General features: G+C 70.8%; 43 protein-coding genes (1 of these 43 cut by a window edge). 25 read left to right on the plus strand and 18 right to left on the minus strand.

Annotation, left to right across the window (positions count from 1 at the left end; translation table 11 throughout):
- The 3 genes in view from ABZU43_RS27750 to ABZU43_RS27760 are tightly spaced (at most 11 nt apart) and all read left to right on the plus strand, a layout consistent with a single transcriptional unit that may run on beyond the window.
- Positions 1–2,308: the 3' portion of an FtsX-like permease family protein gene (locus ABZU43_RS27750; RefSeq protein ID WP_355009381.1), read on the plus strand. The gene continues 401 nt to the left of window position 1, outside the view; 2,308 of the gene's 2,709 nt are visible here — the last part of the coding sequence; its start codon lies beyond the left edge, outside the window; its stop codon occupies positions 2,306–2,308.
- 1 nt (position 2,309) lies between these two features.
- On the plus strand, positions 2,310–3,305 hold the full coding sequence (locus ABZU43_RS27755) for an ABC transporter ATP-binding protein (RefSeq protein ID WP_355009382.1): 996 nt from the start codon (positions 2,310–2,312) through the stop codon (positions 3,303–3,305).
- An 11-nt stretch (positions 3,306–3,316) separates the two neighbouring features.
- Positions 3,317–4,042, plus strand: coding sequence for an ABC transporter ATP-binding protein (locus ABZU43_RS27760; protein ID WP_355009424.1), 726 nt, complete (start codon positions 3,317–3,319; stop codon positions 4,040–4,042).
- Positions 4,043–4,232: 190 nt separating this feature from the next.
- Here ABZU43_RS27760 and ABZU43_RS27765 read toward each other — a convergent pair whose 3' ends face one another.
- Both ABZU43_RS27765 and ABZU43_RS27770 read right to left on the minus strand, forming a co-directional pair.
- Positions 4,233–4,745 (minus strand): hypothetical protein, encoded by a 513-nt coding sequence (locus ABZU43_RS27765; RefSeq protein ID WP_355009383.1) that lies wholly within the window; start codon positions 4,743–4,745, stop codon positions 4,233–4,235.
- 63 nt (positions 4,746–4,808) lie between these two features.
- Positions 4,809–5,261 carry a GNAT family N-acetyltransferase gene (locus ABZU43_RS27770; RefSeq protein ID WP_355009384.1) on the minus strand — a complete coding sequence of 151 codons (453 nt, stop codon included), beginning with the start codon at positions 5,259–5,261 and terminating at the stop codon, positions 4,809–4,811.
- A 74-nt stretch (positions 5,262–5,335) separates the two neighbouring features.
- Between ABZU43_RS27770 and ABZU43_RS27775 the strand changes: the two genes are divergently transcribed.
- On the plus strand, positions 5,336–5,848 hold the full coding sequence (locus ABZU43_RS27775; protein WP_124858807.1) for a potassium channel family protein: 513 nt from the start codon (positions 5,336–5,338) through the stop codon (positions 5,846–5,848).
- On the opposite strand, the gene ABZU43_RS27780 is transcribed toward ABZU43_RS27775, so the two are convergent.
- Both ABZU43_RS27780 and ABZU43_RS27785 read right to left on the minus strand, forming a co-directional pair.
- Complete coding sequence (locus tag ABZU43_RS27780) at positions 5,775–7,346, minus strand: alpha/beta hydrolase (protein WP_355009425.1); 1,572 nt, start codon at positions 7,344–7,346, stop codon at positions 5,775–5,777. The genes ABZU43_RS27775 and ABZU43_RS27780 overlap by 74 nt on opposite strands.
- Positions 7,347–7,405: 59 nt before the next feature.
- Positions 7,406–8,521 (minus strand): ATP-dependent DNA ligase, encoded by a 1,116-nt coding sequence (locus ABZU43_RS27785; RefSeq protein WP_355009385.1) that lies wholly within the window; start codon positions 8,519–8,521, stop codon positions 7,406–7,408.
- 135 nt (positions 8,522–8,656) lie between these two features.
- Here ABZU43_RS27785 and ABZU43_RS27790 point away from each other — a divergent pair, with 135 nt between their 5' ends.
- The 3 genes from ABZU43_RS27790 to ABZU43_RS27800 all read left to right on the plus strand — a co-directional run bounded on the left by ABZU43_RS27790 (position 8,657) and on the right by ABZU43_RS27800 (position 10,070).
- Positions 8,657–8,869 carry a hypothetical protein gene (locus ABZU43_RS27790; protein WP_124858806.1) on the plus strand — a complete coding sequence of 71 codons (213 nt, stop codon included), beginning with the start codon at positions 8,657–8,659 and terminating at the stop codon, positions 8,867–8,869.
- Between the two features lie 163 nt (positions 8,870–9,032).
- Entirely contained in the window at positions 9,033–9,455 is a 423-nt protein-coding gene (locus ABZU43_RS27795) for an SRPBCC family protein (protein ID WP_355009386.1), read from the plus strand.
- Between the two features lie 111 nt (positions 9,456–9,566).
- Entirely contained in the window at positions 9,567–10,070 is a 504-nt protein-coding gene (locus ABZU43_RS27800) for a DUF1990 domain-containing protein (RefSeq protein WP_355009387.1), read from the plus strand.
- Positions 10,071–10,091: 21 nt separating this feature from the next.
- Here ABZU43_RS27800 and ABZU43_RS27805 read toward each other — a convergent pair whose 3' ends face one another.
- Positions 10,092–11,012: a DNA-3-methyladenine glycosylase 2 family protein gene (locus tag ABZU43_RS27805; protein ID WP_355009388.1), complete on the minus strand. Its 921-nt coding sequence runs from the start codon at positions 11,010–11,012 to the stop codon at positions 10,092–10,094.
- 399 nt (positions 11,013–11,411) lie between these two features.
- Between ABZU43_RS27805 and ABZU43_RS27810 the strand changes: the two genes are divergently transcribed.
- From ABZU43_RS27810 to ABZU43_RS27830, 5 genes are read left to right on the plus strand one after another with little or no spacing between them, the layout of a single operon-like run.
- A complete protein-coding gene (locus ABZU43_RS27810; protein WP_355009389.1) occupies positions 11,412–13,274 on the plus strand; it encodes a stealth family protein in 1,863 nt (620 codons plus the stop codon).
- Positions 13,275–13,290: 16 nt separating this feature from the next.
- Positions 13,291–15,237: a PIG-L family deacetylase gene (locus ABZU43_RS27815; RefSeq protein WP_355009390.1), complete on the plus strand. Its 1,947-nt coding sequence runs from the start codon at positions 13,291–13,293 to the stop codon at positions 15,235–15,237.
- Positions 15,234–16,880, plus strand: coding sequence for a stealth conserved region 3 domain-containing protein (locus tag ABZU43_RS27820; RefSeq protein WP_355009391.1), 1,647 nt, complete (start codon positions 15,234–15,236; stop codon positions 16,878–16,880). The genes ABZU43_RS27815 and ABZU43_RS27820 overlap by 4 nt, the downstream gene beginning before the upstream one ends.
- Positions 16,877–19,120 (plus strand): glycosyltransferase family 4 protein, encoded by a 2,244-nt coding sequence (locus tag ABZU43_RS27825; protein ID WP_355009392.1) that lies wholly within the window; start codon positions 16,877–16,879, stop codon positions 19,118–19,120. The genes ABZU43_RS27820 and ABZU43_RS27825 overlap by 4 nt, the downstream gene beginning before the upstream one ends.
- Before the next feature lie 25 nt (positions 19,121–19,145).
- On the plus strand, positions 19,146–20,903 hold the full coding sequence (locus tag ABZU43_RS27830) for a stealth family protein (protein WP_355009393.1): 1,758 nt from the start codon (positions 19,146–19,148) through the stop codon (positions 20,901–20,903).
- A 78-nt stretch (positions 20,904–20,981) separates the two neighbouring features.
- On the opposite strand, the gene ABZU43_RS27835 is transcribed toward ABZU43_RS27830, so the two are convergent.
- From ABZU43_RS27835 to ABZU43_RS27870, 8 genes are all read right to left on the minus strand, one after another.
- A complete protein-coding gene (locus ABZU43_RS27835) occupies positions 20,982–21,629 on the minus strand; it encodes a hypothetical protein (protein WP_355009394.1) in 648 nt (215 codons plus the stop codon).
- A gap of 203 nt (positions 21,630–21,832) precedes the next feature.
- On the minus strand, positions 21,833–22,615 hold the full coding sequence (locus tag ABZU43_RS27840) for a zf-HC2 domain-containing protein (protein WP_355009395.1): 783 nt from the start codon (positions 22,613–22,615) through the stop codon (positions 21,833–21,835).
- On the minus strand, positions 22,612–23,304 hold the full coding sequence (locus ABZU43_RS27845) for a sigma-70 family RNA polymerase sigma factor (protein WP_030488630.1): 693 nt from the start codon (positions 23,302–23,304) through the stop codon (positions 22,612–22,614). Before ABZU43_RS27845 ends, ABZU43_RS27840 begins: the two co-directional genes overlap by 4 nt.
- Positions 23,305–23,429: 125 nt before the next feature.
- Complete coding sequence (locus tag ABZU43_RS27850) at positions 23,430–24,287, minus strand: fused MFS/spermidine synthase (RefSeq protein WP_355009396.1); 858 nt, start codon at positions 24,285–24,287, stop codon at positions 23,430–23,432.
- Positions 24,288–24,305: 18 nt separating this feature from the next.
- Positions 24,306–25,265: a hypothetical protein gene (locus ABZU43_RS27855; protein WP_355009397.1), complete on the minus strand. Its 960-nt coding sequence runs from the start codon at positions 25,263–25,265 to the stop codon at positions 24,306–24,308.
- A gap of 55 nt (positions 25,266–25,320) precedes the next feature.
- Positions 25,321–27,795, minus strand: a complete 2,475-nt coding sequence (locus tag ABZU43_RS27860) for an SMC family ATPase (RefSeq protein ID WP_355009398.1) — start codon at positions 27,793–27,795, stop codon at positions 25,321–25,323.
- A complete protein-coding gene (locus ABZU43_RS27865) occupies positions 27,795–28,943 on the minus strand; it encodes an exonuclease SbcCD subunit D (RefSeq protein ID WP_355009399.1) in 1,149 nt (382 codons plus the stop codon). Before ABZU43_RS27865 ends, ABZU43_RS27860 begins: the two co-directional genes overlap by 1 nt.
- A gap of 74 nt (positions 28,944–29,017) precedes the next feature.
- Positions 29,018–30,769 (minus strand): ATP-binding protein, encoded by a 1,752-nt coding sequence (locus ABZU43_RS27870; RefSeq protein WP_355009400.1) that lies wholly within the window; start codon positions 30,767–30,769, stop codon positions 29,018–29,020.
- 234 nt (positions 30,770–31,003) lie between these two features.
- Here ABZU43_RS27870 and ABZU43_RS27875 point away from each other — a divergent pair, with 234 nt between their 5' ends.
- Both ABZU43_RS27875 and ABZU43_RS27880 read left to right on the plus strand, forming a co-directional pair.
- Positions 31,004–31,522: a SigE family RNA polymerase sigma factor gene (locus tag ABZU43_RS27875; protein WP_355009401.1), complete on the plus strand. Its 519-nt coding sequence runs from the start codon at positions 31,004–31,006 to the stop codon at positions 31,520–31,522.
- Positions 31,515–32,258, plus strand: a complete 744-nt coding sequence (locus ABZU43_RS27880; protein ID WP_355009402.1) for a hypothetical protein — start codon at positions 31,515–31,517, stop codon at positions 32,256–32,258. Before ABZU43_RS27875 ends, ABZU43_RS27880 begins: the two co-directional genes overlap by 8 nt.
- Before the next feature lie 4 nt (positions 32,259–32,262).
- Here ABZU43_RS27880 and ABZU43_RS27885 read toward each other — a convergent pair whose 3' ends face one another.
- The gene (locus ABZU43_RS27885; RefSeq protein ID WP_355009403.1) at positions 32,263–33,009 is read right to left on the minus strand and encodes a pyrimidine reductase family protein; all 747 of its coding nucleotides are present in this window, start codon (positions 33,007–33,009) and stop codon (positions 32,263–32,265) included.
- Between the two features lie 151 nt (positions 33,010–33,160).
- Here ABZU43_RS27885 and ABZU43_RS27890 point away from each other — a divergent pair, with 151 nt between their 5' ends.
- The 6 genes from ABZU43_RS27890 (at position 33,161) to ABZU43_RS27915 (ending at position 39,820) form a co-directional block, all read left to right on the plus strand.
- A complete protein-coding gene (locus ABZU43_RS27890) occupies positions 33,161–33,724 on the plus strand; it encodes a plasmid pRiA4b ORF-3 family protein (RefSeq protein ID WP_355009404.1) in 564 nt (187 codons plus the stop codon).
- Positions 33,725–34,049: 325 nt separating this feature from the next.
- Positions 34,050–35,339 (plus strand): extracellular solute-binding protein, encoded by a 1,290-nt coding sequence (locus tag ABZU43_RS27895; RefSeq protein ID WP_355009405.1) that lies wholly within the window; start codon positions 34,050–34,052, stop codon positions 35,337–35,339.
- 109 nt (positions 35,340–35,448) lie between these two features.
- Complete coding sequence (locus ABZU43_RS27900) at positions 35,449–36,420, plus strand: sugar ABC transporter permease (RefSeq protein WP_355009406.1); 972 nt, start codon at positions 35,449–35,451, stop codon at positions 36,418–36,420.
- A 10-nt stretch (positions 36,421–36,430) separates the two neighbouring features.
- Positions 36,431–37,273, plus strand: coding sequence for a carbohydrate ABC transporter permease (locus ABZU43_RS27905; RefSeq protein ID WP_091400707.1), 843 nt, complete (start codon positions 36,431–36,433; stop codon positions 37,271–37,273).
- Positions 37,270–38,691 (plus strand): GH1 family beta-glucosidase, encoded by a 1,422-nt coding sequence (locus ABZU43_RS27910; RefSeq protein ID WP_355009407.1) that lies wholly within the window; start codon positions 37,270–37,272, stop codon positions 38,689–38,691. The genes ABZU43_RS27905 and ABZU43_RS27910 overlap by 4 nt, the downstream gene beginning before the upstream one ends.
- 82 nt (positions 38,692–38,773) lie before the next feature.
- Positions 38,774–39,820, plus strand: coding sequence for a LacI family DNA-binding transcriptional regulator (locus tag ABZU43_RS27915; RefSeq protein WP_355009408.1), 1,047 nt, complete (start codon positions 38,774–38,776; stop codon positions 39,818–39,820).
- 289 nt (positions 39,821–40,109) lie between these two features.
- Here ABZU43_RS27915 and ABZU43_RS27920 read toward each other — a convergent pair whose 3' ends face one another.
- Together ABZU43_RS27920 and ABZU43_RS27925 are read right to left on the minus strand one after the other, a co-directional pair.
- Positions 40,110–41,321, minus strand: coding sequence for an acyl-CoA dehydrogenase family protein (locus ABZU43_RS27920; protein WP_355009409.1), 1,212 nt, complete (start codon positions 41,319–41,321; stop codon positions 40,110–40,112).
- Positions 41,321–42,400 carry a phosphotransferase family protein gene (locus ABZU43_RS27925; protein ID WP_355009410.1) on the minus strand — a complete coding sequence of 360 codons (1,080 nt, stop codon included), beginning with the start codon at positions 42,398–42,400 and terminating at the stop codon, positions 41,321–41,323. Before ABZU43_RS27925 ends, ABZU43_RS27920 begins: the two co-directional genes overlap by 1 nt.
- Positions 42,401–42,550: 150 nt before the next feature.
- Here ABZU43_RS27925 and ABZU43_RS27930 point away from each other — a divergent pair, with 150 nt between their 5' ends.
- Both ABZU43_RS27930 and ABZU43_RS27935 read left to right on the plus strand, forming a co-directional pair.
- Positions 42,551–43,252 (plus strand): amino acid-binding protein, encoded by a 702-nt coding sequence (locus tag ABZU43_RS27930; RefSeq protein WP_355009411.1) that lies wholly within the window; start codon positions 42,551–42,553, stop codon positions 43,250–43,252.
- A gap of 88 nt (positions 43,253–43,340) precedes the next feature.
- Positions 43,341–44,405 carry a GNAT family N-acetyltransferase gene (locus tag ABZU43_RS27935; RefSeq protein WP_355009412.1) on the plus strand — a complete coding sequence of 355 codons (1,065 nt, stop codon included), beginning with the start codon at positions 43,341–43,343 and terminating at the stop codon, positions 44,403–44,405.
- A gap of 8 nt (positions 44,406–44,413) precedes the next feature.
- Here the strand turns inward: ABZU43_RS27935 and ABZU43_RS27940 are convergent, their stop codons facing one another.
- Both ABZU43_RS27940 and ABZU43_RS27945 read right to left on the minus strand, forming a co-directional pair.
- Positions 44,414–44,812 carry a VOC family protein gene (locus tag ABZU43_RS27940; RefSeq protein WP_355009413.1) on the minus strand — a complete coding sequence of 133 codons (399 nt, stop codon included), beginning with the start codon at positions 44,810–44,812 and terminating at the stop codon, positions 44,414–44,416.
- Positions 44,813–44,877: 65 nt separating this feature from the next.
- The gene (locus tag ABZU43_RS27945) at positions 44,878–46,443 is read right to left on the minus strand and encodes an aldehyde dehydrogenase family protein (RefSeq protein WP_355009414.1); all 1,566 of its coding nucleotides are present in this window, start codon (positions 46,441–46,443) and stop codon (positions 44,878–44,880) included.
- Positions 46,444–46,876: 433 nt separating this feature from the next.
- Between ABZU43_RS27945 and ABZU43_RS27950 the strand changes: the two genes are divergently transcribed.
- The 3 genes from ABZU43_RS27950 to ABZU43_RS27960 all read left to right on the plus strand — a co-directional run bounded on the left by ABZU43_RS27950 (position 46,877) and on the right by ABZU43_RS27960 (position 57,595).
- A complete protein-coding gene (locus ABZU43_RS27950) occupies positions 46,877–49,807 on the plus strand; it encodes a glycoside hydrolase family 9 protein (protein WP_355009415.1) in 2,931 nt (976 codons plus the stop codon).
- Between the two features lie 701 nt (positions 49,808–50,508).
- Entirely contained in the window at positions 50,509–56,820 is a 6,312-nt protein-coding gene (locus ABZU43_RS27955) for an RHS repeat-associated core domain-containing protein (protein ID WP_355009416.1), read from the plus strand.
- Positions 56,821–57,409: 589 nt separating this feature from the next.
- Positions 57,410–57,595: a hypothetical protein gene (locus ABZU43_RS27960; RefSeq protein ID WP_355009417.1), complete on the plus strand. Its 186-nt coding sequence runs from the start codon at positions 57,410–57,412 to the stop codon at positions 57,593–57,595.
- The last annotated feature ends 76 nt before the right edge of the window (positions 57,596–57,671 follow it).

Below are 57,671 nucleotides of genomic sequence, written 5' to 3' on the forward strand. Positions count from 1 at the left end.
TCAGGGAGCGAGCACCCTCGTCGAGGGGACCTGGCCGAGCGAGACGTACGTTCCCGACCGGCCGATCGAGGTGGCGCTCGACGTCGACGTGGCCGGCAAACTCAACCTGCGCGCCGGCAGCCAACTGCGCATCGGCGAAACCGACGAGAAGGGCAGGCTCGTCGACGGTGTCCCGTTGATGGTGGTCGGGCTGTTCCGCCCCGTCGACCGCGCGAACGGCATCTGGGACGGGCTCCCACAGCTACTGCGGATCATCGAACCGCAGGGTGATGGCCAGCCGTTCGTCATCGTCGGCGTCGTCGCGCAGTCGCCCTTCAACAAGCGGGCCGCGGAGGGCTGGGCGATCCAGTCCACCTGGCGGTACCGACTGGGCGTTGACCGGATCGACGCACGCGAGCTGGACCAGATGATCGACGGCCTGCAGGTGATGCAGCGCAACAAGCCGCCGGGGCTCAGCCTGACCCAGGGCGTCGACGTTCCGTTGCGCGCGTTCGCCGCCCAGATCAACGCCGTCCGGACACTGCTGGCGGTGATCGCGGCCGGCGTCCTGGCCACCCTGGCGGGGCTCATCGTGCTCGCGGCCAGTCTCGCCACCAGACGGCGTCGCTCGGAGTTCGCGTTGCTGCGTGCCCGTGGCGGCGGGGCCACCGCCGGTGCCCGGCGTAGCCTCGCCGAATCGGTGCTGGTGGTCCCGATCGCCGCGGTGCTGGGCTGGTGGCTGGGCACGCTGTTCCCCGGTGCCCCCGACCCGACCACGCCGTACCTTGTCGCGGCGACCGTGCTGGTGACACTCGCGCTGCCGGTGGCGACGCTGGCCGTACCGGCCGGCGCAGCGGCTCGTCGGGACCTGATCCGGGTGCGCCCGTCGGCCCGTCGACTCACCGCCGAGGTCTCCCTGCTGCTCCTGGCCGGGCTCGCGGCGGTGCTGCTGCGTCGGCGTGGCCTGACCCTCGGAGAGGTGGACCCGCTCCTGGTGTCGGTGCCGGTGCTCCTGGCGGTCGCGGCGGCGGTGCTGGCGCTGCGTGCGTACCCCTGGCCGTTGTTGCTGGTCAGCCGGCTTGCCGCGCGGACCCGGGGCAGCGTGGCCTTCCTCGGCACGGCCCGCGCCGGACGCTCGGCGGTCGCCGCCCCGCTCGTCGTGGTGGTGCTGGCGATCGGCACCGCGGCGTTCTGCGCGGTCGTGGCCGCGGGCGTCGACGCCAGCCGGGAACGGGCCGCCGAGCAGATCGTGCCCGCCGACGCGGTGATCCGCGGGGAGCGCTTCGCACCCGACACCGTCGACGAGCTGGGCCGCCTGCCGGGGGTCCGGGCCGTCACCCGGGTGCTGTACGAGGACGACGAGCGGTTCGCGTCCGACGAGGCCGGCACCGACGCCTTCATCGAGCAGACGGACGTGCTGCTGGTCGACGGCTCGGGGTTGGACACTGTGGCCCGCGAATCGCAGGTGGACGTGTCGGTTCCGGCCGCGCTGCGCACCGCCGCGCCCGGCCCGGGACCGCTGCCGGCGATCGTCTCACCGGCGGTCGCCGCCGACCTGGCCAAGGCCGGGCTGGCCGACTCGGCCTTCATCTCGGTGCAGGGCCAGCGGTACGGGTTCCGGGTGGCCGGCACCGCCGACGGTTTCCCGATGCTGGCGGCGAACACCGCCCGGTTCGTGATCCTGCCCTGGCAGGCCCTGCCGACGCGGAACACCACACCCGTGCCGACCAGCCTGCTGATCGCCGGGAACTCGCTGGACGCCGAGGCGCTACGCGTCGCCGGCGACCAGGGACAGGAGCGTTACCAGCGGGACGGCACGGTCACCGGTCGGGAACGGCTGATCGGGGTCACCGTCGACACCCGGGCCGACGTACGCCGGGACCTTGGCGAGGGCGGCGCGAACGGGGTGCTGGCCTTCGGCTTCGTGGCCGGGGCCGTCGGCGGCACCGTGCTCGGGCTGTTGGCCATCGCGTTCACAGTGCTGGCCGGAGCGCGCGCCCGGGGTCAGGTGCTGTCCCGACTGCGTACCCTCGGCCTGTCCCGCCGGCAGTGGCGTGGGCTGCTGCTTGTCGAGTTGACCCCGCTGGTAGCGGTGTCGGTGCTGACCGGCGCGCTGGTCGGTGCGGTGCTGCCCCTGCTGCTCAACCCGGTGCTCGGCCTGTCCGCGTTCACCAGTGGTGTGCCGGTCCGGGTGGCTTTCGAGCCCAGCCTGGTCGCCGCGGTGCTCGCGCTCGGGGCGGTCGCCCTCGGCTTCGCGGTCGCCGTCGAGGCCCTGAACAACCGCCGGTTGCGCCTCGGAGAGGTGCTTCGGCTCGGAGAGGAGAGCTGAGATGACCGCTACCGCCCAGACTCCACTGGTGCCTGACCTGGCCGCCCTGCAACAGCGGGCTGCGCTTCGCGCCGCCGAGCGGGCCGGCGGGCAGGACCGCCTTCGCGGGCACATCGTCTGCGACGGCCTGGTGCGCATCTTCAAGACCGAGGGGGTGGAGGTGGTCGCCCTGCAGGGGCTCGACCTGGTCATCGACCGGGGCGAGCTGGTGGCGATCGTCGGTGCCTCCGGTTCGGGCAAGTCGACGCTGCTCAACATCCTCTCCGGCCTGGACACCCCGACCGCCGGCATCGCCCGGGTGGCCGACTACGACCTGCTCTCGCTCTCGGCGAAGCGACGGCTGAGTTATCGCCGGCAGCTGGTCGGGTTCGTCTGGCAGCAGACCGGCCGCAACCTGCTGCCGTACCTCAACGCGCTGGAGAACGTCGAGCTGCCGATGCAGTTGGCCGGCAAACGCAGCAGCAAGGCCCGCCGGGAGCGGGCCCGGGAACTGCTCGACCTGGTCGGTGTGGGCTACTGCGCCGACCGGCGCCCCGGGCAGCTCAGCGGTGGCGAGCAGCAGCGGGTCGCGGTGGCGGTGGCGGTGGCCAACGACCCGGAGGTGCTCTTCGCCGACGAGCCGACCGGTGAGCTGGACGAGGCGACCGGCGCGGAGGTCTTCGCGGCGCTGCGCACCATCAACGCGGAACTGGGCGTGACCATCGTGGTCGTCACCCACGACCACGCCGTGGCCACGCAGGTCCGTCGGACCGTCGCGATCCGCGACGGCCGGACCGCCTCCGAGGTACGCCGGACCGCGCGGATCGACGCGGACGGCAACACCGAGCTGGTCAGCGAGGAGTACGCGGTGCTGGACCGCAACGGTCGGATGCAGTTGCCGGCGGCGTTCGTCGACGCGCTCTCGCTGAAGGAGCGGGTCCGGCTCGACCTGGAGCCGGACCATGTGCAGGTACGGCCCGGCGACCGGGCCTCGGACGAGCGGGGGGCCCGGGCATGAGCCGGCAGAACATGGTGGTGACCGGCGCGGCCGGGTTCGGCGGTGCGCCCGGGGCGCACCCCGACGAGGTGGTCCGGGTCAGTGGGGTGAGCCGGACCTTCGGCCGGGGCGAGCACGCCGTGCACGCCGTGCGGGACGTGTCGTTCAGCGCCAACCGGGGCGAGCTGGTCGCCATCCGGGGTCGGTCCGGGGCCGGCAAGACCACGCTCCTGAACCTGATCGGCGGGCTGGACCGACCGGACAGCGGCCAGGTGGTGGTGGCCGGGCACGAGGTGACCTCCGCCGGGGAGGCGGAGCTGCTGCGGCTGCGCCGGGGCACCGTCGGGTTCGTGTTCCAGACCTTCGGGCTGGTGCCGATCCTCTCCGCCGCCGAGAACGTGGGAGTGCCGTTGCGGCTGGCCCAGGTGCCGGCCGCGGAGCGGGAGGAGCGCGTCGCGGTGCTGCTGGAGCTGGTCGGCCTGGGTGGGCACGCCGCGCAGCGCCCGTACGAACTCTCCGGCGGGCAGCAGCAGCGGGTCGCGGTGGCCCGCGCGTTGGCCAACGAGCCGGACCTGCTCATCGCCGACGAGCCCACCGGTCAGCTCGACTCGGAGACCGGCCGGTCCATCATGGACCTGCTGCGCGCGGTGGTGCACGCCCGCGGCATGACGGCCCTGGTGGCCACGCACGACCCGGCCCTGATCGACCTCGCCGACCGGGTGCTCGTCCTCCGCGACGGCCGCCTGGTCGACGGCTGACGGCCATCGAACTGCTGTCCGACGCTGTCCCACGCCTCCCGCGTGCGGCGGTTGGGCGGCGGGTGGCTGGGCGGCGGGTGGTGGTCCGCCTTTGCTGTGGAGCTGATGTCGTCAACGAATCGCCGGACGGTGACTCGTCCACGACATCAGCTCCACAGCCTTCGTACGGCTGTAGGGCGAGGGAGTTCCCCTACTGCGTCTGGTCGGGCCGGTCGTGCTCGAGCCGGTCGTCTCTGGGTTGGTCGGTGCGCTTCTGGCGGTCAGGAAGGGACCCGGCGAGCGGGATCAGCAGATAGCCCAGCAGGGCGAGGAGAAGACCAGCGCCCGGCCCGGTCGAGATCAACTCGTGTTTGACGTAGGGGTCCGCGGCCTCGAAATACCAGTACGCCCCGGTGAGGCTGCCGCAGGCGAGCACGTTGGAGATGAGCATTCCCAGGCTGGCCTGCCGCCAGACCCAGCGGGCCGGGCCGGTGTTGGCGAGCGACAGCACCGCGAACACGGCGGCGGTCACCGCGAACGGTAGCGCCCAGGCGAGCACCTTCCAACCCGGAGTGGTGTCCGTCCGGTCCAGGTGGACGCTACGCCAGGCGGGCAGCCAGAACGCGACGACGACCAGGAGGACGCCGACCGCCAACAGCGCCGAGCCAGTCCGGCGCCATGACGGGCGCGACGGTGCGGCGCCGGGCATCGTCGGCCTGCTCATGGCGGCGAACGTAACCCGGTCGGGGCGATTTCCACTGCCCCGCCGGGTGAACGCGACGCCGGGTCAGAGCGCGAGCTTCATGCCCTCGTGGCTGGCCACGAAGCCGAGGCCCAGGTAGAAGCGGTGCGCGTCCTCGCGGGTCTTGTCGGTGGTGAGTTGCACCAGCGCGCAGCCACGCTCGCGAGCCTGGTCGACCGCCCAGGTCATCAGCTGCCGGCCCAGCCCCTGGCCACGCCGGTCGGAGCGGACCCGGACCGACTCGATCAGCGAGCGCTCGCTGCCGTGCCGGCCCAGGCCGGGGATGTAGGTGATCTGGAGGCAGCCGACCAGTTCGCCGGCCTGCTCGGCCACGATCAGCTGGTTGCGCGGGTCCGCGTCGATGGCCGCGAACGCCCTCTCGTACGCCTCGTCGACCTCGGTGAAGTCGCGCGCCTTGCCCAGGACGTCGTCGGCGAGCAGGGCGATGACGGCGGGCAGGTCGGCCCGGACCGCCTCCCGGTAGATCACGTCGCTCATGTTGGCGATCCTGGCACAGCGAAACCGGCGAATGGGTCTGTGCCGGTTGCGGACGACGGGCAGCATGGGGCGGCATGGAGCTAGTGCTACTGCCGTTCCGCTGGATATACCGGGCGTTGGTGTGGTTCGCGAACTCGCCCCGCACGCTGATCACCTCGTACCTGTTGATGATCGTGGTGGCCGGGGTCATCTACGGGGAGGTCGAGCAGCGCAGCCCGGCCGATGCCGTCTGGTGGGCGGTGGTGACCGCCTCCACCGTCGGATACGGCGACATCTCGCCGACCACCTGGGCGGGCCGCACACTGGCCGCGCTGCTCATCTCGACCATGGTGCTGCTGGTCATCCCGCTGATCACCGCGCACTTCGCGAGCCGGCTCATCGTCGACGACAACGCCTTCGAGCATGAGGAGCAGGAGCAGCTCAAAGCCGACGTGCGCCGGATGCGGGCGCTGCTGGAGGAGTTGGCCACCCGGCAGGGGATCAATCTGCCCCCACTGCCGCCGACCCAGCCTGTCAGCGGGCCGGGCAGCGCTGCCCCTCCGGTGGCACGGTCAGGTCGATCAGGTAGGCGTCGACCGCGTTGGTGATGCAGGACGTCTGCGGGTAGGCGGTGTGCCCCTCGCCCTCCCAGGTCAGTACCCGACCCACACCCAGCATCGACGCGAGCCGTGGGGTCTGCTCGTACGGCGTCGCCGGGTCGCCGGTGGTGCCGACCACCACGATCGGCGGTGCGCCGTTCGCCTTTCCGGTCGGGTAGGGGTCACGCCCGCCCGGCCATTCGACGCAGCTCAGCATGCCGACCGCCAACGCCGGCCCGAACAGCGGGTATTTTCCGCGCCACTCGGACTGCAACTGCCGGATCTGCTGCCGGCTCGGCTTCTCCGTCTCGTCGGCGCAGTTGATGGCCAGGTTGGCGTCGAACAGGTTCGAGTAGTGCCCGTTGTCCTCCCGGCCGGCGTACGCGTCGGCGAGTCGGAACACGTCCTTCGGGTCGCCCTCGGCGAGCTTGTCGATCGCCTGGGCCAGCTCCTGCCAGCCGGATTCGGTGTAGAGCGAGGAGATGACGGCGTAGAACACCCAGCCGGCGGTGGCCTCCCGCCCGTCGTCGCCGCGTACCGGGGAGACCTTGGCCTTGTCGATGGCCGACGTGACGGCGGCGCGGGCGTCCGGGGCGATCGGGCAGCGGCCCGCGTTCGCCGCGCACCAGCGGGTGAAGTTGGTGAAGGCCCGTTCGAAGCCGCGGGCCTGGCTCTCCGAGCCCTCGACCAGCCGCTGCTGCGGGTCGACAGCGCCGTCGAGCACCAGCGCCCGCACCCGCTGCGGGTAGAGCTGGGCGTATGTGGCACCGAGCAGGGTGCCGTACGAGTAGCCCAGGTAGGTGAGCTTGTCGTCGCCCACGGCGGCGCGTACCGCGTCCATGTCGCGGGCGGCCTGTTCGGTGCCGTACAGCGGCAACTGGTCGCCGTAGCGGTCTCCGCAGCCGCGCCCGATCCGCTGGCTCAGACCGACGAAGCCGTCGAATGCCGACTGGCTCGCCGGGTCCGGGTCGAAGCCGAAGCTGGCGTCCAGGTCGGCGTCGGAGATGCACTTCACCGGGCTGGAGCGGGAGACCCCGCGCGGGTCGAAGCCGACGATGTCGAAGCGCTCGGTGATCGAGGCGGGCAGCCCGCCGAACTGGGAGCCGAAGGAGAGGTAGACGGCGGTGTCGACACCGGAACCGCCCGGGCCGCCCGGGTTGATCACCAAGGAGCCCAACCGGTCGCGCTGCTTGGTGGACCGGGCGCGCAGCAGGGCGATCTCGAAGGTCTGCCCGGCGCCCGGGCCCGCGCTCGCCCCGTTGCCGGTGCCCCAGTCACGGGGCACCTGAATCCGGGTGCACTCGTAGCGCATGTTCGGTGCGCTCCGCCCGACCAACTCGTCGGGCACCTCTGGGCAGGGCCGCCAGTTCGGCGAGCTGCCGGTCGGGGCGGCCGAGCCCTCCACCTCGGTGCGCGGCGCGAACGCCGGCAGCGTGCAACCGGCGGTGAGCAGCGCGGCGACGACGAAGGCGGCCAGAGTGCGACGGCCCCGGCGGCTGGACGCCATCCGAGGCTGGTCGGCGGTGCGGATCACGTGGTCCTCCGGAGTCGGGTCAACGGGCCAGGCTACGCCGAGCCGGTGGCGGCTCGGTCCACGGTGGCCGTCGGGTCGCCGCGCAGCACCTGGTCCACGTCGAAGCGGATCGGCCGGTCGAGCTGGTCGTAGCGACAGGATCGGGGGTCGCGGTCCGGGCGCCACCGAACGAACTGCGCGGTGTGCCGGAACCGTTCGCCCTCCATGGCGTCGTAGCCCACCTCGACCACCAGCTCGGGGCGCACCGGCTCCCACTCCAGGTTCTTCGTGCCGGTCCACCGGCTGACCCCACCGGGGATGCGTTGGCCACGCTCGTGGTCGCCGTGCACCCACGGGTGTTCACCGGCGATGTCCCGATAGGGCGCCAGCTCGTCGAGTAACTCGGCGCGGCGGGCCATGCTGAACGACGCGCTCACGCCCACGTGGTGCAGGACCCCGGCGTCGTCGTACAGGCCGAGCAGCAGCGAGCCCACCACCGGGCCGGACTTGTGCCAGCGGAAGCCGGCCACCACCGCGTCCGCGGTGCGGGCGTGTTTGACCTTGAACATCAGTCGCTTGCCCGGCTCGTACGGCAGGTCGGCCGGCTTGACGATCAAACCGTCCAGCCCGGCGCCCTCGAAGACGTCGAACCAGCGCCGCGCGGTGTCCGGGTCGGTGGTGACCTGGGTGACGTGCACCGGCGGGCGCACCCCGGCCAGCGCCTCGACCAGCCGCTCCCGACGGCGCGGGTAGGGCTGGTCGAGCAGTGCCTCGTCACCGATCGCCAGCAGGTCGAACGCGACGAAGTCGGCCGGGGTGGTCTCGGCCAGCATCTTCACCCGGGACGCGGCCGGGTGGACGCGCTGGGCCAGCAGCTCGAAATCCAGCCGGGGCTGGCCGCTCGGCCCATCGCGCCGAATCACGATCAACTCCCCGTCGACAGCGCACCGCGGCGGCAGCTGCCGGCGGGCCTGCTCGACCACCTCGGGGAAGTAGCGGGTCATCGACTTGCCGCCCCGGCTGGACAGCTCGACCTCGTCGCCGTCGCGGAACACGATGCACCGGAACCCGTCCCACTTGGGCTCGTAGGTCACCCCGGGCGTGGTGGGCAGCTTGGGAACACTCTTGGCCAGCATCGGCTCGACCGGTGGGTTGATCGGCAGGTCCACGCCGACCAGTCAATCAGACGGTGCCGACAGTCGTGAGGCAGATCACGGTGCACAGCGGGGCGGCGTGTCCCCCCGCGCGCCGCTCGTCCCGACCGGGCGAATCGAATAGCCCCAGGTCAGAGCTACTTTCGCGAGGTGTCCGAGTGGGTCTGTGACTGCTGCGGGCGGTGGCGGGTGAGCGTCGAGCTGATCCGGGGCCGCTACCGCTTCCGGCTGACCCGCCGCTATCCGGAGCGGTTCGGCGGCGGCCGCAACGTGCTCGGCGAGGTGGGTTCGGTGCCGGAGCTGGAGGAGCTGTTGCGGCGGCGTACCCCGCTCACCCTGGCCGACCTGCGCGAGGCCGCCTGATCCGCGCGGCGGCGGCGCGCGGCCAGGAACTGCCGGTTGCCGGCCCGGGTCCCTCCTCCACTGAGGAGGGACGGACGGCGGTGAACCGCGCTGTCACAATGCTCCCGGCGGCCTCGTCTGCACCCGTGGCGGTGCCGAGCGGCGCCGCCGGGGAGGGGACACCATGCGGTTCGAGGCCGATACCGAGATCGCCGCGGACGCCGAGCAGGTCTGGGCGGTGCTTGTCGACGTGCCCCGCTGGCCCGAGTGGACGGACTCGGTGACCCGGGCCGAGCGGGGCGAGCCGGGGCCGCTGACCGTCGGCGCTACCGCACGACTGACCCAGCCGAAGCTGCGGCCGGCCCTCTGGCGGGTCACCGAGCTGACCGAGCGGCGGGAGTTCGTCTGGGTCTCCGACGCGCCGGGTGTCCGAACCACGGCAGAACACCGGCTGCTGCCGCTGCCCGACGGGCGTACCCGCGTCGAGCTGGCCTTCAGCCAGTCCGGCCCGCTGGCCGGCCTGATCGGCCGGCTGTACGGCGGGCTGTTCCGTCGCTACGTGCGGATGGAGGCCGACGGGCTCAGGCGTCGCTGCGAGCGGGGCTGACGGCTGGCTTCTCCAGCACCGCCAACGGGATGCCGCCGTTGCCATCGACGGGCGGCCCGACCGCACCGGCCGTACCCTGACCGGTGTCCGGTCGAGGTCGAGGGGGCAACGGTGGCCGAGTTGACGTACCCGGAGGTGGGGTCGACCCGGCACGGGCCGTTGCCCGGCGGGTACCACCACCTGCGCCACCGGTATCCGTTGCCCGGCGGCTGCTTCGAGACCGCCGCCGACGCGGTGTTGAGCTGGCGGCTGCACCGCGCCGCCGGCGTCCGGATCCGCACCGACGCGCCGCGGGCCACCACCGGTGTGCTGGTGGCCTCCGGCCTCGGCGTCGGCCCGGCCCGCCTCTGGGGGCCGTGCCAGGTGGTCTGGAGCGTGGACTCACCAACGCTCGCCGGTTTCGGTTACGGCACTCTGCCCGGGCATCCGGAGCGGGGTGAGGAGGCGTTCGAGGTCGTCCGCGACGACGCCGGCGCGGTCTGGTTCGAGGTCCGCGCGTTCAGCCTTGCGGACCGCTGGTTCACCCGCGCCGGCGGCCCGGCGGTGAGGGCCGTGCAGCACACGTACGCCTGGTGGCTCGGCCGTACCCTGCGTCGGCTGTGCGAGGGTCGCTGAACACCCTCGCGCCGCAGCGACTCAGAACCGGGCGAACGAGCGGATCGGGGCGCGCGGGCCGTACTTCGGTGCCCGGATGCCGGCCGCCTCCAGCAGCAGACACACCCGGCCCCGGTGACCTCGGAACGGCTCCAGCAGGGCCATCATCCGGGCGTCGTCGCCCCTCGGTTCGCCGGCGAGCGCCCAGGCGACCGTGTTCGGGATGTGGTAGTCGCCGACGCTGACCGCGTCCGGGTCGCCGTACGCGATCCGGACCACCTCCGCTGCCGTCCACGGCCCGATGCCGGGGATCGCGGTCAGTCGGCGGGTGGCGTCGGCTGCGTCGGTGCTGCGCTCCAGGCGGTCGGCGAGCGCGGCGGCGCGACGGAGCGTGTCGGCTCGGCGCTGCTCCACCCCGAACGGGTGGAACACCCAGTACGGGGCCGCGGCGACGGTGGCTGCCTCGGGCGGCAGGAGCAGCGGCTGCAACGGGCCGGGAGCCGGCTCCCGGAAGTGCCGCACCATCGCCGAGTACGCCCGGTAGGCCTCCTTGCCGGTGACCTTCTGCTCGAAGACCGCGCGCAGCAGTCGGGGGAAGACCTCCCCGGTGGCGGGCATCCGCAGCCCCCGGTGCTCCCGGGCCAGTCGGGCGACCAGCGGGTGCGCCGCGGCCAGTTCGGTGAAGCCGGTCAGGTCGTCGCGCAGCCCGGCGATCGCGTCGGCGCGGGCGAGGACGTGCTCGGCGCCGGGCCCGTACCCCTCCGCGAGCAACTCGCCACCGGCCGGCCGCAGCGCGAGCGTGGCCGGACCGTCCGGGGTGCGGGTGGCCCACCAGAAGGTGCCGGCCGCCACCCGGGCGCACGGGTCGTACGGGCTGAAGGTGAGGGCCCGGACCGAGGCGATCAGCCGGTAGCCGACCGGTGGGTGCAGCACCCTGGTCGCGGCGGGTCCGGTCTCGGTCACCCCGCTACTCTGCCAGGTCACGGTGCGGGCTCGCGAGCGGCCGTATCGGTTCCGCCCGCGGTTGAGGAGCTTCGCGGGGGTACGTTCGTCCGACCTTCCCGGTGTGGTTGATCACCCGAACGGCCAGGATTATCTTGGCGAACCCTCGCATACCGCCCTTATGCCATTTTCGGCGGTGGGTCAGGTATCGATCATGTGGTTGTTTGATGGCCTGCAGGTAAACGAGTGCCTCGGGCACCTGCGCAGTGTCAACGGGGGATCTGTGGAAGGGCATGCAGTGATGGCTGCGCGAGTCTGTGTCGAATCATCGCGAGTGGGATTTCACCCCGCTACCCGTCCGCAGGGCTGACGGGTGCCCGCTGACGAGGCGGCCGTCCCGAGCGGACGGCGGCCCAGCGCATGATCGCTCTGAAGATCTATCGACTCCTACCGTCGTCGGCACGGCGACGGCTGCTGGGTCTGCTGCCCGCACACCGGCGGATCGGCCTGGTGCAGACGCTCTCCCGCCCGCGCGGCAGCGACACAGTGCATCACCTCGGCGCCCGGGTGGCAGTGACCGACGGCGGCGTTCGGACCCGGGCCGAGGTCGTCGCCACGGCGACCCCGTTGCAGCAGTGGCACCGCAACCTCACCGCCGTCACCACGGCGCTGCACGCCGCCGGCATCGAATACCACTGCATTCGTAACGACGACCACCTGCGCAGCACCGTCGCGGTCCTCGACGACCAGCGGACGGCGGTACGACGCCTGATCCGCTCCGCGCCGGAACTGTCGGGCGCGGACGTCCGGGTGGTGCAGGTCCAGCCCCGTCGCGATCAACCGGACGGCGCCCCGACCGAGGTGATCCAGGTCTGCTTCCCGGTCACCGATGCCCGCGCCGGAGTCGTCCTCGGCGCCCAGTTCGCGTGCGAGATCGAGTTCTGGAGCCGGCACGGTGACATGGTCCGCGCTCCCCGGCGCAACGGGGTCGTCGACGAGGCCCCCGCCCAGGCACAGCCGGTCCGGGTGGCGGCGGCGCTGCTGAGCCACTTCGTGCCCGAAGCCGACGACCACACCTACGGCACCCGCCGGGATCTGGCCGTCCGGGCGCCGGACCGGATCGGCTTTCCGATCGACGCCGTCTACACCTGGGTGGACGGCTCCGACCCGCAGTGGCTCAAGCGCAAGTCGATGGCGCTCGGCACCCCCGGCGGCCCGTTGCACGCGGTCGCGGCCAACTCCTCGCGTTACCACAACCGCGACGAGCTGCGGTACTCGATGCGGTCGCTGCACAGCTTCGCGCCCTGGCTGCGGCGGATCTTCCTGATCACCGACAGCCAACTGCCGAGCTGGCTCGACCCGAGCCATCCGATGATCACGGTCATCTCGCACGCCGACCTCTTCGCCGACCTCGGTGGCCGGTCGTCGTACAACTCGCACGCCATCGAGTCCCGACTGCACCGCATCGACGGACTGGCCGAACACTTCCTCTACCTCAACGACGACGTGTTCATCGGTCGTCCGCTGCTGCCGAACCACTTCTTCCACGCCAACGGGATCGCGAAGTTCTTCCCCTCGCCAGCCCAGTTCGGCCTGGGGGAGGCGAAGCCGGAGGACCCGCCGGTGAAGGCCGCCGGAAAGAACAACCGTCGGCACATCCAACGGCAGTTCGGCGTGACCATCACGCAGAAGATGAAGCACACCCCGTTCGCCCTTCGCCGCAGCATCATGCAGCAGATCGAGGGCACACTTCCGGACGAGGTGGAGGCCACCGCACGGCACCGGTTCCGGCACCACGGCGACCTGTCCATCCCGTCGTCGCTGCACCAGTACTGGGCGTTCCTGACCGCGCAGGCCGTCCCCGGCGACATCGAGTACGAGTACGCCGACCTGGGTCACCCCTCGACCCCCGCCCGGCTGGCCGAGCTGCTGGCTCGTCGCAACCGCGACGTGTTCTGCCTCAACGACACCGACTCCGACCCGCTGTCGTTCGCCGAGCAGGAGCGGATGCTGGCCGACTTCCTGCCGCGCTACCTGCCCTTCCCCGCCCCGTTCGAGCTGCCGGACGACGTGGTGGCTGAGCGGCGGAGCGTAGGTGCCGGGGAGCTGTGGCGGCGTTCGTACCGCCCGGTGCTGGATGCCCGTCGACGCGCCCCGGTCGACGCGCCCACCATGCCCAACAACATGCTCAACACTGTCAGCGACTTCAAAGCCGTCCTCGACTCGAGAGAGCGGCCGGGCCGGCGACAAGCCGATCCAACTGGGGAGCGCCATGACGTCTGACCGCCGTCCTCGGTCCATGGCGGTCGTGGCCCACCAGGACGACGATCTCTACTTCCTGAACCCGCTGCTCGCCAGCCAGCTGCGCTACAGTGCGACACACCTGACGGTCTGCCTGACCTCTGGTGAGGCGGATGGACGTAACGCCCCCGGTGGGTCGGTGGCACACGCCACGCTGCCGGTGGACTTCGAGGGCTTCGCCGCCGCCCGGTTCAACGGGCTTCGTTCGGCGTACGGGGAGATGGTCCTCGACGACCGGGACGCCGAATGGCACCGTGCGGCGATCACCGTGGGCTCGACCGCCGAGGCGGACCTCTCGACGCTGGTCGACGCGCCGTGGATCCGGTTGGTGTCGCTGAACCTCTGGTGTGCGCCGCCACCCGACTCGCCGGTCGGAGCTGGTTCGCTGCCACAGTTGTGGACCGGCGAAGCCACCGTCACACCCACCATGGTCCCGCTGGGTTCGCCCGTCTCCGGAACGTTCGCCTACTCGCGGGAGAACCTGATCGAGGCGCTGCTGCACCTGCTGCGCGACGTCGAGCCGACGCTCTTGTGGACGATGGACCCGGATCCCGATCGGCAACTGCACGACAAGGCGAACCCACAGCACGCCGACACCGGTGACTACTCCGACCACCTTGCCCACACCATCACCGGGCTGTTCGCCCACGAGTCGGCCCGACGATGGTTCGCCGAGGGCGGTGGCAGCGCCACGGTCGTCGAGGCGTTCCGCGGCTACTACGTCCGACGGTGGCCGTCCAACCTCAGCCCTGAGGCGCGGGCACTCAAGCAGCGATACAAGGACATCTACGGGTGGGCCGACGGCCGCCCTGCCGACGGAACCGTCGGCCACGGTGACCGCAAGGTCGGTGACGACGCGATCGGCAACGGGAACGCCTCCGGAACCACGTTGCGCTATCCCGGCTCGCGGACCTGGGCGGCACCGGGGCCGGACGGTGAGGTGTCGGCCTTCGCCGTGCGGGGCGGCCAGGTGGTCCACTGGCAGCAGGCCAGCTCAGGCGCGTTTGCCCCGAGCCGGCTGATTCCTGGCGGCGGACTCCTGCCGTACGTCGCCGCGTTGGCCACCCCGAACGGCGGCTGGCGGCTCTTCGTGGTGCGGCAGGAGCTCACGGCAGAACCCGATCGGCACGTCCGCGACATCTGGACAACAGTATTGCCTGCCGCCGGCGACGCCGGCGTTCGCTGGGAGTCGCTCGGCAACCCCGCCGGGCGACATGCCCCGTCGGATCGACGGAACATCGGCATGCCGCAGGCTGTCTCCCTGCCTGACGGGGGTGTCCTGTTGCTGGCCCGGAACGCCGACAAGGGACTGAGCGCCCGGCTGTACGACGGGACGTCCTGGACGCAGTGGCAGGACCTCGGTGGCCGGGACATCCAGGATGGCCTGGCCGCGGTGACGTTGAACGAGCACCACGTGGAGGTGCTGGCCGCCGGGCGCACTGGAATCGGACGCTGGCTGGTCGGCGTGCCGGAACTCGTCGCCGAGTACGCCCAGTTGGAGACGGAGGCACCGGCCGGCCCGCCTGCCGTGACGTGGCTGCCCGACGGCGAGCGGCTACTCCTGTTCCGGCGACGGGACTCGGCGTCCGTGCTGGCGTACCGGACGCGCGGCGGCGGCCGGGAATGGGACCTGTCGACGGCCGCAGACCTCGGTGGTCACGGCGGTCCCGGCCCGCTGACCGCCGAGTTCGTGCCCGACGCGGGCGCGGTCCTGCTGGCGGTCCGGGACGACGCGTCGGGTTCGAGCGTCGCGTGGCTGGACCCGGCCGGTCCGACGCCCTGTCGCTGGCTCCGTGAGTCGACCCCGATTGCTGGTGGCCACGCGGTGCAGGTCGACGCGTCCGGCTGCGCCGTTCTGCTGGCCGTGTCGACAGCGGGCGGGCTCCTCGCCTCGCGCCCGGACCAATTCGGATCGTCCTTGAACCCGATGAAGGAAGTGCCGTGAACAACACGCCGGTGGTACCGCAGCACGCGGGCGCGCCATCCCGGGCTGCCGACGCGGCCAGCTCCGCGCCGGGAAGCGCCGGGTGGGACCTTCCCGCGCTCTGCGAGGTCCTGGTCGACGGTGGACGTCGCACCGCGCACGTGCACGCCGACTTGACGCCGATCCTGGGGCGTCAGCTCAATGTGGACGCGGTGAGCGGCGCGCTGGATGCGCATGGGGTGGACTACTTCCTCATCCGCGGCATGGACGACCGGACGCCGGTGATTGGCGTCAGTGAGCTTGATCGGCTGGCCACGCTGAGCGCGCTGGAAAAGTTGGGTGGGGCCGAGACCTGCTACGTGAGCCAGGTGCTGCCCCGGCCGCCGATCGTCGGCGGCCTCAAGGACGCGTCGGAGGCGCCGGCGTGGACAGAGCTGTACGCCGCACAGGCGATCAAGCTGACCTGGTTCCGCGCCGACCCGACCCTCAAGCTGATTCTGGGCCCGGCGTACGGCTGCGAGATCGAGTTCTGGAAGCCCGATCGGGCGGCCGGCGTGCTCCGCTCGCCCCGGCCGAACCGGATGATGCGGGCGGTGGCACTGGAGAGCGCGCCGGTGCAGGTGGACGAGCATCGGCTGACCCGCCTCGCCTCTCCGGCGAAGTGGCACCCGCCCCGGCGTAGCCGCGCGGAGTTCGACCGCCTGCTCCCGGACGACATCGACTTTCCCATCGACGTGGTCTATACCTGGGTGGACGGCGCGGACCCACAGTGGCAGCAACGCCGTGCGGGCGTCCGTGGCGAGTCGCTGCACGCCGAGGCGGCGAGTGAGTCGCGGTACATCAACCGCGACGAGTTGAAGTTCTCGTTGCGATCGCTACACCTGAACGCCCCGTGGGTCCGCAACATCTACATCGTGACCGACCACCAGCGTCCGGCCTGGCTGGACCTCAGCGCCGGCAACATCTTCATGGTCAACCATGACGAGATCTTCGCGGCCCCGGACGCCCTGCCGACCTTCAACTCGTGTGCCATCGAGAGTCAGCTGCACCGTATCGATGGGCTCTCCGAGCACTTTCTGTACCTCAACGACGACATGTTCTTCGGTCGCCCCCTGGCACCGCAGACGTTCTTCCTTGCCAACGGCAACACCAAGTTCTTCCTGTCGCAGAACCGGATCCCGCTCGGCGAGATCACCGAGCTGGACAGCCCGGTGGACGCAATGATCAAAAACAACAGGGCGCTGATCGAGAAGCGGTTCGGCCGTACCCTCACCCAGGGCTCCCAGCACGTGCCCTACCCGTTGCGGCGCAGCATCCTCGCGGAGATCGAGCGGGAGTTTCCGGTCGAGCATGAGGCCACCATGCGCAGTCGGTTCCGCAGTGCCGACGACCTGACCATCACGTACTCGCTGCACCACTACTACGCGTTCCTGACCGGCCGCGCGCTGCCCGGACGCGTCAACTACGGCTACGTTCAACTCGCGGTACCCGACCTCGAGGCGCGGCTGCGGCGAGCGGAGGCACGGCGGGACTGGGACACCTTCTGCATCAACGACGCCTACTCGACGTTCGCCCAACTGCAACACCAGATGACCATCCTCGAGCCGTTCATGGAGGCGTACTTCCCGGTCCCGAGCCCCTACGAGCTGAGGACCGCCGGGTGAAGTTCGCCTTCCTGATCCACAACATGTACGGCGTGGGTGGCACCAACCGGGCCGTGCTGAACCTGGCCACCGCACTGCTGGGCCGGGGGCACGACGTGGAGATCGTCTCCGTGTTCCGCCGCACCGACGAGCCGATGTTCGCCATCGACGACCGGATCGCGCTCGTGCCGCTCGTCGACACCCGACCGCGCCGTCCCGACCGGGCCGATCCCCGGCTCCGGGAGCCGTCCCTGCTGGTGCCGAAGAACGAGGAGTTCCACACCCAGTACAGCCGGCTGACCGACGAGCGGATGATCGACTACCTGCGTTCGTCCGGGGCCGACGTGCTCGTGGGTACCCGGCCGGGCCTCAACATGATCGTGGCGCGGCACGGCCCCGAACACGCGGTCCGTGTGGCGCAGGAGCACATGACGCAGGATCTGATCGACGACGTGCTGAAGGAGGAGATCCGGGTCTCGTACGACCGGATCGACCTGGCCTTCACGGTGACCGAGGCCGACGCCGCCGCCTTCCGAACGGGCAATCCGGTGCCACACACCCGTGTCGTGGCACTGCCGAACAGCGTTCCCCAGCCCACCGTGCCGCCAGCCGACGGGACCAACCGGATCGTCGTCAGTGCGGGGCGGCTCGACCCGATCAAGCGCTACGACCGACTCATCGCCGCCTTCGCGCAGGTAGCTGGCGACTATCCGGACTGGAAACTGCGGATCTACGGAGACGGTCCGCAACGCCCCGCGCTGGTCGCACAGGTCCGCGAGTTGGGAATGTCCGACCAGGTCCAACTGATGGGCCGGCGCGAGGACATGTCCACCGAGTGGGTCAAGGGCTCGATCGCGGCGGTCTCGTCGGAGCGGGAATCGTTCGGCATGACCATCGTGGAGGCGATGCGGCTCGGCCTGCCGGTCGTCAGCACCGACTGCCCGGTCGGACCCCGCGAGATCATCCAGCACGGGGTCGACGGTCTGCTGGTCCCGATGGACGACATCGACGCGTACGCCTCGGCGTTGCGGACCCTGATGCACGACGGCGATCTCCGGGCCCGACTGGCCCAGCAGGCGTTGGTGAACGCGGCGCGGTTCGACCCGGACACGCTCGCCGAATCCTTCGCCCGGCAGTGTGCCGCCGTGCTGGTCGAGCGAGGCCCGGCGCTCGGGCGGCCCGCGCGGGCCACCCGGTCGGGCAAGGGGCCGCGAACTGGTCGTTCGATGCTGGCTCGCGGCGGCGAGGTGGTTCGGGAACCCGACCTGGTCCGGCTGTTGGGCGACCCGGTCCTTCGCGGGATCGCGGGTAGTGACCTGGTCCGTCGGGCGAGCATGGGCGCCTTGGTGCGCCTCTCCCGCATTCGACAGGCCCGGGCCACTTCCGCCCGTTTGCAGAAGGCGATTCGGCGGCGGGCCGCCGCACCGGCCGCTGGGCCGAAAGTGGACTGTCAGGTGCTGCCGGACCACGGCCTCAGCCTGAGTATCGATGCACCGGACCTCGCTGCGGGCGCGCACCTGTTGCTGCGCGACCGGGACAACGGGCACAAGGTACGGGTGCCACTGGAACCGCAGGACGACGGGGTGCGCCAGGTGGCGGTGCTGCCCGCCGACGCGTTGCCGGAGGGCCGTTGGAACGCGTACCTGCAGCCAGTGACGGGGACGCGCCTGCGACTGTGCCCGGCCCGGATCGACACGCGGGTACTCGCCGGCGGTCACCGACCGCCGGATGACCCGGCCGGTGCGTACGCGGTCCGTTCGCACCTGCCATATCGCACGGCGGACGGCTTTCTGGCGGTGCGCAGCTGGGTCCGGGCAGAGCACGCCGAGGTGCGGCGGATCGCGCTCAGCGGCGAGCGGGTGTCGATCGAGGCCGTCTGGTGCGGGTCGGGCACTCCCGAGCAGGCCGTGCTCCACCGACGGGGTCACCACGAGGGCGCGGTGTCCGTGCCGGTGGTACGGATCCGCGGCGGTCACCTGCGTATCGACGTCGCGGTGGACGAGTTGGCCGCACATCGACTGGGCCGATACGAGGACTGGGATCTGTGGCTGCGGCAGGCCGGCACGGACCGTGAGGTCCGGTTGGGTCTGCTCGTCGACGACATCGTCGACAAGAAACTCGTCTACAACTACCCGGAGATCTACCTGGTAGACGATCCGGGGCTCGATCTCGTCGAGGAGGACCCGGCTCCACTGCTGCGCGTCCGCCCCTACTACACCCGCGACAGCGAGCTTTCGATCGTCGTCATCGATCGCCCATGAGCACGGACACGAGGAGAAACGCGCGGTGACCGAGTCGAAGCCCCCACCGGGGGAGCCAGTCCGGGCGCTGGCCGAACCCACCGGGTTCGTGGAGGTGTACCGCCGGGTGCTGAGCCCGCAGACCCGGCGGGCCATCGCGACGAAGGTGAGCCCCCGGGCCCGGCACCAGCTGAAGCAGTGGGTCGCCCGGGCCGCGCGGGACGGGCACCTCTCCGAGCGCCGGGGCGAACGGCTGGCCCGCCGCCAGCCGGAGTTGCTGGCCGGCGCGGACCGGGTTGTCGTCACCGCCGACCGGGGACCCAGGGTGGCCCGGATCGGGGCGGTCACCCCCCTGATGGCACGACTGGACAACCTCACCGCGGTGACGGCGGCGCTCGACGAGGCCGGCGTACCCCACTTCCGGGTACGCGGCGAAACCCACCGCTCGTCGGTGGTCGCCGTCGACGCCGCGCACCGCACGCGGGCGTACGCCGCACTCGCCGCCGCATGCGGTCGGGTCCCCGGCTACGTCGGCGAGCCGAACGACACCGGGCAGCCGGCGGCCGGCTTCGAACCGAAGACCTGGGACCGCCTGGCCGACGCCGCGGTGTTGCGGCTGACCTGGTACTGGACCGACCCCCAGCGGCGGCTGGTGCTGGGGCAGGCGTACGGGTGCGACGTCGAGTTCTGGGCCCGGGAGGGTGACACCCTCGTCGCCCCGCGGCCCAACGCCGTCGCCGAACAGGTGACCGTGGCGGCGCCGCTGGTCCTCGTACCGGAGTCGCGGTTCACCGGCCTGGCACCCGCCGCCGCACCCGCGACCGCCTGGACGCGTCCGGAGTTCGCCGCACCGCGCCCCGACGACGTGCCGTTCCCGGTCGACGTGGTCTACACCTGGGTCGACGGCACCGACCCGGCCTGGCTGCGCCGACGGGCAGAGGTGGCCGGGGTGCCGTACCACGCGGAGGCGGCGAGCGCGGCCCGCTTCCTCAGCCGCGACGAGTTGCGCTACTCGCTCCGATCGCTGCACCTGTTCGCGCCCTGGGTGCGCCATGTCTACGTGGTGACCGACGACCAGGTGCCGCCCTGGTTGGACCCGTCCGCCAGCGGGCTGCGGGTGGTCAGCCATCGGGAGATCTTCACCGATCCGACGGTGCTGCCGACGTACAACTCGCACGCCATCGAGAGTCAGCTGCACCACATCGACGGGCTCTCCGAGCACTTCCTGTACTTCAACGACGACGTCTTCCTCGGCACCGAGGTGCTGCCCCAGGATTTCTTCCTGGCCAACGGCATCTCCCGGTTCTTTCCGTCGCCGGCGCTGGTGCCGCCGGGCCCACCCGCCGCCGGGGACATTCCGTCGTCGGCGGCCGGGAAGAACAACCGGGCGTTGATCGCGGAGCGGTTCGGCACAGTGCTGACCCAGAAGATGAAGCACATGCCGCACGCGCTGCGGCGAAGCGTGCTCCAGGAGATCGAGCAGACGTTCCCGCAGCAGTACCAGCGGACCGCGGCGAGTCAGTTCCGCAGCATGGACGACCTGTCGGTCGCCTCGTCGCTGCACCACTACTACGCGTTCCACACCGGTCGCGCGGCACCGGGAAACCTGCGGTACACCATCGCCGAGCTGTCCCATCCGGACACGCCCGCCCGGTTGGCGCACCTGCTCGCCCGTCGGGATCGGCAGGTGTTCTGCCTGAACGACGCGTTCTCCGTCGAGGAGGACCTAGAGGCGCAGTTGGCGCTGCTCATCCCGTTCCTGGAGACGTACTTTCCGGTGCCGAGCCCGTGGGAACGGGCCTGACCCACCCCGGACACGGCGGTGGCCGGTCGCGCCCTCCCCGGCGACGACCGACCACCGTGCCCTCGTGGGCGACCAGGCTCAGTACGAGTAGCCCGAGCCGCCAGCGTCGTTCGAGCCGCTGTCCGCCGGCGGTGCGACCGCCTTCGGCGTGCCCTTGGGCAGGCAGCTCAGGTTCTTCTTGCCGTCCGGCTGGACCACGAACCAGGTGCCACCGACAGCCTGGCCCTTCCACTGGCCGGGCTTCTTGTCACCGATGTAGCGGTAGACCGGCCAGCCGCCGACGGTGAGCTGACGGGTGCCGTCCTGCCGGGTCACGCTGCTGACCTTGTCGTCCGAGACGCCGGTGAGCTCCGGGTTGCCGTCGGTCAGTGCCGGGGGCCACACCTCGGCGCACTTGTCGACGCAGTTCGACGACGGCGGGTCGGCGGTGTCCTTATCGAAGCGGTACAGGATCCAGCCGTCCTGGTCGGTGACCACCTTGCCCATCCGGGCGACGCTCTTACCGACCAACTTCTCGGTCAGGTCGACGTCCGCGGGCGGGGCGTCGGCGGCGGGCGCCTCCGCGGAAGCCGAGGCCTCAGGTTCAACCGTCGCAGTGGGCTCGGCCGCGGCGACGGCGACCGGCTCAGCCGCGCTCGAGTTCGCCCCGTCGTAACCCGCGGGAGCGCAGGCCGTTAGTGCGACCATCGCGCTCGCGACGATGACGGTCCGCTTCATCTGTGCCACGTGCCCTCCTCATTCTTGACAGTTCACCCATAGGTACGGCGGTTGGGCTGTCAAGGTTGAAGTAGTAACAGTGGTCAATTTCACTTAAATCGATTGAACCTTTTCCGGCTGCCATGCGTACGCACCCGCGAGGGGATCTTTACGTAACGACAGATCGGCGCCGGCCATTGTGACAATGACCGGCGCCGATGCGGTAGGCGCGCTTACATGGGTACGGTGACCAGCGGACTCGCCACGCCGTTGGCATCCACCGACTGCACCTGGAGCTGCTTGATGTCCTTCGGCAGAGCAGACGTCGAGGCGCTCAGTTCGAGACCCTGCGGCCGGGTGTTGGTGCCATAGCCGCCCTCCGGCACCGACCAGGTCGAGATGACCTCGGTGGTGGCGTTCTTGCGTACGACCACCAGTCGGCAGACGCGTGGGCCGGGTAGCTTCCGCAGGCTGAAATTGATCCGGGTGCCGTAGTCCTTGGTCACCAGGAACATGGTGGTCTGCACACCGGTGGTCGGGTCGGTCGCCTCGACCTGGTCGCCCTCCACCTCGGTGCCGCCCACACCCGGGCCGCTCGGCGCGGCCGTCGGCGCGCTCGTCGGAGGGTCGTTGGGCGCGCTCGGCGTCGACTCGGCGAGCACCCCCGGTGGTTGCTCGTTGCCGGTCACGCTGACGAAGCCGTACCCGGTCAGACCGCCGAAGACCACCACCGCGGCGGCCGTCGCGAGCAGGTGGCGAAACCGGCTACGTCGCCGGTCGGCCCGGACCGCGCCGAGCGTCCGGTCCAGCAGGGCCGGGTCGGTCGCCGTCTGTTCCAGCGCCATCATCGTCTCGCCGTCGATGTCGGAGAGCAGCCCGACGACCGGCACCATCGTCTCCAACTCGGCCGCGCACGCCCAGCAGGTGGCGAGATGTTCCTCGAACCGCTCCGTGTCCTGCTCGTCGAGCACACCGAGCGCGTACGCCGCGACGTCCATGTGGTCCGGCCGGCTCATTCTGTCACCCCCCGCTCCTGCAGAGCCGTGCGCAGCGCGCGCAGCGCGTAGTAGACCCTCGACTTGGCGGTGCCGAGCGGCAGGCCCAACTCCTCGGCTGCCTCCGGCACCGTCCGCCCCCGGAAGTACGTCGAGATCAGAATCTCCCGGTGCGACTGACTGAGCGTACGCAGCGCGTCCGCCACCGTCATCGTGCGCAGCACCCGGTCGGTGCTGTCCGCCTCGGCGAACGCGGTGAGGTCCCGGTCGTACGTCTCCGGCGGCCGGGCCTCCTGGCTGCGGTGCTCGTCGATGGCGATGCGGCGGGCCACAGTGACCAACCACGGCCGCAACGAGCCCTGCCCCTGCGTGCCCAGCCGGTGTGCGTTGCGCCAGGCCCGCAGCAGCGTCTCCTGGACGATGTCCTCCGCGCGCTGCCGGTCCCCCCCGGTGAGGCGCATGACGAACATCAGCAACGGGCCGGCGTGCTCGGCGTAGAGCTGACGGATCAACTGGTCGGAGTGGCTGGCCTCGGTTGTCGTCGCCTGATGGCGTCCGGGCGCCGGTCGCGGCGTCACCGGACCATTCTGGCGAGTCGACGCCCGTGCGTCGACCCCTCGGGCAGACGAGGTCGACCGTGACGAGGGTCGCGCCGACAACCAGTCAGCGCGTACCGCGTCGCCATGCCAACCGGCCGCCACCGCGTGCATGCAGACCTCCGGGATGTCCGTGACCAACGCCAGCCCACGAGGTGGGTCGCCCGGTGGTACGCAGCACCTGCCCCAGCGGATCAACAAACGACGAAAAAACTTCCCCGCCGCTGTCGGGTGGACGGTCAGCGGCGTACCGAGAACAGCCCCGGCGGTGGCGGATCGGAGCCGGTGGCGTCCGCGTCCCGAACCACCGGCGCGCCACCGACGAAGCGGTCCAGGTCGTCGCCGGCGACCACCCTCCCGGGGAACCAGTCGCCGGCGGCGCGTCTGGTCAGCTCCGGCACCGGCGGTGTGGACCGCCCGGCGACCAGCACCAGGTTGCCGTACCGCCGCCCACGCAGCACCGCCGCGTCCCCGACCAGACAGGCCTGCGGCAGCACCGAACGGACCGTGGCGACCTGCCCACGGGCGTGCCGCAACGGCGGGCCGTCGGCCAGGTTCGCCAGGTACCAACCGGCGGGGCGGAGCACCCGGGCCACCTCGACGACGTACTCCACCGACGTGAGGTGGGCCGGCGTACGCGCACCGGCGAACACGTCGGCGACCACCACGTCGTAGCTGGCCTCCCGGGTGGACGCGAGCACCGCCCTGGCGTCCTCCACCCGGACCCGCAACCGGGCGTCCGACGGCCACGGCAACGCCCGACGGACCAGCTCAACCAGCGCACCGTCCACCTCGGACACCCGCTGGGTCGACAGGGGTCGGGTCGCGGAGACGTACCGGGGCAGGGTCAGTGCGCCGCCACCAAGATGCAGCACCCGCAGCGGCTCACCGGCCGGCGCGAGCAGATCCACCGCGGCAGCCAACCGTCGCACGTACTCGAACTCGAGGTGGGTGGGGTCGGTCAGGTCGACGTGCGACTGCGGCGCGCCGTCCAGCAGCAGCGTCCACGAGCCGGCCCGGTCCGGATCCGGCACCAACTCCGCCAGCCCGGTGTCCACCTGCTCGACCACACGGTCACCCGCCCGTTTACGCCCCATCGGAACCAGTGTCCGCGCTCATCGGGCGGCGCGGGCCGCAGCGGTCAACGCACGGTGCAGCAGCCGGGAATCGCCGAGCAGGGCCCGCAGTCGGCGCTCCAGGCCGGCGATCGGGATCAGGTTCTGCGGGGCCCGCGGATCCTTGTACGGGGTGGAGGCGAAGCGCGGCAGGGTCACCAGCGACAGATCGGCCAGCTCGATCGCCGCCTCGACGGGCAGGTCGGCGGAGCACTCCACCCGAACGATGCCCGCCCACGGCGCGCCGGTCGCCACCGGCAGCCGCAAATACCACGACCAACCGCCCCAGGCGGTGCCGAGCCGGAACACCGGGGAACGCTCACCCGATGCCATACCCGTCACCACAGCGGTCAGCCGGGCGTCCAGGTACTGACTGTGCTGCGTCTTGATGTAGCCCAGGGTGCGCGGCAACTGCCGACGACTGCGCAGCGGGCCGTCCACCACCAACAGGTCACCGTCGACCCGGGCGGCGTCGGACACCGCCACCTCCAACGCGGTCAGCGGACCCTGCACGGCGGCCGGCAACTTCGCCAGCTCACCGGTGCCACCCACCCGGTGCACCGGGTAACGGATCGCGCCCGCCACCACGTCCTGCGCCGACGGGCTCGCTGTGAACAGGCCCCGACCAACCCGGGTGCCCGCCAACTGCGCCGCACCCCGCCCCAGGTCACACCGGACCACCCCGGCCGCGTACGAGGCGGCCAACCCCGGGAACGACAGGCCGTCGGTCTCCGCCGTCCAGATGCTGGCGTCGATGCGCCGAACCCCGTCGACGAGCAACACCACGTCCGGCGCCCGCACCCCGGGGCGTACCCCGATCGCCCGCCAGTCCACGGCGGGCAACTCGACGTCCGCGTCGACCTGGGCGCTGCTCGGCGCGGCCGGCCCGGCGGTCGAGGCCTCGAACGACGCCCCGTACGCCGGATCCCACGAATCCACGAAGAACGCGGCGTCGCTCACCGGGCCGGCCCCTCGTCAGCGACTGCGCTGCTCCCGTGCGCCGCACTCCTCGCGCTCACCGGCCGGTCCGTTCGATGCGCGACGAGCGCGCGTCCTTGCGCACCTCGAACCGGACCGGGATCCGCTCGGCCAGCGCCGGCACGTGGGTGACCACACCGACCATCCGATCGCCCCGGGCCGCCAGATTTTCCAGGGTCGCCGCCACAGTGTCCAGGGTGGCGGCGTCGAGCGTGCCGAAACCCTCGTCCAGGACGATCGACTCCAGGCTCGCCGCCGTTGTCGACATGCCGGCCAACTGCTCGGAGAGCGCCAACGCCAACGCCAGCGACGCCTGGAACGTCTCACCGCCGGAGAGGGTGCGCACGCCCCGGCGCAACCCCGCGTCGTGGTGGTCGACCACCACGAACTCGCCCTTGTCGTGCACCAGCTCGTACTGACCGGAGGAAAGCTCCCGCAGGATCCCCGACGCCCCGTCGACGAGCAGGTCCAACGCCTCGGCCAGCAACCACCGCTCGAAGTTGTTGGCCCGCAGGTGCCCGGCGAGCGCGCGCGCCACCTGCGCCTCCCGCTCGTGGCCCGCCCGCTGCTCGCGCAACGTACCGGCCTGCTCGCGACGCTCGTGCAGCCGCCGCCGGTCGGCGTCGGCCCGCTCCACCGCCACCGTCGCCGCGTGCACCGGGTCGTCCCCGACCGGCACGTCGGCGGCGGCGAAGATGCCAGCGATGCCCCGCTGCACCCCGTCGGCCACCGCCACGGCCTCCGCCACGGCGTCGGCCCGACCGGCCCGCTCGGCGCGCCGCAGGTCCGCCTCGGTGGTCGCCCACCCGGTCAGCGCCGCCCACGCGGCGGCCACGTCGTCCCGGTCGGTCGCCGGAGGGCCGAACCGGGCCAAACCGTCACGGGCGGTGTCGAAGGCCCGCCACGCCGCCCGCAGCCGCTCCTCGGCGGCGTCCACCCCGGCCCGGGCCTGCCGAGCGGCCTCACGGCCAGCCCGGACCGCTGTCGCCGCCTCCTCCAGCGCGCGCCGCAACCGGGCATGCTCGGCCAACTCCCGGCGCAGCACGGCCGGCTCGGCCGCGCCGGAGAGCTGCCCGTCCAGCTCGGCCAGCCGGGCCTCCATCTGCTCCTGGCGCGCTCGCGCCTGCACCAGCAGCCGCTCCAGTTCCCGCGCCGCCGTGTCCCGCTCCTGCACCGTCGCCTGCGCGGCCTTGGAAGCGGCCCGCGCCGCCTTGCCCGCCGCCGTCGCGGCGGCCACCGCCGAATCGGCCGGCACCGCCGGCACCTCGGCCACCGGCTGCTCGCACACCGGGCACGCCGCACCGGCATGCAGGTGCACCCGCAGGCTCACCGCCAGATCGGTGGCCTTCGCCTCCTCGTGCGCCCGGAAGGCCGCCTCCAGCTCGGCGTCGGCCCGCTCGGCGACCACCCGTGCGGCGGCCAGCGCCGCCACCGCGGCGGCGTGCTCGTCATTCGCCGCGCGCACCGTCGCCCGGACCGTCTCGGCCTCGCCGGACAGCCGATCCCGATCGTCGTACGCCCGCAGTTGAAGTCGCAGCGCGCTCTCGTCACCGGCGGCGGCCAGCTCGCCGCGCAGCTTGTCCTCCCGCTCCTCGGCCAGCGACACCCCGGCCGCCGCCGCCTCGGCGTCGGCCCGCGCCGCGGCGACCGCGCGAGCGACAGCGGTCACCCCACCCGGCGCGCGCACCCCGGTCAGCACTGTCAGCTCGTCGTCCAGCGCTGTCAACGCCGCCGCGGCCTCCCGTGCGGTGACCCGGGCCGCCGCCAGCTCCGGCACCGCCTCGGCCACCGCCGCCGCCAGCTCGGCCATCCGGTCGACCCGGGCGTCGGCCTCGGCCAACGCCTCGTCGTCCACACCGGTCAACCCGGCAAGCACCTGGTCGACCGCCTCCAGCCGGGCCTCCGCCTGCGCGGCGCGCGCCGTCGCCTTCTTCTGCACGTCCTCGTAGACGCCGAGGCCCAGCAGGTTGACCAGGATCTGTTGCCGGGTCGCCGGCTTGGCGTGCAGGAAGTCGGCGAACTGCCCCTGTGGCAGCACCACACAGCTGGTGAACTGCTCGTACGGCAGCCCGACCGCCTCCAGCACCGCCTGCTCCATCTCGGCGGGGGTGCCGGCCACCACCTCGCCGAGGTCGTCCGGGCTCAGACCGGTGTCCAGTTTGGTCACGTCAAAACCGGCCGGCATCAGCTGCAACCCGGCGTTCGCGGTCTTCACGTTGCCCCGGCCGTCCCGGCGGACCACCCGGGTCGCCACGTAACGGGCGCCGCCGGACTCGAAGACCAACCGCACCCGCGCCTCGGTCGCCGACGGCGCGAGCGCGTTCGCCAACCCCCGGGCGCCACCCCAGCGGGGCACCATGCCGTAGAGGACGAAGCAGATCGCGTCCAGCACTGTCGACTTGCCCGAACCGGTGGGACCGATCAGCGCGAAGAAGTCGGCGTCGGTGAAGTCGACAGTGGTCTCGTCCCGGAAGACCGTGAAGCCGGCCATGTCCAACCGCATCGGACGCATCAGTGCTCGACCTCCTCGAAAAGCTCGTCGAAGAGCTCCTGGACACCCTCGTCGGCGTGACCCCGGCTGTCCAGGTAGTCGGCGAACAACTCCCGGGGCGAACGCCCCGACCGCTGCGCGATGCGCGCGCCGCTGCCCGGCGCGGCCAACAGCTCCGGGTCGATCCGGATCTCCAGGGCCCGGGGGAGCAGCTCCTGGATCTCCTCGCGCAGGCCGGCGCGGGGTTGCTCCCGCACGTACACCCGCAGCCACGCGTCCGGTGCCTCGATCTCGGCGAGCTGCTCCAGGGTGCCCCGCACCGTCCGCAGCGCGCTGGCCGCCGTCACCGGCACCTCCCGCACCCGGGCGGCGGTGCTGGCCGTCACCTCGACGATCGTCACCGAGGGGACGTTCTCCTGCTCACCGAAGTCGACGGCGAGCGGACTGCCGCTGTAGCGCACCGGGCAGGGGCCGATGACCCGCTGCGCGCGGTGCAGGTGGCCCAGCGCCACGTAGTGCGCGGTGGCCGGGAACACCGTGGCCGGAACCGCGTAGCCCAACACGGTGTGCGCGTCGCGTTCGCCACCACCGGTGGCCGCACCGGTCACCGTCAGATGCGCGGTGACCAGGTGCACCCGGTCCGGTTCGGTGAAACCCTCGGTGAGCCGCCCCAGCACCCGGCCCAGGTGGTCGGCGTACGTCTGGTTGGTCTCCGCGGCGGTCAGCTCGTACATCTCCAACGCGCGCACCGCGTACCGCTGGGACAGGAACGGCAACGCGGCCAGCCGCCACCGCTCGCCACCGGCGGTGGTGCCGTCGATGACGTGCTCGTCCGGGTTTTCCCGCACCCCGCCGCGCAGTGTGATGCCGGCGGCGTCGGCCCACGGACGCAACGCGTCCAGCGCCGGGCCGTTGTCGTGGTTGCCGCCGATCGCCACCACGTCCGCGCCGGTACGCCGCAACGCCGTCAACGCCCTGGTGACCAGTCGGGTCGCCTCCGAGCTGGGCGCGGCGGTGTCATAGAGGTCACCGGCGACGATCACCAGATCCGGCTGTTCCGCACGGGCGATCTCGATCACCCCGGCCAGCACTGCCTTGTGCTCGTCGGCCCGGGACTGCCCCTTGAGCACCTTTCCCACGTGCCAGTCGGAGGTGTGCAGGATCTTCATGGCTGTGCTTGCCTTCCGTGCGCGGCTGCGGGGCTCGCAAGCTCACTCCTCGCGCTCACCTGTGCCGGCCCTAGCTAGAACGGGATGTCGTCGTCGGTGCCGCCGCCGGAGCCCACCACGGCGAACGGGTCGGCGGACTGGGTGATCGAGCGCAGCGTCTCCGATGGTGCCCGGCCCGCCTCGGAGACCCGGGTGGCCCAGGCCGGGAACGGGAACTCCAGGCAGAGCGGCACCGGAATGTCCGGCTGGTTGACGAACATGGTGCCCGGCTTGGCGAGCAACGCCCGCTGGCGCTGCGCGGGCGGCAGGAAGCCGTACTCCGGGCGGGACGCCTCGGCCGGGTCGAGCCGGCCGACCACCCGGATCGCCGAGTTCGTGACGATCCGCCGCTCCACCTCACTCGCCGTCTGCTGCGCGCCGATCAGGATCACCCCGAGCGAACGGCCCCGCTCGGCGATGTCCAGCAGGACCTCCTTGATCGGCGAGGAGCCCTCCCGGGGGGCGTACTTGTTGAGCTCGTCGAGGACGACGAAGAGCAGCGGCTTGGCGGTGCCGGACTTCTCCTTGCGCTCGAACTCGCTCTTGAGCGTCACACCGACCACGAACCGCTGCGCGCGGTCGGGAAGGTTGTGCAGGTCGACCACTGTCACCTGGGCCGACTCGCTCGTGTTGATGGAGTGGGGGCGGCGGGTGGCGAGGTCGCCACGGATCAGCCGGGCCAGGTCCTTCTTGCTGCCGATCAACCGCCGGGCGAACGCGTTGACGGTGCCCAGCCCCACAGCGCTGCCCGCCCAGTCGGAGCGGGTCTCGTCGTCGTTGAGCTGATCGACGATGTGGTCGACCAGATCGCCGTAGGAGCCGAGCCGGACCCCGTCGATGCTCACTCCGCCGTCGGCGGGCTGGGCGTAGCGGGCCAGGTGCGCGGCCACCGAGTGGACCACCATCGTGTACTGCTGGCGCTCGTCGTCGGCGTCGGCGAAGACGTACGGCAGCAGGCGGTCGGTGCAGAACTCGCTCAACGTCCAGTAGAACGCGTCGACCCCGGTGAGCCGGCTGCTCACATCCGGCGTGCCGGCCGAGTCACCGACCCGGGGCGGGGCGTACACCCGCACGTCGGGGAAGGCGCCAGCGCTCAACCCGAGCTTCGCGTACGCGGCGCGGGTGGGCTCGTCGAGGCGGGTGTTCGGGTGGTCCAGGAAGAGCAGATCCTCGCCCTTGACGTTGAAGATCAGCGCCTTGGCGTTGACCGCGTCGCCGCCCAGCACGCCCGAGCGGAACACCGAGTAGAGCAGGAAGGTGGCGAAGCTGGTCTTGGTGGCCACCCCGGAGATGCCGGAGATCGAGACGTGCGCGCCCCGGCTGCCGTCGAGGAAGTCGGCGTTGAGATAGACCGGAACCCCGTCCCGACCCATCCCCATCGGGATGCGCCGCTCCATCCGGTCGAAGTGCAGCGCGCGGGCCCGGGCGTCGCCCTCGGCCCGGTGCACCACAGCGCCCGGGGTCGGCGGCACGTACAGCTCCGGATCGACCCGGGTGGTGGTCACCTCGGCCGCCTCCTGCACCTGCGCGGGCAGCGTGCCGTCGGCGATGGCGAACACGTCGGACTCGAACTGGGCGCCCTCGTGCCGGGCGCGGACCTGGGTGACCACTCCGGCGATCGTCACCGGCTCCCGGTCCGGCAGCTCGCGCCGGGTGACCACCACGTCGTCGAGCTGGAGGTAACTGCCCGGGGCGACGGCCGTCCAGAACTGCAACGGGGTGGCGTCGGCGGTGCCCAGCACGCGGCCGACCACCCCGCCCGGGCTGTCGAGCTCGGCGTCGGTCATCGGGCGGCTCGGGTCGGTCGGGCATCACGGTCGGCGCGCATGCAGTGCATCCTGCCCGAGGAGTACGACAGGTCGCCACGCGACGCGGCGGACGACACCATGCGCCGTCACACTCATGACGCTGGGTGTTCGACCGAGCGCAAGAGGTGGGCGGGAGTCGTGTCGGCGTGCACCGCACCAGGTCCGGACTCAACTCCCGGGGCGCCGGCCGCGTTACCTAGGCATGGAGCACGTATGAATGACGACTTCGGCGCCTTCGTCGCGACGAGCGGCCCGCGACTGCTCCGTTTCGCCGTACTGATCACCGGGCAGCGGGCGGACGCCGAGGACCTGCTGCAGGAGGTGCTGGAGCAGGCGTACCCGCGCTGGCACGTGGTCCGGCAACGGCAGCCGGAGGCCTACCTGCGTCGCGCCATGACCAACCGGTTGGTCAGCCGGTGGCGCTCGCCGTGGAACCGACGTCGGGTCGCCGGTCTTCCGGAGGCGGTGCCGCAACAGGATGAGATGACCCGGGTCGACGACCGCGAGTTGCTGCTGACGGCGCTGCGGGAGCTCCCACCGCGGATGCGGGCGGTGGTGGTGGTCCGGTACTGGCTCGGTTTCTCCGAGGCCGAGGCTGCCGCCGAACTGGAATGTTCGGTGGGCTCGGTGAAGAGCCAGGCTTCGCGTGGTCTGCGCCGCCTGCGGGCCCGACTGGAAGCGGCCGGTGTTCCCGCACTCGACCTCGACCTCGCGGAGGAGAACCATGCGTGACAACGAGGTGGCCGCCCTGCTCGATCACGCCGTCGCGACAGTGGAGCTGCCGCCCGGTCTCGCCCAACGGGTCGTCACGAGAAGCCGGGCGCGTCGCCGTCGGCGTCTGCTGCTCTCGGGCGGCACTGTGGCCGCGGTGGTCGCCGCCGGGGCACTGCTGCTCCCGCAACTGGGGCCGGCCGGTGGCGGCAGCGAGGGCGGGGGTGCCGCGTCGAGCGCGGTTGCCGACGTCCCGGCCGGGATCGTCGGTGCCGACGGTCGACCGGTGACGCAGGCGCAGGTCGTCGCCGTCGGCCGGATGGGGACGGAGACGCTGGTGCTGATCCGGCGCGAACCACGCGCCGAGGAGCGGCCCGCTGGGGGACACGCGGCCGAGGTGCTGATCACCTCGGACGGGGGCGGTCCGCGCCGGTTGCTCGACTACCTCTCGTACGACCTGGCCTGCGTCGATGGTGACGCGGTCTGCGCGGCCGTCCGATCCACCGGCAGCGGGCTGGGCGTGGCCGTGGCCCGGCGCTCCGGCGGTCGGCTCTACGTCCTGGTCCAGGCTCCGCAGGGGCGTACCGTCGAGGTCGTCGCCGACGGCGTGTCGCATCCCCTCGGCGCGGCACCGCGCGGCGCGGTGGCCGAGGTGGTCGCCGCCGAGCCGTACGACGAGGTGCAGGTCTGGGCGAGCACCACCGACGGCCAGCGCTACCGGATTCCGTGGGCTCCCGGGGCGGTGCTCACCGACTGAGGTCTCACGGGCGGGCGTGGCGGAGCATCAGGACGCCGTCGTCGGAGGTGAGCACGTGGCGCAGTGGCAGGTGCCGGGGCGGTGCGGTGTCGCCGGCGGTGATCCGGCCGGGGCCGGGCCCGGCCAGCAGCGGCGAGACGGTGAGGCACAGCTCGTCCACCAGGTCGGCGGCGGTGAGCGTGCCGAACAGGTGCGGACCGCCCTCGCAGAGCAGTTGGGTGAGCCCGCGGCGGTGCAGCTCGGCGAGACCGGCGGCCAGGTCGACCCGCTCGGCGCCGCAGCGCAGCAGGTCGGCGACGTCGGTGAGGCCGGGTGGTGGCGCGGCGTCGTCATGGGTGAGCACGATCGGTCGGGTCGGTGCGTCGGCGAAGGCTGCCTGCGCCGGGTCCAGGTCCAACGAGCCGGAGACGACCACGAGCGTGGGGTAGTCGGCCAGCCCGTGGTCGCGACGCCAGGCGCGGCGGCGCTCGTCGAGTCGGACCGCGCGGTATCCCTCGTGGCGCAGCGTGCCGGCGGCCACCACGAGCGCGTCGCAGACCATCCGCAGCAGCCCGAACACCCGCTTGTCCGGCTCGCCGGAGAGCCCGGCCGAGTAGCCGTCCACGGTGACCGCGCCGTCCAGGCTGGCCACGAAGTTCACCCGCAGTCGGGGCTCGTCGGCGCGGCCGTAAAGGGCAATCAGCGCGGAGTCGTCGAGCGGCTGCGTCGACGGCTCGGGCCAGAGCCGTCGGATCGGAATTCCGACGGTCATTCGCCGGCCGGACCGGTGACCGGAGGGGTGGGTTCGGCGGTACGGTGCTGGCAGTCGCACCAGTTCCGGCCCGGGCAGTCGTCGTGTCGCCGGGCCCGGCACGCTCGGCAGATCATGCTCGCAGCCTAAGCCGCGGGAGGACAGGACAGCCATGGCGCGTCAGATCTTCCAGCTGAAGATGTCCCTCGCCGGGACCCGCCCGCCGGTGTGGCGCCGGGTGCTCGTGCCGGCCGGCTACACGCTGGATCGGCTGCATCGGGTGGTGCAGCACGCGATGGGTTGGCGGGACTGCCACCTGCACTCGTTCGAGATCGACGCGGTGCAGTACGGCGAGCCGGACGCGGACGGGGAGTTGGGGTTGCACGACGAGCTGGACGTGCGGCTCGACGCGGTGCTCGGCAAGGGCAGCCGGTTCTCCTACACGTACGACTTCGGCGACTGGTGGGAGCACGACCTGGTCGTGGAGGACGCGGTGACCGCCGACCCCGACGAGCGGTACCCGGTCTGCCTGGCCGGGGAGCGGGCCTGCCCGCCGGAAGGTGTCGGCGGGTCGTTGGGCTACCAGGCGCTCCTGGAAGCCGTGGACGACGAGAGCGACACGGCCGACCTCGTCAGCTCCCGCCACGCGATGCTGCGGGACTGGGCGGGTCCGACCTTCGACCCGTCCCGCTTCGAACCGTCCCGCGCGACCACGCTCCTGCGCCACTTCTGCTGATCCACCGCCCACCCCACCCCCTGACGCGCCCGACCAGAGCCGTTGTCGATCAAGAGGTCTGCGTCAGCTGGGCTCCGCTTCCTGACCGAAAACTCTTGATCACCCCGCTGGGGCGGGGGGTGTGGTTGGGGTCGGTGCGGTGAGAGTGATCAGCGGTAACGATCTGGGAACGCTCCCAACGTCCTATTGACACTCCCGTTACCCGCCGGCAATCTCATGGGAGCGCTCCCGGAGGTGGTGTGTGTCACTCACGGACCCCGGCCCGGCGCGATGAGCACCCCCCACCACACACATCAGCCTCACCACCGGAAAGAGGGGTCAGCGAATGAGTGTCACCACGCGGCGTACCCGCCTGGCGGCCGCTGCCCTGGCCGCGATCACCGCGGTCAGCGGTCTCGCAGCCTGCGGCAACGACGACGACAAGCCAGCGGCCGGCGAGAAGCCCGCCAAGCTGGTCGTCGACACCTTCGGCGAGATGGGCTACGACGAGCTCGTCAAGCAGTACGAGAAGGACACCGGCATCAAGGTCGAGCTGCGCAAGACCGCGCAGCTCGGTGAGTACCGGCCGAAGCTGGTCCGCTACCTGGCCACCGGCAAGGGCGCGGCGGACGTCACCGCCCTGGAAGAGGGCATCCTCAACGAGTTCAAGCCCAACGCGCGTAACTGGGCCGACCTCGCTCCGCTGGTCGCTGACCACTCGAAGGAATACCTGCCCTGGAAGTGGGAGCTGGGCAAGGCGCCGGACGGTCGACTGATCGGCCTGCCGACCGACGTCGGCAGCCTCGCCGTCTGCTACCGCAAGGACCTGTTCCAGGCGGCCGGCCTGCCCACCGAGCGTGACCAGGTGTCGGCGCTCTGGCCGGACTGGAAGGGCTTCCACGACGCCGGTCTGAAGTACAAGCAGGGCAGCGGCGGCAAGGCGTTCATCGACTCGATCACCGCCGTCTCCAACGGTGTGCTCTTCCAGGGCAACGGTGACCTGTTCTACGACAAGGAAGACAACATCATCGCGGACACCAGCCCCGCGGTGAAGAACGCCTGGGACACCGCCACCTCGATGGCGGACATCTCCGCCAAGGCGTCCACCTGGTCGCCGGAGTGGTCGGGTGGCTTCAAGCAGGGCACCTTCGCTGCCACCTTCTGCCCGTCGTGGATGCTCGGCATCGTGTCGGACAACTCCGGTCCGGCCAACAAGGGCAAGTGGGATGTCGCGTCCGTGCCGGGCGGCGGCGGTAACTGGGGCGGCTCGTGGCTCGCGGTTCCGGCGCAGAGCAAGTACCCGAACGAGGCGGCGAAGCTCGCCGAGTACCTGACCAACGCGAAGAGCCAGGTCGAGGCGTTCAAGCTCAAGGGCCCGCTGCCCACGAACCTGGAGGCGCTGAAGAACGAGGCGTTCATCAGCTACACCAACGAGTACTTCAGCAACGCGCCGACCGGCAAGATCTTCGGCGAGAGCGTCGCCAAGATCCAGCCGACCCACCTGGGCCCGAAGCACCAGGCGGTGAAGGAGAACGCGCTCGAGCCGGCTCTGCGGGCGTTCGAGAACGGGCAGGCCGACAAGGCGAAGGCCTGGGAGCAGTTCACGAAGGACGCAAAGACTCAGGGTGCCTTCTGAGTGATTCCCTGCCGGTGGCGTTCGGGGCTTCCCGGACGCCACCGGCCGGTCCCCTCCGCGTAGCGCCCTGCGCGAGGGCCCCCGGGCCTCGCCGGAAAAGGAAATTCGCATGAGCCTGTCGGCCACGACGGCACGGCCGTCGCCAGCAGCACCGCCTTCTCCCGACGTCGATCGCCAACGTCGACGGGGAAGATTACTCAACCGCCTCGATGTCAAGTACTCGCCGTACCTCTACATCGCCCCGTTCTTCCTGATCTTCGGTGTATTCGGGCTGTACCCGATGCTGCGCACCGCCTGGATGTCGCTGCACGACTGGGACATGATCGGCGAGCACACGTTCATCGGCTTCGACAACTACACCCGGTTGGTGTCCGACGAGTACTTCTGGAACGCGCTGGTCAACACGTTCGGCATCTTCGCCCTGTCGACCATCCCGCAGTTGTTGCTCGCCCTCTTCCTGGCGAACCTGCTCAACCGGACCTTCCTGCGCGCCAAGACCTTCTTCCGGATGGCCATCTTCATGCCGAACGTGGTGTCGGTGGCCGCCGTCGCGATCGTCTTCGGGATGTTGTTCCAGCGGGAGTTCGGCCTGTTCAACTGGCTGCTCAGCTTCGTCGGTGTCGACCCGGTCGACTGGGACGGGCACCGGTGGAGTTCCTGGACTGCCATCTCCTCCATGGTCAACTGGCGGTGGACCGGGTACAACACCCTGATCCTGCTCGCTGGCATGCAGGCGATCCCGAAGGATCTCTACGAGGCCGCGGAGATCGACGGCGCCGGTCCGTGGCGACAGTTCTGGCAGATCACCCTGCCGATGCTCAAGCCGACCTTCATCTTCGTGGTCATCCTGTCCACGATCGGCGGCATGCAGCTCTTCACCGAGCCCCTGCTCTTCGGCAACGGCAACATCATCGGCGGCAACCAGCGGGAGTTCCAGACGCTGGCCATGTACATGTACGAGATGGGCATCGTGAACCTGAACACCGCCGGCTACGGAGCCGCGGTCGCCTGGGCGATCTTCATGATCATCATCGTGGTGTCGCTGTTCAACTTCCTACTCGTCCGCCGCTCGGCGAAGTGAGGAGAGATCGATGATCTCGGCTTCCCAGCGCCTGTGGCGCACCAGCCCGCTGACCTACCTGGCGCTCGTCCTGGCGGCGCTGCTGTCGATCTACCCGTTCTACTACATGCTGGTGATCGGCAGTCGCAGCCTGGACAACATCAACGACGTGCCGCCGCCGCTGACCCCGGGCGGCGCGTTCGGTGACAACTTCGGGCGGGTGCTCGACAACGACGCCGCCAACTTCCTCACCGGCATGATGAACTCGATCATCGTCTCCTCGGTGGTCACCCTGTCGGTGGTGCTCACCGGTTCGCTGGCCGGGTTCGCGTTCGCCAAGCTGAAGTTCCGCGGCAGCAACGCCCTCCTGCTGGCGATCATCGTCACCATGATGATCCCGACCCAGATGGGCCTCATCCCGCTCTGGGGCATGATGCAGGACCTGGGGTGGTACGACACGCTCTACGCGGTCACCGTGCCGTTCCTGGTCACCGCCTTCGGCGTGTTCATGATGCGGCAGTACGCCAGCCAGGCCATCTCCGACGAGCTGATCGAGGCCGGTCGCGTCGACGGAGCCAGCACGTTCCGGATCTACTGGAGCATCGTGCTGCCCGCGCTGCGTCCCGCCGCCGGCGTGCTCGGTCTGCTGACCTTCATGGAGACCTGGAACTCGTTCCTCTGGCCGTACGCCATCCTCACCCCGGAGAACCCGACCCTCCAGGTCTCGCTCTCCTTCCTGTCGTACGCCTACTACACCGACTACTCCCAGGTGTTCGCCGCCACGGCGATCGGCACCATCCCCCTGGTAATCGTCTTTCTCGTGTTCGGCCGCCAGATCATCGGCGGGATCATGGAAGGTGCCGTCAAGTCGTGAGCAACCCCGCCAGCCCACCCGCCGTCGACGTCCTCGACGAGCGTCCCGGGCTGACCTTTCCACCCGGATTCCTCTGGGGGGCCGCGACGGCGGCATACCAGATCGAGGGGGCGGCAGCCGTGGACGGCCGCACCCCGTCGATCTGGGACACCTTCAGCCACACCGACGGCCGGGTCCTCTTTGGGCACACCGGCGACGTGGCGTGCGACCACTACCACCGCCTCGGCGAGGACGTCGCGCTGATGGCCGAGCTGGGCCTCAAGTCGTACCGTTTCTCGGTCTCCTGGTCCCGGGTTCAGCCCGGCGGCGTCGGCGCGGCCAACCCGCAGGGCCTGGACTTCTACCGGCGACTCGTGGACGAGCTGCTGGCCAACGGCATCGAGCCCTGGCTCACCCTCTACCACTGGGATCTGCCGCAGCCGCTCGAAGACGCCGGCGGTTGGCCGGCCCGGGACACCGCGGCCCGCTTCGCCGACTACACCACCCTGATGGCCGACGCGCTCGGTGACCGGGTGCGCTACTGGACCACGCTGAACGAGCCGTGGTGCTCGGCGTTCCTCGGCTACGGCTCCGGCGTGCACGCCCCCGGCCGCACCGACGGAGCGGACGCGGTGCGCGCCGGCCACCACCTGATGCTCGGTCACGGCCTGGCCGTGCAGGCACTGCGGGCCGCCCGGCCGGGCGCCGAGGTGGGCGTGACCGTCAACCTCTACCCGGTCGACCCGGCCAGCGACAGCCCCGCCGACGTGGACGCGGCGCGGCGTATCGACGGGTTGGCCAACCGGTTCTTCCTGGACCCGCTGCTGCGGGGGTCGTACCCGGAGGACCTGGTGGCCGACCTCAGCACGGTGACCGACTTCGAGCACGTGCACGACGGCGACCTGGCGACCATCTCCACGCCGCTGGACCTGGTCGGGGTCAACTACTACAGCCGGCACGTGGTCGCCGCGCCGGTCGAGGGCGTGGCGGCCGACCCGGCCCCCTCGTGCTGGCCGGGCAGCGAGGACGTCCGGTTCGTCACCCGTGGCGTTCCGGTCACGGACATGGGCTGGGAGATCGACGCCCCGGGTCTGACCGAGACGCTGCGCCGGGTGCACGACTACACCGAGCTGCCCCTGTACGTCACGGAAAACGGCTCCGCGTTCGTCGACTCGGTGGTCGACGGGCAGGTCGACGACGTCGATCGGCTGGCCTACTTCGACGCCCACCTGCGCGCCGCCCACGAGGCGATCGACGCCGGAGTGCCTCTGCGGGGATACTTTGCCTGGTCGCTGATGGATAATTTCGAATGGGCCTGGGGTTACACCAAGCGGTTCGGCATGATCCACGTCGACTACGACAGTCAGGTCCGCACCCCCAAGTCCAGCGCCAAGTGGTACGCCTCGGTGATCCGGCGCAACGGTCTGGCCGCACAATAGGCTCGGGCCAGCCATCAGGACGGCCCCGGCGTCCACCTCCCGCAGGTGGCGCCGGGTCCGCCCGCCGTCGGAGGAGCACACGATGACAACGCAGCGCACCCGGTCGCTCGGGCGCCCGACCCTCGACGCGGTCGCGGCGCGTGCCGGCGTCGGTCGGGGCACAGTCTCCCGCGTGGTCAACGGCTCGCCCCAGGTCAGCCCGGAGGCCCGGGCCGCGGTCCAACAGGCCATCGCAGAGCTGGGGTACGTGCCGAACCGGGCCGCCCGTGCGCTCGTCACCCAGCGGACCGACTCCGTCGCGCTGGTGGTGTCCGAATCCGGCGAGCGGGTCTTCACCGAGCCGTTCTTCGCCTCGATCGTGCGGGGGATCAGCTCCGGGCTGCTGGAGACGCCGATGCAGCTCTGGCTGGCCATGGCCCAGTCGCCGGTGGAACGGGAGCGCGTCGAGCACCACCTCACCAACCAGCACGTCGACGGCGTACTGCTGCTGTCGTTGCACGACTCCGACCCGCTGCCGACGCTGCTGGAGGAGCGCGGCCTGCCCGCCGTGCTCGGCGGTCGGCCCGCCCGGATGCTGCAACCCGGCGCCCAACCGGCCTGGTTTGTCGACGTGGACAACGTTGGCGGGGCCCGGCAGGCGGTGGAGTACCTGGCGAGACAGGGCCGGCGGCGCGTCGCCACCATCGCCGGTCCGCAGGACATGGGTGCCGGGCTGGCCCGTCTGGCTGGCTACACCGATGCGGTGAAGGCCACCGGCGCCAGCGTCAACCCCGACCTGATCGCGTACGGCGACTTCAGCGAGGGCAGCGGCGCTGCCGGAATGCGCCGACTGCTGGATGTCTGCCCGGATCTGGACGCGGTCTTCGTCGCGTCCGACCTCATGGCGTTCGGCGCGCTGCGTACCCTGCGTGAGGCCGGCCGGCGTGTGCCCGAGGACGTCGCGGTGATCGGGTTCGACGACGCGACCATCGCCCGACAGGCTGAGCCGCCGTTGACCACTGTCTTCCAGCCGGTGGAGGAGATGGGCCGGCAGATGGCCCGCCTGCTGGTGGCCCGGATCCGTGGCGAGGAGCTACCCGCCTCCCACATCCTCCTGGACACCCAACTGATCCACCGAGCCTCCGCCTAACCCCCAACCACCCCCACCCCCTCACCCCACCCCCACCCCGCCCCGCGCCCGGCGTGTGTCGATCATGGGGTTGGCCTGGACATTTTCGGCATTCCAGCCCGCCAACCTCATGATCACGAAGGCTGGCGGGGAAGATCGTGCTCGATCCTGGATGTAGTGGCCTCCGGGCGACCGCACACCACTACATCCAGGATCGAGCGCGATCTTGGGGTGTGGTGGCGTGCGGGGTGTGCGGGTGCGGTGGGCGCGGGGCAGGGGCAGGGCGGGGCGGGGCGCGGGGCGGGCGGGGTTACGGGGCCCGGCGGCGTAGTTCTCGCTTGGCCAGCGAGTTGCGGTGCACCTCGTCGGGCCCGTCGGCCAGGCGGAGGGTGCGGGTCTGCGCCCAGAGGGCGGCCAGTGGCGTGTCCTGGCTGACACCGGCGCCGCCGTACCCCTGGATAGCCTTGTCGATCACCCACTCCGCCATTGCCGGCGTGCCGATCTTGATTGCCTGGATCTCGGTGTGCGCGCCCTTGTTGCCGACGGTGTCCATCAGCCAGGCCGTCTTGAGCACCAGCAGCCGGGCCTGCTCGATACGGACCCGGGACTCGGCGATCCACTCCCGGACCACGCCCTGCTCGGCCAGCGGTCGGCCGAACGCGATCCGCTCGTTGGCGCGGCGGCAGAGCAACTCCAATGCCCGCTCCGCCATTCCGATCAATCGCATGCAGTGGTGGATCCGACCCGGCCCGAGCCGGGCCTGGGCGATGGCGAAGCCAGTGCCCTCGGCGCCGATCAGATTCTCCGCTGGCACCCGGACGTCGGTGAAGTCGATCTCGGCGTGCCCGCCGTGCGAACCGTCGGTGTAGCCGAAGACGGTCATGCCCCGGCGCACTGTCACCCCGGGGGTGTCCCGGGGGACCAGCACCATGCTCTGCTGGCGGTGCCGGTCAGCGGTGGGGTCGGTCTTGCCCATCACGATGAAGATCTCGCAGCGCGGGTCCATGGCCCCGGACGACCACCACTTTCGTCCGTTGATCACGTACTCGTCGCCGTCGCGGGTGATCCGGGTGGCGATGTTGGTGGCGTCGGAGGATGCGACATCCGGCTCGGTCATGCAGAAGGCCGAGCGGATCTCGCCCTCCAGCAGCGGCATCAGCCAGCGCTGTTGCTGCGCCTCCGAGCCGAACTCGGCCAGCAACTCCATGTTGCCGGTGTCCGGTGCCGCGCAGTTGACCGCCTCCGGCGCGAGGTGCGGGCTGCGCCCGGTCAGCTCGGCCAGGGGGGCGTACTGGAGGTTGGTCAGGCCGGCGCCGTAACGCGGGTCGGGCAGGAAGAGGTTCCACAGGCCGCGCTTGCGGGCCTCCGCCTTCAGTTCGGCCAACACCGGGGTACGCGACCACGGGTCCCCGGCGGCCACCTGTTCGGCGTGCACGGCCTCGGCCGGGTAGACGTGCTCGGTCAGGAACCGGGTCAGCTCGGCGCGCAGCTCTTCGGTCCGGCTGTCGTATGAGAAGTCCATCACCGCTCCCTGGCGGCGGTCAGTCCGTGCGCGACCAGCGGTGCCACCATCTCGCCGATCCGGTCGAAGCCCTCGCCGAGCGTCTGCCCGAGCGTGTGGCGGTAGTGGATGCCCTCGCAGATGACCGCGAGCTTGAAACAGCCCAGCGCCACGTGCCAGTGCAGCGGCCCGACGTCGACATCGCTGCGGCCGGCGTACCTGTCGATCAGCTCGCTGCCGGTGGGGAAGCCGGCGCGCGGGCCGAGCCCGTCCGCGACGGGGTTGCCCGCTGCGGTGTCGCTGCCACCGAGCACGTCCCAGTAGGTCAGCAGCAGCCCCAGGTCGGCGAGGGGGTCGCCGAGGGTGGCCATCTCCCAGTCGAGCACCGCGTGCACGGCCACCGGGTCGGCCGAGGCGAGGAGGTTGTCCAGCCGGTAGTCGCCGTGCACGATCCGGCCGGCGTTCGCGCCCTCCGGTGCGGTCGCCGCGAGCAGGTCACGCAGCTCGTCGATGCCGGGCAGCGGCCGGCTGCGGGAGCGGTCGAGCTGCCCGGACCAGCGGCGGACCTGCCGGGCGAGGTAGCCCTCGGGGCGGCCGAAGTCAGCCAACCCGACGCTCGACGGGTCGACGCTGTGCAGCGCGGCCAGCGTGTCCATCATCGCCATGGCCAGTGCGCGGCGGCGCTCGTCGCCCAGTGGGTCGGTCTGCGCGCGGGTGCGGAACACCTCGCCAGGCATCCGCTCCATGAGGTAGAACGGCGCGCCGATCACCTCGGGGTCGGTACAGAGCAGCAGCGCGCCCGGCACCGGCACCTCGGTCGGTGCCAGCGCCGAGATGACCCGGAACTCGCGCGCCATGTCGTGTGCGGTCGCCAGCACGTGGCCCAGCGGGGGGCGGCGCAGCACCACCTCGCGGTCGCCGAGGCGCAGCAGGTAGGTGAGGTTGGACTTGCCGCCCGCTATCAGCTGGGCCCGCAGCGGCCCGACGGCCAGCTCGGGTCGGTGCTGTGCCAGATGGTCGGCGAGACGGTCAAGGGCCAACCCCGCTGGGGAGACGGCCGTGGCCTCCGGCCGTGACTCGTCGACGGCCGGATCGCTCATCGGACTAGTTGATTGCAGCCCGCTCACGTTGTCAAGGTCAGAATTTCCGCTCGGGACATGCCCCTGCAACAGGGACGAAATGGTCAACTACCAGGCTGTGGTCAGCCTGCCGGTCGTTTCTCTGCCGGCCCGCCGAGCGGAGGGACAGACATGTTGCTGCGAGTTCGGGTCACCCTGCCGGACCGTCCGGGCACCCTCGGTCAGGTCGCCCGCACCTTGGGCGTCTCCGGGGCGGACATCGTCCAGGTGGTGGTCCTCGAACGGCTCGGCGGGCGCGCGGTGGACGACTTCACTGTCGTCTGGCCGGGTGCGGCGCGGGTGGAGCGGCTGCTGGCTGGCCTCGCGGCGATACCGGGAGTGCGGGTGGACGGTGTGTGGCGGGCGATCGGCGCGCCCACCACCACCGGCCAGGACGCGGAGCTGTTGGCCCAGGTCGCGGCCAACCCGGCCGACGGGTTGGCCACCCTGGTCGACGCGGTACCGGGACTGCTGGCCGCCGACTGGGCGGTGGCCGCCGTGGTGCCGGTCGACTGGGCCTCGCGCAGCGGGGGCGGCGGGGCGACCGTGGGGTACGCGAGCTGGCGGGCTCCCGTACCCGCGCTGTTGCCGGAGGTGACCCCGCTGCGCGGTCGGTCGATGACCACGCCCGACGGGACCCACCACGCGATCACGCCGTTCGGCCGGGCGGGCCTGGTGCTGGTGGTGGCCCGTGAGCGCAACGAGACCCTCTCCGCCGCGGCGTTCCACAGCACCGAGGTGGATCGGCTCACCCAGCTCGTCCGCGCCTGCGCGGTGATCCTCGGTGACCGACTCGATCTCGTCGGTTCGCCGCCGGTGGTCGCCGGCCCCTGAGCGGCCGAGGAGTTCCCGGGCCGACACCGCCGGGCAACCGGGCGGCAACAGGCGGGGGCGAGGCTCTTACCGGGGAAGGGAGCCAACCATGACGTTGTGGCGGATCCGAGCGACGGTGGACGACCGACCGGGTTACCTGTCGGTGCTCACGGCGAGCCTCGCGCTGCGTGGGGTCAACATCCTCACCGTGCAGGTGCAGCCCACCGAGCAGGGCGCGGTGGACGATTTCCTGGTCGACGCGCCGGACGCGCTCGACGAGGCTGGGCTGATCGCCGCCGTCGAGCGGGGTCGGGGCCGGGACTGCTGGGTGGCGCGCAGCGAGGCGCGTGGTCTGGCGGACCAGCCCACCCGGGTGCTCGGGCTGGCCAACCGGTTGGTGCGTGACCCGGACGCGACGGGCGAGGCGTTGCGGACCCTGCTCGCCGCCGACGTCGTCAGCTGGCGACCGGCGTCGGTCGGCGGCGAACGGGGGATCACCGGGGCGAGCATGCTGTTGGCGGACCCGGCGGGCGGTTCGTTCGCGCTGCGCCGGGCCGCGCCCGACTTCACCCCGGCGGAGTACGCGCGGGCGCAGGCCCTCGTCGAGCTGGCCGCCACTGTGGCGCGCCGAGCCGCCGAACAGGTGACAGTGGTGCTGCCCGACGGCGCGGAGGTGGCCGTCCGGCCGGCGAGCGCCCACGATCTGCCCGGCGTGGTGGAGCTGCACGAGGCGTGCTCGCCGCGTAGCCGGCAGCGGCGTTACCTGGGCGGGGCGGCGCTGCCGCAGCCGGCCCGCCTGCGTCGACTGCTGGAGCCGAGCCGAGGGTTGACGCTGATCGCCAGCAGCACCGGCTCCGACGGCGCGGCCGAGTCGGTGGTCGCCATGGCGAACCTGCTCGGCGAGGGCGACGAGGCGGAGGTGGCGCTGCTGGTGCGCGACGACTGGCAGCGGCGTGGGCTCGGCTCGGCGTTGCTGCGCCGGGTGGTTCAGCACGCCGACCGGTCCGGGTACGCGGCGCTGGTGCTGCACGTGCAGGCCACGAACGACCCGATGCTGCGGACGCTGCACCGGCTGGGCCGGCCCACCGTCGTGGAACGCGACGGCGGGCTGCTCACCCTCACCGTGCCGCTCGCTGTCCCCGCCGGGGCGGACCGGACGGGCGCGTTCGCCTAGGGCCCTGCTCACGGCCCGGGCGGCTCGCGGCGGCCCGAGACGCAGAACCGGTTGCCCTCCGGGTCGGCGAGCACCACGTACGGCGGCTCCGTCGGGTGTGGGTCGGTGGGGTAGTGCCGCCAGTCGACGATCCGCGCGCCGAGGGCGAGCAGCCGGTCAAGTTCCTCGTCGAGGGGTCGGTCCCCGGCGTCCAGATCCAGGTGGAGCCGGGGGAAATTCCGCACAGGGCTCTCGCTGAGGTCCATCGCGAGGGCTGCGCCCGACAACCCGGGCGGCGGCTCCAGCACGATCCACTCGTCGCCGGTGAATCGGGGCTCGCGGCGACGGTAGCCGAGAGCCGCGGCCCAGAACGTTCCGGCCCGTTCGGCGTCGGCCACGCCCAGGGAGAGCTGTGCGATCAGTGCCATCTCCCGACCGTACGTGGCGACGAGAGCCCCTTGTGCGCGGCGAGCCTCCACAAGGGGCCCGGTCGTCAGGTGCTGGGGTAGCTGTTGTAGTCGGGGAAGTTGCCGTAGAGCCGGCTGTCTCCGCCGACGGTGACGGCCTGCACCAGCAGGTCGCCGCCGACGAACGCGCCCTTCCAGGAGGCGCCCCGGCCGCCGAAGGGTTCGTCGCGGTCACCGCGTGAGCGCGGCTTGTTGATGCCCACCTTGAACGCCTGAAGGTCCACGGCGAGCTTGCCGGCCTCGTCGGTGTCGTCGCAGGCGAGTGAGGCCACCAGCGCACCGTTGGAGGCGTTCATCGCGGCCAGCAGCTCGTCGGTGGTGTCCACCACGACGATCGTGTCGACCGGACCGAACGGCTCGGCGTGCATCAGTCGGGACCGTCCGGGCGGGGCGAGCAGCACCGACGGCGCGACGTACGCCGAGGTGTCCTGCCCGGGCAGGAACGGCGCGCCGGCGAGTTTGCCCCGGTGCAGGGGGATCGCGCCGCCACGGACCGCCTCGTCGACGGTGCGGCGGAGCTCGTCGGCCTTGGTGGCGCTGATCAGTGGACCGAAGTCCAGCTCGGGCAGCGGGTCACCGGCGGCCCAGTCGTCGCCGACGGCGAGCGGGTGACCGAAGCGGACCGAGCGGACGACCGGCAGGTACATGTCGAGGAACTCGTCGACGAGGTCGCGCTGCACCACGAACCGGGGGTACGCGGTGCAGCGCTGCTTGCCGTACTCGAAGCCTTTCCTGAGGTGCGTGGCGAGCAGGTCCCACTGGGAAAAGTTCCAGATGCCCCAGGCGTTGAGGCCCTCCTGCTCGATGAAGTGCCGCTTGTCGCTGTCGAGCAGAGCGGCGGCCACCTTGCCCCCGTTGGAACGACCGCCGACGAACGCCACGGCGCCGATCTCGGGTGCCCGGACCAGCACCTCGGACAGTTCCGCGCCGCTGCCGGAGACGAGGGTGGCGGGCAGTCCGGCCCGGCGCATCAGCGCGTGCGCGACGGTCAGGCACACCGCGCCGCCCTGGGACGGGGTCTTGGCGATGACCGCGTTGCCGGCCAGGAGCTGCACCAGCTCGGCGTGCACCAGCACGCTCATCGGGTAGTTCCACGACGCGATGTTGCTGACCGGGCCGGGCAGCGGCTCGCGGCCGTCGGCGAGCATCCGGTCGATCTCGCCCGCGTACCAGCGGACGCCGTCGAGCGCCCGGTCCACGTCGGCGCAGGCCAGCCGCCACGGCTTGCCGATCTCCCACACCAGCAGCAGGGCGAGCAGGTCGCGGTGGGCGGTGAGCGAGTCCAGGGCCTCGGCGACCCGGGCCGTGCGGTCGGCCAGCGGGGTCCGGGCCCAGGCCCGGTGCGCGGCGGCGGCGTGGGCGACCGCGGCGCGCGCGGTGGTCGCGTCGACCCGGGGCAGATTGATGAGGACGGTGTTGTCCACCGGGGTGCGGACCGGGGCGGGCTGGCCGACCGCCCGCCATTCGCCCTCGACCAGGTTGTGCAGGGTGGTGACGCCGTCGACCTCGGTGCCGAACGCCTCCGGGGCGACGGTCACCGCGCGGGCCAGGATGTCGGCCCAGGCGGTGTCGTCGGCGAGTCGTAGTGCCATCGCTTCTCCTCAGGGTTGACCAGGGAGCGGCGGCGTCGACGGCACCGCTGGTGAGCGGTACTGTCTCGCGCTTCGTAGCGGGTCAGCAACAGTACGTTTGTCTGGCTGGTCGTCGGAGCGCTCGATCGGTGCGAAATCTATCGCGGACGCTCCCACCGTGAGCTGCGCAAACATGTTTCACAGATCGAGATGCATCGATGATGTGAAATGGTCCGCAGTGGTTACTCGCGAGTACAGAAGTGGGGCCGCGCGCGTCGGCCCCGATGGCAGGCTTCCCAACCAGCGAACCGCCCATTACATTGTCGCTTATCCATGGGAGCGCTTCCATGACCCATGGTCACACCGCCACCCCCGCTGTCGCCGGTGGCCGTGCCGCCCGTACGCCGTCCCGCGTCGGTGCGACCGCCGGCGGCGCCTCCGACAGGAGTCCGCCATGCGCCACCTGACCCGGCCGTTCAGCGGCCAGCCCGGCCGGTCGCCGGCCGCCGACCAGCCCTGGCCGCGGCGGCTGCTGGCTCTCGGCGTCGCGCTGCTCACCGGCGCGTCCCTCGCGGTGACCGCGCCACCGTCCGGGCCCGCCTCCGCCGCGCCGGCGGCCAAGCCTGCCTCCGCCGCGCCGGCGGCCACCTACAACTACGCCGAGGCGTTGCAGAAGTCACTGCTCTTCTACGAGGCGCAGCAGTCCGGTCCACTGCCCGACTGGAACCGGGTCTCCTGGCGCGGAGACAGCGCGCTCACCGACGGCGCCAGCGCGGGCGTCGACCTCACCGGCGGCTGGTACGACGCCGGTGACCACGTCAAGTTCGGTTTCCCGATGGCATTCAGCGCCACGATGCTCGCCTGGGGCGCTGTCGAATACCGCAGCGGTTACACCTCGTCCGGGCAACTGCCACACCTGCTCAACAACCTGCGCTTCGTCAACGACTACTTCATCAAGGCGCACCCGTCGGCCAACGTCCTCTACGGACAGGTCGGCAAGGGCGACGACGACCACAAGTGGTGGGGTCCGGCCGAGGTGATGCCGATGGCGCGGCCCGCGTACAAGATCGATGCGAGCTGCGGCGGCGCGGACCTGGCGGGGGAGACGGCGGCCGCGATGGCCGCGTCGTCGATGGTGTTCCGCCCCACCGACGCGGCCTACGCTGACAAGCTGCTCGGCCACGCCCGGCAGCTCTACACCTTCGCCGACGCGGTGCGGAAGGCCTACCACGAGTGCATCACCGATGCCACGAGCTTCTACCGCTCGTGGAGTGGCTGGCAGGACGAGCTGGTCTGGGCCGCGATCTGGCTGCACCGGGCCACCGGCGAGGCCAGCTACCTGGCCAAGGCCGAGAGTGAGTACGACAAGCTCGGCACCGAGAACCAGACCACCACCCGCTCCTACAAGTGGACAATCGCCTGGGACAACAAGCAGTTCGGCGCGTACGTGCTGCTGGCCAACCTGACCGGCAAACAGAAGTACGTCGACGACGCCAACCGGTGGCTGGACTACTGGACCGTCGGGGTGAACGGGCAGCGGGTGCCGTACTCGCCCGGCGGGATGGCGGTGCTCGACTCCTGGGGCGCGCTGCGCTACGCCGCGAACACGTCCTTCGCCGCGCTGGTCTACAGCGACAAGACCACCGACACCACCCGCAAGGCGCGCTACCACGACTTCGCCGTCCGGCAGATCAACTACGCGCTCGGCGACAACCCGCGCAACTCCAGCTACGTCATCGGGTTCGGCGCCAACGCACCGAAGAACCCGCACCACCGCACCGCGCACGGTTCCTGGTGGGACAGCCAGACCGTGCCTGTGGAGACCCGGCACACCCTCTACGGCGCGCTGGTCGGCGGCCCGTCCTCGGCCAACGACGCGTACAGCGACAGCCGGTCGGACTACGTGATGAACGAGGTGGCCACCGACTACAACGCCGGCTTCACGTCCGCGCTGGTCCGGCTGACCTCCGAGTACGGCGGCACGCCGCTGGCGAACTTCCCGGTCGCCGAGACGCCGGACATCGACGAGCTGACAGTGGAGACCACAGTGACGCAGGCCGAACCTCGGGCCACCGGGCTCAAGGTGATGGTCTACAACAAGTCCGCGTTCCCGGCCCGCGCGCTGACCGACGGCCGGTTCCGGTACTACTTCCGGCCCGACGGCACCGGCCCGGTGCAGGTCACCGCCGGCTACACCCAGGGCTGCCCGTCCCCGACCACCGCCAAGCAGTTCAGCGGCGACATCTGGTACGTCGAGGTGGACTGCGCCGGGTACACCATCGCTCCGGCGGGTCAGTCGCAGCACCGGATGGAGGTCCAGTTCAAGATCGGCGTGCCGGAGGGCGGCACCTGGGACCCGACCAACGACCCGTCGTACCAGGCCACCGCCGGGCCCAACCGGAAGGTGCCGCTCTACTCCGGTGCCACCCGCGTCTGGGGTGAGGAGCCGGGCCCGGTCGTACCGGACACCACCAAGCCGACCGTCCCGGGCACCCCGGTGGCGTCCAACCTCGGCCCCCGCACTGTCACCCTGGCCTGGGCGCCGTCCACCGACAGCGGCGGCAGCGGCCTCGCCGGCTACGACGTCCGCGAGGTCCAGGTCAACAGCGACACGGTCCTGGTCCGGCCGGTCACCGGCACGACGTTGACCATCACGACGCTGCTGCCAGCGACGTCGTACGAGTTCACCGTCGTGGCCCGCGACGGGGCCGGCAACACGTCGGCCGCCTCACCGAAGCTCACGGTGACCACGCCGCCGGCCGGCACCGCCGACACCACAGCGCCGAGCACCCCCGGCACGCCGGTCGCCTCGGCCGTCACCGCCACCGGGCTCACCCTGGCCTGGACCCCGTCGACCGACAACGTGGGCGTCACCGGTTACCGGGTCTACCGCGAGGCCGGCGCCACCGACGTGCTTGTCGGCTCGCCAACCGGCAGCACCCAGGCGGTGTCCGGGTTGACCGCCTCCACGGCGTACCAGTTCTACGTGGTCGCGGTGGACGCGGCGGGCAACACCTCCGCGGCGTCCACGCCGGTCGCGGTGACCACCGCGGCCCCGCCGGTCGGTGGCATCTGCACAGTGGGGTACGCCACCACCGACTGGGGCGGCGGCTTCACCGCCAACGTGTCGATCACCAACACCGGCACCACCGCGATCAACGGCTGGACCCTGCGGTTCAGCTTCCCCGGCGGGCAGAGCGTCAGCCAGGGCTGGTCGGCGGCGATCAGCCAGAGCGGCGCGGCGGTCACCGCCACGAACCTGTCCTACAACGGCACGATCGCGGCCGGCGCGTCGGTGAGCTTCGGCTTCAACGGCACGTACAGCGGCGCCAACCCGAAACCGACCGCCTTCACCGTCAACAACACCACCTGCGCCGTGTCCTGAGCTAATCCGAGGCCGTCGCGGCCGGTCACCTTCCCCGGTGACCGGCCGCGACGCGTTAGGCATGGAACCAGCCGATTCGCGCCCCGGCACGCACCTGTCGAGGGTCTTGTGGTGCGGTCCGAGCGATCTCTATACTTCTCCTAATTTTGGTGATCATCGATGCCACGGGGGGCAAGCGATGGCTGCACGACATCAGTTTGATGGATGCGAGACCAGGCGTCTGCATGGTCTCGAGGCAGTTACCGAACTGCGCGTTCACCGCCGAGCAGCGCTCTCGGGGCTCCATTAGCGACCTGCCCGTCACGGTCTTACGACGGGCCCTCTGTGGTAGCCCGGCGCGACCGCCCACGGGCCGTAGCACCCTCAGGTCGACCCTCCCTGCTCCGACCGCTCGCCGATCCTGACCCGCTCTTCCGGGTCTGGTCGGCCTTCCCTGCCTGCCCGTCGACGTCACGCGTCCGGACCACCGGAGCGGACGACGACACCTGTCCGACGCGTGTCACCACCAAGGCCTGGCCAGTGGGATGCGCCGGACGTTGTCCGACCCGATGTCACGTCGATCGACGGCAGCGGAGCGACCGCAGAGCGGTTGTCACGCATGCCGGTGGGGAGCACACATGGACACCGCCCGCACATCCTTGCCGTTACCCCGGCGTCGCAATCGAACACGACTACTGATCGCCGCCGCCAGCGCGACCCTGATGATCACGTCATTGGTCGGCGTACCGCCGACCGCGGCAGCCGCGGCGCAGTACAAGCCGCCGACGCCGCAGAAGGTGCCCACCGTGCCGGTGTCGCCGGTCGTCGCGGGCACGTCCGCTATGCGCGCGGTGATGCCGGACGCCACCCGCAAGCCGGCGCCGGTATGGCCAGCCGCAGGGGCCGCGGAGGTGGCCGTGGCAGCCAGGACGAGTGCACCGGCCGCGGCGGGTGCGCTCCCGGTGCGGGTGGCGCCGGCGGTGTCGGGTGCGGTGTCCGTGGCCGGGGAGCGGCTCGCGCCCGCCGCCGCTCCCTCCCGGGTGCGGGTGGAGGTGCTGGATCGGACGGCTACCGAGAAGGCGCGCGTCCGGGGAGTCCTGCTCCGCGTGGGTCGGGCCGACGGCGTCGCGGACGCGGCCAGTGTGCGGATGACAGTGGACTATGCGGGGTTCGCGACCGCGTACGGCGCCGACTGGTCGTCGCGGCTGCGCCTGATGTCCCTTCCGGCCTGCGCGCTCACCGAACCGGCGGCGAAGGAATGCGCGGGTACGCCGCTACCCTCGACGAACGATCTCACGTCGCGCAGCGTGTCCGCGGCGGTGCCGGTCTCGACGAGCACCGCGCTGGTGGCGTTGGCGGCGGGCGACTCCGGCTCGACCGGTGACTTGAAGGCCACCTCACTGCAGCCGTCGTCGACATGGACCGCCGGTGGGAACTCCGGCTCGTTCAACTGGTCGTACCCGATGCGGGTCCCGCCCTCGCTCGGCGGTCCGGCACCGACTCTGTCGCTGGCCTACTCGTCACAGTCGGTGGACGGTCGCCAGGCGGCGAGCAACAACCAGCCCTCCTGGGCCGGTGAGGGTTTCGAGGCGAACCCGGGTGGGTTCATCGAGCGGCGTTACCTCGGCTGCGGTCAGGACATGGATGGCTCGGCGAACAACACCAAGAAGACCAGTGACCTGTGCTGGGAGACGAGCAACGCCACCCTGTCGCTGGCCGGTCACTCCGGTGAGCTGATCTACAACGCGACCGAGGGTCGCTGGCACCTGCGCTCCGACGACGGGTCGCGGATCGAGCGCAAGACGGGCGCCAGCAACGGTGACAACGACGGTGAGTACTGGGTGGTCACCACCACCGACGGCACCCAGTACTGGTTCGGGGTCAACCGGCTGCCCGGCTGGGCCTCCGGCAACGCCGTCACCAACTCGACGCTGAACGCCCCGGTCTTCGGCAACGACCCGAACGAGCCCTGCCATGCCGATGCGTTCATCGACTCCGACTGCACCCAGGCGTGGCGGTGGAACCTCGACTACGTGGTCGACGTGCACGGCAACTCCGCCTCGTACTGGTACACCAAGGAGACCAACAAGTACGGCCGGAACCTCACCGCCTCCGACGCCGCGTCGTACGACCGCGCGGGCTACCTGGACCACATCTCGTACGGCACGCGCCGCGACGGTGGTGTCGATTCGGTGCTGAGCACGCCCGCGCCCGCGCAGGTGGTCTTCGGAGTGGCGGACCGGTGCCTGTCGAGCTGCACCACCCACGACGCGACGCACTGGCCGGACACCCCCTGGGACCAGGAGTGCACCGGGTCCAACTGTGGCACCGTCTTCTCACCGACTTTCTGGACCACCAAGCGGCTGTCGACAGTGACGACCCAGGTCCGCTCCGGCGGCTCGTACTCCGACGTGGAGCGCTGGACCCTCACCCACACGTTCCCCGATCCGGGTGACGGCACCCGCGCCGGACTGTGGCTGTCGAAGATCTCCCACGCCGGCCTGGTGGGAACGACCACCACCGTCCCGGACATCGAGTTCACCGGCGTGCAGCTGGCCAACCGGGTGGACACCATCGACTTCGCGGCGGCCATGAACTGGTGGCGGATCGCCAAGATCCAGACCGAGACGGGCGGCACCATCTCCGTCACGTACTCCGACACCGACTGCGTGGCCGGTCAGACACCGACCCCGCAGACGAACACCAAACGCTGCTACCCGTCGGTGTGGACCCCGGAGGGCTACGCCAACCCGGTGACCGACTGGTTCCACAAGTACGTCGTCACCACCGTCTACGAGCAGGACAACACGGGCGGGGCCCCGCCGCAGGGCAGCCCCCGGGTCGTGCACAAATACAACTACCTCGACGGCGCGGCGTGGCACTACAGCGACGACGACGGCTTGATCGAGAAGAGGTACAAGACCTGGTCGAGCTTCCGCGGCTACGGCCGGGTCGGAGTGACCACCGGCGACGCGGGGGAGCAGACCTACTCCGAGACCCGGTACTTCCGGGGTATGGACGGCGACCGGGCCGCACCGTCGGGCGGCACCAAGGCCGCCACAGTGGACGGGTTCACCGACGCCGACTGGTTCGCCGGGATGACCCGCGAGGTCAAGACGTTCAACGGTCCCGGTGGACCGGTGGTGTCCCGCGAGACCAACGACCCGTGGGGCTCGGCTGCAACCGCCAGCCGCACCTTCAACGGTGACACCGTCACCGCCCGCTTCGCCCGGGTCGCCACGACCCGGAAATACACCACCCTGGACGCTGGCCGCGGCGAGCGGGCCACCCGCACCACCACCACCTACGACTCACTCGGCATGGCCACCCAGGTCGACGACTTCGGCCAGGACGGGGTCGCTGGCGACGAGCAGTGCAAGAAGACCGACTACACCCCGCGCAACGACACCCTCTGGCTGATGGACAAGTCGCACCGCACCCAGACGTACGCGGTGCAGTGCTCCGCCACCACCGGCACCCTGACCGACGCCGACGTCATCAGCGACGAACGGATCAGCTTCGACGGCCAGGCCTTCGAGACCGCGCCCACCCGCGGCCTCGCCAGGAAGACCGAGAAGATGACGGCGTGGAACGCGGGATCACCCACCTTCGCCACCGTCTCCCAGGGCAGCTTCGACGCGTACGGGCGGGTCACCGCCGCCTGGGACGCGCTGAACGCCAAGACCACCACGGCGTACACGCCGGCCACCGGCGGCCCAGTGACCGCCACCACTGTCACCAACGCCTTGCAGCACGTGGCCACGACGATGATGAACCCGGCGTGGGGCAACAACGCCGCGATCGTCGACCCCAACAGCAAGCGAACTGAATTCGTTTACGACGGCCTCGGTCGGCTGACCGCAGTATGGCTGCCCGGCCGGGACAAAGGGAGCCAGTCGGCCAACGCCAACTTCAGTTATCTGATCCGCAACAACGCCGCCACTGTGGTTTCCTCCTCCCGGTTGAACCCGGCCGGCGCATACAACACGACGTACGCTCTCTACGACGGTCTGCTCCGCCTGCGGCAGACGCAGTCGCCTTCGCCCTCCGGCGGCCGACTGCTCACTGACACCTTCTACGACACCGCTGGTCGTGACCTGACGGCGTTCGGCAGCTACCACACCACAGGAACACCAGGCACCACACTGGTCACCGCCACCGAGCGCGCGTTCGTACCCACGCAGACCCGTACCGTGTATGACGGCGCTGGTCGACCAACCGCCTCTGTCTTCCGGCCCTACGACGCCGAGCGCTGGCGGACCTCCATCTACTACGCCGGGGACCGCACCGACGTGACCCCGCCCGCCGGGGGCACCGCCACCTCCACGCTGACCGACGCACGTGGTCGCACCAGTTCGGTGCGCCAGTACCACGGCACCAGTCCAACTCCCGGCACCGCGGGCTCTTGGGACACCACGTCCTACGCGTACAACCGCAAGGGGCAGTCGACCGGTGTCACCGACGCCATGGGAAACGAGTGGCGGTACGAGTACGACCTGCAGAATCGGCGTACCAAGAGCACCGATCCGGACACGGGCGCCACCACCTACACCTACGACGCCGCCGACCGGATGACGTCGTCAACCGATGCCCGTGCCGAAAAGTTGGCGTATCTGTACGACACCCTGGGTCGTAAGCGGGCGGTGTACGACGACGCCGTCGGCGGCACCATGCGGGCACAGTGGATCTACGACACCATCGCCAAGGGTCGGCTCTCGCAATCAACACGATTCGTCGGGAGCGCCAGCTACCAGACGAAGATCACCGGCTACACCGACCAGTATCAACCGACCGGTGTGCAGGTCGTGATCCCGGGCACCGAGGCCAACCTGACCGGCACCTACAACTTCACCACCACGTACAACGTCGATGGAAGCCGCGCCTCGGGCAGCATGCCGTCGGGGGGCGACCTGCCCGCCGAGACTCTCTTCTACGACTACAACGCCCTCGGTCAGCCGACCACCACGGACTCGCTGTACGGCACGACGAATCTCTCCTATGTGGCCGGCACGACGTACAACGCGCTCGGTGAATTGGAGCAGCTCACTCTCGATACTGACGAGACGGCCGGCGGCCGGGTGTGGCAGGCGTTCACTCACGAATTGGAGACCGGTCGGTTGACCGGCGTTCGGATGGACCGTGACACGGTCAGTCCGAACACCCTGTCAGACGTCCGCTACACCTACGACGACGCCGGCAACATCACCAAGGCCGTCGACGCAGCACCGACTGTGGTGGACGACACCCAGTGCTTCCGGTACGACTACCTACGCCGGCTGACCAGCGCTTGGACGCCGAGCAGCGGTGACTGCACCGCCGCAGCGTCGGCCACCGCGCTCGGCGGTCCGGCGCCCTACTGGCACTCGTGGTCGTTCGACCTGGTGAGCAACCGCAAGACGCAGGTCGTCCGCACCAGCACCGGCGACACCACCACGACGTACAGCTATCCGGGCGCCAAGAGCGCGCAACCCCATGCCCTGTCGGCCACCACCACCGGCTCGCTGGTGCAGAACTACCGGTATGACGCAACGGGCAATACCATCTGCCGGCCGGCGGGGACAGGCACGAACGCCTGCCCGACCGGCGGCGGGTCGCAGGTGCTCAGCTGGGATCCCGAGGGTCACCTGGAAACGAGCACCGACTCCACCGGCACCACCACCTACGTCTACGACGCGGACGGCAACCGACTGCTCCGCCGTGATCCAAGCGGAAAGACGCTCTACCTGCCGGGCCAGGAACTGCGGTACACCAACAGCAGCGGGGCCACCACCTGCACCCGCTACTACGCCTACGGCGGATCCCTGGTTGCCTCGCGGACCGGCGCGGGTCTGACGTGGCTCGCCGCCGATCATCAGGGAACAGCGAACGTGGCTGTCAGCGCCACCGCCGCCCAGGCCGCCACGGTGCGCCGGCAGGACCCGTACGGCAACCCGCGAGGCGGCAACCCGACCTGGGCCAACGACAAGGGGTTCGTCGGCGGCACCAGGGACAACACTGGTCTCACCCATCTCGGTGCCCGCGAATACGACCCCACCACTGGTCGGTTCGTCTCCGTGGACCCGGTCTTCGACATGCAGAATCCGCAGTCCTGGACCGGATACGGCTACAGCAGCAGCGCACCGGTCACGTTCAGCGACCCCAGTGGCCTGAGGGAGTGCGCTGGTTCCTATTCCTGCGACGGCGTTGGTGAAGGCGTAGGGGTGCCTCCGCCGCAGGATCAGTGCTACAACTACACCGGCGTTGGCCAGCGCCAGTGCGACAAGAATGGCGGCAGCGGGCAGAACACGAGCGCCGGCCAGGCCACCGGCGGTTCCGGTTCCGGTAAGAACTCGACGGCGAATTTGCCGACCATCCCGCCGGAGAAAAAGCGGCAACTGGACGATTACATCCGGATGGTCATAAACCAGAGCCCGGATACGTGGAACGTCCCCGGCAAGAACGCCTACAAGGCCATCATGGTCCGCATCAAGAACGCCATGTTCGGGGCGCCCGGTTGGAAAGATTACTGGGAAGCCTTGGATCAGATGGTGGTCTCCACCGTGATAGCCGTCGTCGGCGTCGCACTCTGCCCCGAGACAGCAGGCGCGGGTTGCGCGCTCGCTGTCGCGGCTTATGCCGGTGCCGCAGGCCAATGCATGGACGACTGTGAAGACACTCAGGCGATGGCGTTGGCGGCAGTGTTCGCTGTCGCGACCGACGGGATGGGACGAACGGGTGCGCGCGTTTCAGGGCTAACTCCAGGCGGTGTCAACAACCTGGTCGACGGCGCGCACATGGCAACCAATGACGCGATGAACACGGCTGTCGATTTCCTCGGACCCGGTTACCGCGACATGGGAGGTGGTAGGTTCCTGAGCCACGACGGGCTGCGGCAGGTCCGATTGACGGACGCGGATCTAGCCCATCCTCGTCAGGACCCTCACATCAATTTCGAAACCTATAATCAGCCGATCGGTCCGGGTGTACGCAGCGGCGGTCCGGTCAGCAACATTCACATCTACCTACCCGAGGAGCCGGGATGGCACACCCCGTAGGGACTGGCGGGTCCGTTGGTCGACCTACAACACCGATCACCGTCGATGCGATTCCCTATGACCCCGCACACGGTGTGGCGACGTGGTGGGACGACGAGACTATTCTTCGGGCAGAGGTCTGGGACGCCCCGGAGCGGACGGTCGTGATCTCCGGGAATCCCGCGGGACTGCGCTCTCTCGCCAGACACCTTCTGACCCTGGCGCAGAACGGGGTGCCCGACGGTCGGCACTTCGATTTCGATTCGTACTGTGGATGGCTGGAAGAAGGTTCGACAGCCCTCAGGATTGAAGTGGAGAAAAAGTAAATTCGCCGCCCTCCCCGCCATGGGACTGCTGCTTCACCGGCATTCGCCTATTCAGGTGAGGGTGTGAACGTCAGTTCAGGTGTGGTGGCCGTGGCGGCCTCGGAGATCGAGGCCGCCACGGCGTCCGCCCGCACGCAAGGCATCCGAAGTTATTCGTTGTCGACCGGGGCAGGTGGCGGGCGGGACGCCTTCTTCCACGCCGTCCGGGGGCACCGCCGCTCGATCCGCCCCTGGCGAGCAACTACAGCTGGGACCCGCTGGCCGACTCCATCTTCGGCGGCCTGGTGACTGCCGGCGTCGACCGGTTTCTGGTGGTGTGGACCGATGCGACGGAGATGGTCGCCTTTGCTCCCGAGGATGCCGACACCGTGGTCAGTGTGTTGGCGCAGACCGCTGTCGAGCTGGCCGAGCCGAGGTGCACCAACGGTCGACCTGTCTCGCTGACGATGCTCGTCGCCACGCCCGCCTGAGTCAGTGGGCGAACCGGTACCACCCAGGTGGTGTCTGGATGGGTCGCCTTGACGGCGTACCCGTTCTCCGTGATGG

It is taken from the genome of Micromonospora sp. NPDC005205, assembly GCF_040608275.1.
Classification (GTDB): domain Bacteria; phylum Actinomycetota; class Actinomycetes; order Mycobacteriales; family Micromonosporaceae; genus Micromonospora.

Bases quoted from the DNA above. Each gene is read 5' to 3' on its own strand.
- ABZU43_RS27755 (WP_355009382.1), top strand. From the start codon at position 2,310: ATGACCGCTACCGCCCAGACTCCACTGGTGCCTGACCTGGCCGCCCTG.
- ABZU43_RS27760 (WP_355009424.1), top strand. From the start codon at position 3,317: ATGGTGGTGACCGGCGCGGCCGGGTTCGGCGGTGCGCCCGGGGCGCAC.
- ABZU43_RS27765 (WP_355009383.1), bottom strand. From the start codon at position 4,745: ATGAGCAGGCCGACGATGCCCGGCGCCGCACCGTCGCGCCCGTCATGG.
- ABZU43_RS27770 (WP_355009384.1), bottom strand. From the start codon at position 5,261: ATGAGCGACGTGATCTACCGGGAGGCGGTCCGGGCCGACCTGCCCGCC.
- ABZU43_RS27775 (WP_124858807.1), top strand. From the start codon at position 5,336: ATGGAGCTAGTGCTACTGCCGTTCCGCTGGATATACCGGGCGTTGGTG.
- ABZU43_RS27780 (WP_355009425.1), bottom strand. From the start codon at position 7,346: ATGGCGTCCAGCCGCCGGGGCCGTCGCACTCTGGCCGCCTTCGTCGTC.
- ABZU43_RS27795 (WP_355009386.1), top strand. From the start codon at position 9,033: ATGCGGTTCGAGGCCGATACCGAGATCGCCGCGGACGCCGAGCAGGTC.
- ABZU43_RS27810 (WP_355009389.1), top strand. From the start codon at position 11,412: ATGATCGCTCTGAAGATCTATCGACTCCTACCGTCGTCGGCACGGCGA.
- ABZU43_RS27815 (WP_355009390.1), top strand. From the start codon at position 13,291: ATGGCGGTCGTGGCCCACCAGGACGACGATCTCTACTTCCTGAACCCG.
- ABZU43_RS27840 (WP_355009395.1), bottom strand. From the start codon at position 22,615: ATGAGCCGGCCGGACCACATGGACGTCGCGGCGTACGCGCTCGGTGTG.
- ABZU43_RS27845 (WP_030488630.1), bottom strand. From the start codon at position 23,304: ATGCACGCGGTGGCGGCCGGTTGGCATGGCGACGCGGTACGCGCTGAC.
- ABZU43_RS27850 (WP_355009396.1), bottom strand. From the start codon at position 24,287: ATGGGGCGTAAACGGGCGGGTGACCGTGTGGTCGAGCAGGTGGACACC.
- ABZU43_RS27860 (WP_355009398.1), bottom strand. From the start codon at position 27,795: ATGCGTCCGATGCGGTTGGACATGGCCGGCTTCACGGTCTTCCGGGAC.
- ABZU43_RS27865 (WP_355009399.1), bottom strand. From the start codon at position 28,943: ATGAAGATCCTGCACACCTCCGACTGGCACGTGGGAAAGGTGCTCAAG.
- ABZU43_RS27870 (WP_355009400.1), bottom strand. From the start codon at position 30,769: ATGACCGACGCCGAGCTCGACAGCCCGGGCGGGGTGGTCGGCCGCGTG.
- ABZU43_RS27875 (WP_355009401.1), top strand. From the start codon at position 31,004: ATGAATGACGACTTCGGCGCCTTCGTCGCGACGAGCGGCCCGCGACTG.
- ABZU43_RS27880 (WP_355009402.1), top strand. From the start codon at position 31,515: ATGCGTGACAACGAGGTGGCCGCCCTGCTCGATCACGCCGTCGCGACA.
- ABZU43_RS27885 (WP_355009403.1), bottom strand. From the start codon at position 33,009: ATGACCGTCGGAATTCCGATCCGACGGCTCTGGCCCGAGCCGTCGACG.
- ABZU43_RS27890 (WP_355009404.1), top strand. From the start codon at position 33,161: ATGGCGCGTCAGATCTTCCAGCTGAAGATGTCCCTCGCCGGGACCCGC.
- ABZU43_RS27895 (WP_355009405.1), top strand. From the start codon at position 34,050: ATGAGTGTCACCACGCGGCGTACCCGCCTGGCGGCCGCTGCCCTGGCC.
- ABZU43_RS27900 (WP_355009406.1), top strand. From the start codon at position 35,449: ATGAGCCTGTCGGCCACGACGGCACGGCCGTCGCCAGCAGCACCGCCT.
- ABZU43_RS27905 (WP_091400707.1), top strand. From the start codon at position 36,431: ATGATCTCGGCTTCCCAGCGCCTGTGGCGCACCAGCCCGCTGACCTAC.
- ABZU43_RS27915 (WP_355009408.1), top strand. From the start codon at position 38,774: ATGACAACGCAGCGCACCCGGTCGCTCGGGCGCCCGACCCTCGACGCG.
- ABZU43_RS27920 (WP_355009409.1), bottom strand. From the start codon at position 41,321: ATGGACTTCTCATACGACAGCCGGACCGAAGAGCTGCGCGCCGAGCTG.
- ABZU43_RS27925 (WP_355009410.1), bottom strand. From the start codon at position 42,400: ATGAGCGATCCGGCCGTCGACGAGTCACGGCCGGAGGCCACGGCCGTC.
- ABZU43_RS27930 (WP_355009411.1), top strand. From the start codon at position 42,551: ATGTTGCTGCGAGTTCGGGTCACCCTGCCGGACCGTCCGGGCACCCTC.
- ABZU43_RS27935 (WP_355009412.1), top strand. From the start codon at position 43,341: ATGACGTTGTGGCGGATCCGAGCGACGGTGGACGACCGACCGGGTTAC.
- ABZU43_RS27940 (WP_355009413.1), bottom strand. From the start codon at position 44,812: ATGGCACTGATCGCACAGCTCTCCCTGGGCGTGGCCGACGCCGAACGG.
- ABZU43_RS27945 (WP_355009414.1), bottom strand. From the start codon at position 46,443: ATGGCACTACGACTCGCCGACGACACCGCCTGGGCCGACATCCTGGCC.
- ABZU43_RS27950 (WP_355009415.1), top strand. From the start codon at position 46,877: ATGCGCCACCTGACCCGGCCGTTCAGCGGCCAGCCCGGCCGGTCGCCG.
- ABZU43_RS27955 (WP_355009416.1), top strand. From the start codon at position 50,509: ATGATCACGTCATTGGTCGGCGTACCGCCGACCGCGGCAGCCGCGGCG.